Origin of the sequence: Methylobacterium sp. ap11 (assembly GCF_900110515.1) — a bacterium.
Lineage (GTDB): Bacteria > Pseudomonadota > Alphaproteobacteria > Rhizobiales > Beijerinckiaceae > Methylobacterium > Methylobacterium ajmalii.
This window is the reverse complement of record NZ_FOEB01000025.1, coordinates 1-55,143: the sequence shown is the minus strand read 5'-3', so window position 1 is coordinate 55,143 and position 55,143 is coordinate 1. Positions and strand designations below refer to the sequence as shown.

The window sequence follows — 55,143 nt, the reverse complement described above, 5'->3', positions numbered from 1 at the left end:
CAGGGCTGGACCGAGGCCCATCGCCACGCCCCCGGCACGGTGGTGCATACCTACCGCCGCCAGGTCTTGGTGGCGGCCCGCGACGGCTACGTGCAGATCACCCGCTGGAGCGCGATTCCGCTGGCTGATGCCGGCAAGACCGGGCGCTGAGCCGATGCCGAAGATGCGCCGCAAGGGCGACCTACCGCAGAAGGTCTGTGTCCAATGCGGCCGGCCCTTCGCCTGGCGCAAGAAGTGGGAGCGGGTCTGGGACGAGGTTCGCTACTGCTCCGACGCCTGCCGGCGCGCCGCCCACCGGGGCGAGCCGGCGCAGGCGCCGCAAGGGCACCGGTAGCGGTCCTCACGCCTCCAGGTGGCGGGCCGGGATCAGCCGCCAGACGAGGCCGCCTCTAGGCCCGAGTAGCATCGAGGCGAGATAGAGCGCGCCCGCCGCCAGCACGATCGCCGGACCGGTCGGCAGGCTGGCGTAGTAGGAGACCAAGAGCCCCGCGACGCTCGCCGTCAGCGCCAGGACCACCGAGGCTGGCAGGAGGCCGCTGAGGTCGACGGCCCAGAACCGGGCGGTGATCGCCGGCAGCAGCATCAGCCCGACGGCGAGCAGCGTGCCGAGCGCCGCGAAGCCGCCGACGAGGTTGAGCACCACTAGCGCCAAAAAGGCGTAGTGCACCGGCCCGCTCGCCCGGCCGACCGAGCGCAGGAAGAGCGGATCGACGCATTCCATCACCAGCGGCCGGTAGGCGACCGCGAGGCCGATGAGCGTCACCGTCGAGATGCCGCCGAGCAGCACCAGCGCATCGTCGTCGAGCGCCAGCACCGTGCCGAACAGGATGTGCAGGAGGTCGATCGACGAGCCGCGGGCCGAGATTAGCAGCACGCCGCCCGCAAGCGAGATCAGGTAGAAGGCCGCGAGGCTGGCATCCTCGCGCAGCACCGTCGAGCGGGCGACGAAGCCCGAGAGCATCGCCACCGCGAGGCCGGCGACGAGGCCGCCGAGGGTCATCGCGGGCAAGGACAGCCCGGCCCACAGGAAGCCGACCGCCGCGCCCGGCAGGATGGCGTGGCTCATCGCCTCGCTCATCAGGCTCATGCGCCGCAGGGTGAGGAAGACCCCGACCGGGGCGGCCCCCACCGAGAGGGCGACGCATCCTGCGAGCGCCCGGCGCATGAAGGCGAACTCGACGAAGGGCGCGGTCAGGAGGTCGATCACGCGGCGTGCCCGTGGCTGTGGCGCCCGTGCGGGCCGTTGTCGTGGGACCCGTAGTCTTGGGATCCACGGTCTTGGGATCCGTGGTCTTGCGGCCCGTGGGCATGGGGCTGCGCCGCGGCCGGCGCGCGGCAGACCGGCGCCTCCTCGTCCCAGGCCTCGCAGAGCCGGCGGGCCCGCCGCAGGTTCTCAGGCGTGAGCACGGTGGCGGTGGCGCCCCAGGCCACCGCCTCGCGGGCGAGCAGCAGGGTCTCGGGGAAGTGGCGGCCGACCTGGTCGAGATCGTGCAGCACCGCCACCACGGTGCGGCCCTCGCCGTGCCAGCCATGGACCAGGGCCAGCAATTCGTCGGTGGTGCGGGCGTCGATCGCCGCGAAGGGCTCGTCGAGCAGGATCACCCGGGCGTCCTGGAGCAGGACCCGGGCAAACAGCGCCCGGCGCAGCTGGCCGCCCGACAGGGTGCCGATCGGCCGGCGCTCGAAGCCGGTGAGACCGACCGCCGCCAGGGCCGCCTCGACGGCGCCGCGATGCCGCCCGAGCGAGCGCCATGGCCCGACCCGGCGCCACAGCCCCATCGCCACGAGGTCGAAGACCCCGATCGGGAAGGCGCGGTCGATCTCGGCCGCCTGCGGCAGATAGGCGATGTCGTGGCGGGACAGGCCCGAACGGACGACCTCGCCCTCAAGCGGGCGGATCTCGCCCATGATGCCCTTGAGCAGGGTCGACTTGCCGGCGCCGTTCGGCCCGACCACCGCGGTGAGCGAGCCGGGGCGGAGCGTGCCGTCGAGGTGGTGGACCGCCGGATGCCGGGCATAGCCGAGGGTGAGGCCGCGGAAGGCGAGAGCGCCGCCGGGCGCGGCTTCACGAAGCGCGCCGCCGGGCGCGGAGCGGGGGAGGGACGCCATCACGCCGTCGCCCAGCCGATCAGGGCCCAGACCGCCAGAGCGGGCAGGGCCGCCAGGGCGAGGCGCGGCCCGAGCCCCTGGCGCAACAGGGAGAACGGCGTCGGCAGGCGGCGCGGAACGGCGGCGTCGGTCCGGGCGGCGGAGCCATGATCGTGCGGCATCGGCTGTTCGTCGATCCAGGATCCGGGACGCGCCCTCGGCGGGCGCCGTCGCGGACCCCATATGGGGGACGGCCGGGTGCCGCCCAAGCGCCGAGCGTTACACTGTAACAGGCAGGGCCTGTCAACCGCCGCCGGGTTGCGGTAGGCCAGCCGCACGCGGCGGCGCGGGGGCGGGAAACGCGGCGGGGAAGCGCATGGAGGCGGGGAAGCGCATGGACGAGCACGAAACCTGCGGGCATCACGACCACGCGCACGATGCTCACGGCCCGGCCCGCACGGCCGACCTCGTGGCCCGGGCCGAGCGGCTGGCGCAGGACCTCGGCCTGCAATTCACCGCCCTGCGCCGGCGCACCCTGGAGGTCGTCGCCGAGGAGGGCCGGCCGCTCGGCGCCTACGACATCGCCGAGCGCCTGAGCGTCCCGGGCAAGCGCGTCGCCGCGGTCTCGGTCTACCGCGCCCTCGACTTCCTCACCGAGCACGGCCTCGTCCACCGCATCGCCAGCCGCAACGCCTTCGTGCCCTGCGAGCACGGCCACGGCGCCGGCGAGAGCGCGGTCTTCCTGATCTGCCGCAGTTGCGGCAGCGTCGACGAGACGATCTCGGCCGAGATCGAGCGCAGCCTCGACCGCACGCTCGCTCAGGCCGGGTTCAAGCCGGCGAGCCGGATCGTCGAGATCGAGGGCGAGTGCGGCGCGTGCCAGGGGCGGGCGGGGGCCGGGTAATCCGGCACCTCATCCCCAGTTCTCGCGCTGTTTGCTCCATGTTAAGGGTGCCCAATCGACTTCGTTCATCGATTGGCAGGAACCGTTAATGCTGTCGAACGACGTCCTGTCGTCACTCGATCGTCCCGCCCCATGTTCCCGATCATGCCGGACGCGCACATCGTGACCGGCCCGCGATGACGGCCCCGGACGCTCACCCGAGCGATCCGCCCTCGGGCCGGTGGAGTGAAGCGTCGATGATCCACCAGCTCGTCTATTACAGCCGCAACACCGTGCCGGGCGGCGACCGCGCCATGCTGACCAACATGCGCGAGATCCTGTCCGCCTCCCAACGCAACAATGCCCGCGACGGGATCACGGGCTTCCTGATCTTCGACACCCAGTGGTTCGTGCAGATCCTGGAGGGCGAGCGCGGCAAGGTGACGGAGACCTACAACCGCATCGCCCGCGACCCGCGCCACGCGAGCGCGACGATCCTCAACGTCCGCGACGTCGCCGCCCGGCTCTTCCCGAACTGGACCATGGGCGGCGCGATGCGCTCGCTCGACGTCCAGGAGATCTATCTCGGCCACGGCTTCGGCGGCCCGATCGACCCGACCCGCCTCAAGTCCGACCAGGTCGTCGCCCTCGCCCTCGACCTCCAGGCCTTCGAGGAGAGCCGCCGCCAGGGCCGGCGCCTGGCGAGCTGAGCGCCCTCGGGACCCGCCTCCAGGCGGGTCCCTGTCTCCCTCAATACGCGTTCCGGAACGCGCTCCGCGCCACCACGGTCATCACCAGGATCCGGAGGTCGAACCACAGCGACCAGTTGTCGATGTAGAACAGGTCGTGCTCGACGCGCCGCTGCATGTCGGCATCGGTCAGGGTCTCGCCCCGCAACCCGTTGACCTGGGCCCAGCCGGTGATGCCGGGCCGCACGTTGTGGCGGCGCGCGTAGAGGGCGATGCGACGCTCGAAGCTGCGGTCGTGGGCGACCGCGTGGGGGCGGGGGCCGACCAGCGACATGTCGCCCCGGATCACGTTGAGGAGCTGGGGCAGTTCGTCGAGGTTGGTGCGGCGCAGGATGCGGCCGACCCGGGTGATGCGGTCGTCGTCCCGGGTCGCCTGCCGGAAGGCGCTGCCGGCATCGGTCCGCATGCTGCGGAACTTGAACACCCGGAACGCCTCCTGGTTGAAGCCGTAGCGCTTCTGGCGGAACAGGCTCGGGCCGCGGCTGTCGAGGCGGATCAGGATCGCGATCAGCAGGAGCAGCGGCGAGAGCGCCACCAGGGCGAGCGAGCCCACCACGACGTCGAAGATGCGCTTGGCGGCGATCTCGACCGGGGAGAGCGGCGCGCGGCCGACATTGATGCCGGTGAGCAGCCCGACCCGGCCGACGCGGACGTCGCTGAAGCGGTCCATCACCCGGCCCGGCCGCAGGTGCAGGGCGACCGGGACCCGCAGAAAGGCGTCGACGCAGGCCTCGAGGTCCTCGACCTCGGCCCAGGGCACCAGCACGAACACGTCGTCGGGCCGCAGGAAGCGCACCACCGAGACGCTGAGGTCGAGATCCTCCGCGAGCTGGGTCCGGCGCGCCTCCTGGTCGCCGCCCTCGGGCGCGTTGCGCAGGGTGCTGACGCCGATCACCCGCAGGCCGAGCGCCGCGGTGTCGTGGGTGGCGTAGAAGCTCGCGACGTCCTCCTCGTAGCCGATGAGGTGGATGCGGCGGGCGGAATCGGAGCGCGGCGTGATCAGCCGCCGCACCAGCCCGACGGTGACGAGGCGGGTGGCGACGAGGGCCGGCAGGCCGGTGAGGAAGGTGGCGAGCGCCGCGATCCGCGAATGGTCGCCGGTGGTCTTGCTGAGGAAGCCGAGGACCAGCACCACCGCCCAGGCGGCGAGCCACAGGCTCACGACCCGGCGGAAATGCGGGGCGCGGGCGAGGTAGTTCTCGATGCTGTACTCGCCCCGGGCGATGTTCGGCAGGACTACGAACAGGCCGAGGAACAGCCCGACGGCGAGCGACGGGCCCAGCTCCGGCTGCCGCTCGTACGAGACGAGGTGGTAGGTGATCTCGCAGGCGAGCCCGGTGACGGCCACGGCGGTGAGCTCGGCCAGGGCGGCGGCGGCGGCGATCGCGAGGCGCAGGGCGGCCCGGCCGCGCCGGGGCAGGAGCGCGTTCCACACTGCCCGCGCCTCGGACGAGGCGAGGTGGGCGCCGCCGTCCTCCGGAAACCGTTCGTGTCGCATGGCGAGAAGACCCGTGACCGCATCTGTGCCGGCTCGAGACGGACCGGGTGGGAGCGTGCCGTTATCGCACATCCCGGGATCCGTCGCCGGTGGTTGCACGACCATCGAGCAAGCCCGGGACCGTGGGCATCCCAGCCCTGCGGCCCGCGACGGGACGGGGACGCCGGGCAGGTGTATGGGAGGCTCGGCCGTAACCCCTGGTTCGACAGGCGGCGCGGCGGGAGGCGGCCGGCTCGATGGCCGCCCGGGGAGGCGTCAGGCGATGGATGCGACGGCAGGCGGCGCGCGGGTGAACGCCACGGGGGAGAATGCGGCGATCGAGGCCGTCGCGGCGCCGGTGACCGGGCCGCCGCAGGCCGCGCCGGCGACGGCCATCGTCGCCCCGGCCGCGGCCGGGCCGGCGGCCCTGGTGCTCGGGGGATTGAGCCTGTCGCACCTCCTCAACGACATGATCCAGTCGCTGCTGCCGGCGATCTACCCGCTCCTGAAGCAGAGCTACGCGCTCGACTTCGCCCAGATCGGCGTGCTCACCCTGGCGTTCCAGCTCACCGCCTCGCTGCTGCAGCCGGTGGTCGGGCTCTTCACCGACAAGCGGCCGATGCCGTTCTCCCTCGCCGTCGGCATGCTGCTCTCGCTCTGCGGCCTGCTGCTCCTGTCCCATGCCGGGACCTACGGGCTCCTGATCCTGGCCGCCTGCTGCGTCGGCCTCGGCTCGGCGATCTTCCACCCGGAGGCCTCGCGGGTCGCGCGCCTCGCCTCGGGCGGGCGCTACGGGCTGGCCCAGTCGGTGTTCCAGGTCGGCGGCAATGCCGGCTCGGCCCTCGGGCCGCTGCTCGCGGCCTTCATCGTGGTGCCCCTCGGGCAGGCCAGCGTCGCGCTGTTCGCGGTCGCGGCGCTCGCCGGCTTCGTGGTGCTGTCCCTCGTCGGGCGCTGGTACCGCGAGCGGCTGCGCACCGGGGCAGCGCGCCCGCGCAAGGCCGGCGCCGGCGGGCGGGATTTGCCGCGGGGCAAGGTCGTCGCCACCATCGCGGTCCTGCTGGTGCTGATCTTCTCCAAGTACTTCTACATGGCGAGCCTGAGCTCCTACTTCACCTTCTACCTGATCCACCGCTTCGGCGTGTCGGTGCAGGAATCGCAGCTCTACCTGTTCGTGTTCCTCGGCGCGGTCGCGGCCGGCACGGTGGCGGGCGGGCCGATCGGCGACCGGTTCGGCCGCAAGGTGGTGATCTGGGGCTCGATCCTCGGCGTCCTGCCCTTCACCCTGGCGCTGCCGCACGCCAACCTGTTCTGGACCGTGGCGCTCACGGTGCCGATCGGCCTGATCCTGGCCTCCGCGATGCCGGCGATCCTGGTCTACGCCCAGGAACTGCTGCCCGGGCGCGTCGGCCTCGTCGGCGGGCTGTTCTTCGGCTTCGCCTTCGGCATGGGCGGGCTCGGCGCCGCGGTGCTGGGGGAGGTCGCCGACCGCACCAGCATCGAGTTCGTCTATGGCATCTGCGCCTTCCTGCCGGCGGTCGGATTGCTCGCGGCGTTCCTGCCGCGGCTCGAGGCGCCCCGCGCCGCCTGACGACGCGGGCGGGGCTCGGGGCCCCGCCCGTCGGATATCCGCTCCGGACGATCCCGGCTCAGTCGTTGCGGGCGACGGTCTGGATCGTCTCGAAGCCCTCGAATTGCGGGTGGCCGAGGTAGAGCGGCTTCGTGCCCGGGGCGCGGCTATGGGCCTTGCGGAACTGCTCGGAGCGGGTCCAGGCCTCGAAATCGGCCTTCGAGGACCAGATCGTGTGCGAGGCGTAGAGGATGTGGTCCTCGGCCTCCGGTCCGCGCAGCAGGTGGAACTCGACGAAGCCCGGCATCTCGCCGAGGTGGCTGTCGCGCCCCAGCCAGACCTGCTCGAAGTCCTGCGCGGCGTCCTTGTAGACCTTGAACCGGTTCATGGCGATGAACATGGCGGGCATCCCTCCGGGCTTCCTCGGGCTCGGCCGTTGAGATGGGGGCCCCGCCGCTATCGGCAAGGTGACCCGCACGGGCCTGCCCCGGAACCGCCGGCCCGCGACCTCCGGTTAGGTGGGATCTCAGTAATTTTTTTAACCTCTGTTCCCTTGGGGAATTCACTCGGAGCGTGTAGACGTGCGTTGGGTTGCATGTCAGACCCAGGCTCGCTTCCTCGACCGTGGCCGTAGCGGCCTGGACGAACGGAATGACTGATCATCGGCCCGCCGGATGCGCCACACGCGGCGGATCGTCCGGCGCGAGCCCGGAAGGCATTGAAGGGTGGACCGGAGGCGAGGCGTCTTCGCCGCCGGCCCGAGTGGGAGCCGCGAGGTGCCGGTGCGTCATCGCCCCGGCGGCCCTTGCGGGCAAGGACGACGCGGGACGGGGCAGCCCTGGGATCGGGACGCAGCCTCCGCCAGGCCAGAACGAAGACGTTGAGGACCGATGCCCAAGCAAACCACCGAGGTCGATCGGCTCGTCGGAGTCCGCATCACGGCCCTGCGCAAAGCCAAGGGACTGAGCCAGACGGCCCTCGGCAACGCCGTCGGCGTCACCTTCCAGCAGGTCCAGAAATACGAGAAGGGCCAGAACCGCGTCGGCGCCGGCCGCCTGCGCGAGATCGCCCGGCTGCTCGAGGTTCCGGTCTCGGCCTTCTTCGAGGACCAGGCCGGCGGCGACGGCAGCGACGACAACGTCTTCGGCTTCCTGAGCGCCCAGGGGGCGATCGAGCTTCTGCGCGCCTACGTGCAGATCGAGGACGAGCAGCTGCGCCGCGAGGTGCTGGCGATCGTGCGCTCGGCTGCCCGCCTCGGCCGCTCCGCCGCCGCCGCCGCGAGCGTCGAGGCGACGGCCACCGCCGCCGAGTAGCCGGCCTCCGACACTCTCGTCCGGTCGCGCTCAGCGCAGCCCGACGAGGTGGAAGAAGCTGCCGCTGACCCGGCCGCGCCGGTGCCCCGCCAGTCCCAAGGGGCGCCCCTCCGCATCCGTGACCTCGGCTAAGGCCTCCTCGGGCCCCGGCGGCGGCGTGAGTTCGCTCGCGTAGTGGAACTCGTGCCCGACGAGGCCCTGGCCGGTCGCGCCGAGGGAGCCCGCTCCGAGGAGCGTGGCGATCCGGTAGCCGAGGTGCAGCCGGCGCCGCGCGTAGGACGTCGCGACCGGCAGGAGCCCGGCCATGCGATGGGTCGTCCCCTCGGCATCCTCCAGGCTCTCGCCCAGCACCATGTAGCCGCCGCACTCGCCGTGGACCGGCCGCGTCCCGGCAAAGGTGTGCAGGCCGTCGAGGAAGCGGGACGCCGCGGCGATGCGCCCGGCATGCAATTCGGGGTAGCCCCCGGGCAGCCAGCAGGCGTCGCAGCCGGTCGGCGGCGCCTCGTCGGCGAGCGGCGAGAACGGCACGATCTCGGCCCCGGCCGCCCGCCACCCGGCCTCCAGATGCGGGTAGACGAACGAGAACGCCGCATCGCGCGCGACCGCGATGCGCTGCCCGGGCGGCGGCGGCAGGATCCCGGTCGCGGGTGCGGGCACCCGCCCGCCGGCGGCGGCCACGACCGCGTCGAGGTCGATCGAGGCCTCGGCCAGCTCGGCGAGGCGGTCGAGGCGGGCTTCCAGGTCCTCGGTCTCGCCGGCCTGGATCAGGCCGAGATGGCGCTCCGGCAGCACCAGGGACGCCTCCCGCGGCACGGCGCCGAGGACCGGCACGCCGATCCGGGCGAGGCCGACCTCGACGAGGCGGCGGTGGCGCAGGCTCGCGACCTTGTTGAGGATCACCCCGGCCAGATGCAGGCGCGGGTCGTAGGCCCGCACCCCCAGCGCCGTCGCGGCGGCCGATTGCGCCGCTCCCGAGACGTCGAGCACCAGCACCACCGGCCAGCCGTAGCGGGCGGCGACGTCCGCGTTGGCGCCGCTGCGGCCCTCTTCCGCCACGACGCCGTCGAACAGCCCCATCGAGCCCTCGGCCAGGACCAGCTCGGCCGCCTCGCCGGCCCGGCCCGCCACCGCGTCGAGGAGGGCGCCGTCCATGGCGAAGCTGTCGAGGTTGTAGCTCGGTCGCCCCGTCGCGGCGGCGTGGAAGGCGGGGTCGATGTAGTCCGGCCCGCATTTCGCCCCGGCCACCGCCAGCCCGCGCCGGCGCAGGGCCCGCAGCAGGGCGAGGGTCACGGTGGTCTTGCCGGACCCGGAGCGGGCGGCGGCGACGAGAAGGCCACGGGCGGGGCGTACGGTCACGAAGGCGTCCATCTGTCGAGCGCGCGGCGCGCATTCACCGCGCCGCCGCGGGGTGATACCACGCCGCATGGATGCGACACGACCTCGGGAGACCCTGCGCCGCGGCTGGACCACGGGCGCCTGCGCGGCGGCGGCCGCCAAGGCGGCCTATGCCGGCCTCGTCACCGGCCTCGTCCCGGATCCGGTCGAGATCCCGCTGCCGAGCGGCGCCCGTCCGACCTTCGCGCTGGCACGGAGCGGGCTGGTCGATGGCGGGGCCTTCGCCGGGGTGGTGAAGGATGCCGGCGACGATCCCGACGTGACCCACGGGGTCCTGGTCCTGGCGACGGTCCGCAAGGGGCCGCCGGGCTCCGGCATCGCGTTCCGGGCCGGGCCCGGCGTCGGCACCGTGACCCGGGCCGGGCTGCCGCTGCCGGTCGGCGAGCCGGCGATCAACCCGGCCCCCCGCCGGATGATCGCCGCCGCGATCGCCGAGGCCGCCGCCGGCCTCGGCGGACCGTCCGACGTGGTGGTCGAGGTGTCGATCCCCGGCGGCGAGGCTCTGGCCCAGAAGACCCTCAACCCGCGGCTCGGCATCCTCGGCGGCCTGTCGGTGCTCGGCACGACCGGGGTGGTGGTGCCGTATTCCTGCGCCGCCTGGATCGATTCGATCCATCGCGGCGTCGACGTCGCCCGGGCCGGCGCCCTCGACCACGTCGCCGGCGCCACCGGCTCGACCTCGGAGGAGGCGGTGGCGCGCCTGCACGGCTTAGCCCCCCAGGCGCTGATCGACATGGGCGATTTCGCCGGCGGGATGCTGAAATACCTGCGCCGCCACCCGGTGCCGCGGGTCACGGTGGCGGGCGGCATCGCCAAGATGGCGAAGCTCGGCCACGGCCTCCTCGACCTGCATTCGCGCTCCGGCCCGGTCGACCTCGCCTGGTTGTCGGAGCGGGTCGTCGAGGCCGGGGGCGCCCCCGACCTCGCCCGCCGGGCGGCAGGCGCCAACACCGCCCTCGAGGTGCTGCGGCTCGCGCAAGGCAGCGACCTGCCGCTCGCCGACCTCGTCGCCCGCTACGCCTGGGCCACCGCCGCGCGGGCGCTCTCGGGCTCGGGTAGTTCTCTGGAAGTGGTGGTGTTCGACCGGGAGGGCGGGCTGGTCGGGCGGGCGCCGTTCCATCCGGTGGGGTGAGGGGTGTTGCAGGCCAACCGTTGGGACAGTCGCCCCGCGTTCCCATCAAATCAATCGATTCGATGAGCGTCAGAGGCGCCTGGAGGAGCGTTGCAGACCGAAGGCGGCGGCTGGGTCGTCCCAATGATAGCGAATCACCGGCCGGTCGCCGCCGCCGGGAACGGCGTGCCGGCTTCGCTCGACGATCACACTTCCGCGCCGCTCGTAGAAGCGGCGGGCCGGCTCGTTCTGCTCGAAGCACCACAGGTAGATCCCCGAATCGGGGTAGTCTTGCAGGGACCGGTCGGCCGCGGCTCCGAGCAGATCCGTCCCCAAGCCTCGCCCCTTCGCCGTGGGGAGGACATGGAGATTGTCGATCAGCGTTCCCCAGCGCTCGTCCTCCGCTCCGACCGCGCAGACGAAGCCGACCGGCCCGTCAGCCTCCTCGGCGATGAGGGCGGTCACATGCGGCTGGTGCGGCCCGAGGCGGCCGGTCCATGCTTCCAGCCGCTCCTCCTCGATCGGACCGGAGAGGAAGTCCGGATCGAGGATCCCGCGATACGCAGCCCTCCAGCTCGCCGTGTGGATCCGGGCGAGCACGGCCGCATCGGCGTCGGTGGCGATTCTCAGCCGCATGAACGATCTCCACGGACGGCGTGCAACGCCCGCAACGGCCGGGAGCCGTCGCGGATCGGGTCAGGTCGACCGGGATCCGGTCGGTACCGTCACGGCGCCCCCCGGCCGGAACCGCCGGTCGTAATCCACCGCATACAGCGCGCTCTCGCGGAACTCCGTCGCCCCGAGCGCCGGGCCGACCAGGATCAGCGCCGTCCGCTCAAGCCCCGCCGCCGCGACCTGATCGGCGATGGTGGACAGGGTGCCGCGCAGCACCCGCTCGTCCGGCCAGGTGGCGCGGAAGACCACCGCGGCCGGGCAGTCCGGGCCGTAATGCGGGATCAGCTCGGCCGCCACCGTCGCGACGACGTGGATGGAGAGGTGGATGGCGAGCGTCGCCCGGGTCGCCGCGAAAGCGGCGAGGCGTTCCGTGTCGGGCATCGCCGAGGCGCGGCCGCTGGTGCGGGTGAGCACCACCGATTGCGCCAGTTCCGGCACCGTCAGCTCGCGGCCGAGCACCGAGGCGGCCGCCGCGAAGGAGGGCACGCCCGGGGTGAGGTCGTAGGGGATGCCGAGCCGGTCGAGGCGGCGGGTCTGCTCGGCCACCGCGCTCCAGATCGAGAGGTCGCCGGAATGCAGCCGCGCCACCTCGCGGCCGGCCGCGTGCGCCGCCGCCATCTCGTCGACGATCGCGTCGAGCGAGAGGGGGGCGGTGTCGACGATCCGGGCGCCGGGCGGGCACCAGGACAGGATCTCGGGCGCCACCAGCGAGCCGGCATGGAGGCAGACCGGGCAGCGGGCGATGAGATCGCGGCCGCGCACGGTAATGAGGTCGGCGGCCCCGGGGCCGGCTCCGATGAAGTGGATCATGACGACAGGGCGTCTCCGCTGGCGGCGAGCGCGCAGGTGGCACCCGCCGAGGCGATGCGGGGCAGGACGAGGCGGCCGTCCGGTCCGGCCGCCGCGAGGGCCGCGGCCTCGGCGAGCGAGCCGACGCCGCGCAGGGCCTCGATGCGGACGGAACGGGTGACGACGCGCCGGCCGGCCTCGCGCAGGGCCTCGACCCCGATCGCCACGAGGGGCACGCCGAGGGTCTCGGCCGCCGCGCGGATCGCCGGATCGTCGGCCCGGTCCTCGGCGGTGGCCAGCGCCGCGAGCTGCGCCCCGGGGCGATCGGCCTGGCGCAGGCCCTCGGCCAGCAGGGACAGGATCTCGTCCGCCGTGGTGGCGTGGCGAAAGCCGATCCCCGCGACGAGGGCGCGCGGCGTCGCCGGGGCGGGCGTGCGGCCGGGGCCGTGCTGGATCGCGGGCGGCGGGGCCGAGCCCGGCACCCGGGCGTGCAGGATGGGGGCCATCACGGCTTTGCCAGCGCCCATTGCGTCACCGGCATCGCGGTGCGCCACCCGGTGAGGTGGCCGACCGGCTCGGCCCGGGCGACCGAGAGGCGCCGCAGGGTGCCGCCATGCTCGGCGTGGAGCCGCAGCAGCAGGGCCTCGCTCTCCAGCGTCACCGCATTGGCGACGAGGCGCCCGCCGCGGGGCAGGGCGGCGAGCACCGCCGCGACCAGGGCCGGATCGGAGACGCCGCCGCCGATGAAGGCGGTGTCCGGCGCCGGCAGCCCGGCGAGGCTGTCCGGGGCGCGGCCGACCACGACCCGGAGGTCGGGCGCGCCCAGCGCAAGCGCGTTGCGGCGGATGCGACCGGCGCGCTCCTCGCGCGCCTCGACCGCGATGGCGCGGTTCGCCGGATGGCGCAGGCACCACTCGATGCCGATCGAGCCCGAGCCGGCGCCGACATCCCACAGCAACTGGCCGGCGCGGGGGCGCAGGGCCGACAGGGTCACGGCGCGGATCTCCGCCTTGGTGAGCTGGCCGTCGCTCTCGAACCAGGCGTCGTCGAGGCCGGGGCTGAGCGGGATCACCCGGGCGTCCGGCTCGGCCACGACCTCGACCGCGATCGTGTTGAGCGGGTCGATCTCGTCTTGCGAGAACGTCGCCGCGAGGTCGGTGCGGCAGCGCTCCCGCGGCCCGCCCATCGCTTCGAGCACGGTGAGGCGCGACCGGGCAAAGCCGCGCTCGCTCATCAGCGCCGCGAGGTGTTTCGGCGTGGAGCCGTCCCAGGACAGGACGAGGAGCCGGGCGCCGGGCTGGAGATGGGGGATCACCCGTTCCAGCGCCCGCCCGTGCAGGGTCAGGCAGGTCACCTCGGCGAGCGGCCAGCCGAGGCGGGCGGCGGCGAGGCTGAAGGCCGAGGACTGGGGATAGGCGACGATCTCGCCGGCCGGCACCAATCGGGCGAGCTCGGCGCCGACGCCGTAATGGAACGGGTCGCCGGTGGCGAGCACGCAGGTCGGCTGCCCGCGCCGGGCGAGGATCGCCGGGTAGGCGTCCGAGAGGGGGCTCGGCCAGGCCAGGGTCTCGGCGGCGAGCGGGCCGGCCAGCGCCAGGTGCCGTCGCCCGCCGACGACGAGCCCAGCGCGATCGAGGGCGGCGCTCGCGGCCGGCGACAGCCCGGCCCGCCCGTCCTCGCCGATGCCCACGATGGCGAGCCAGGGAGCGACGCTCGACACGGGAAGAGCCTCAGGCGACAAGGCGGCCATGCGCATCCTCATCCTGGGCGGCACCACCGAGGCCGCCGCGCTGGTGCGGCGGCTCGCCGGCCGGCCGGACCACGACGTCACCCTGTCGCTCGCCGGGCGCACCACGGCGCCCATCGCCCTGCCGGTGCGCACCCGCATCGGCGGCTTCGGCGGAGCGGAGGGGCTGGCGGCTCATCTCCGCGAGCACCGCATCGCGGCTTTGATCGATGCCACGCATCCCTTCGCCAAGGTCATCTCGCGGAACGCCGCGGCGGCGAGCCGCGAGGCCGGCGTGCCGCTCCTCGCCGTGCGGCGCCCGGCCTGGGCGCGCATGTCCGGCGACGACTGGCGCGAGGTCGATTCGGTGGCCGATGCCGTGCCGGCGCTCGGCGAGGTGCCGAAACGGGTTTTCTTGACGGTCGGGCGCCTCGAACTCGCCGTCTTCGCGGCCGCGCCCCAGCACCGCTACCTCGTGCGTACCATCGAGCCGGTCGGCGACGCGCTGCCCGGAATCGACGTGACGGCGATCGAGGCCCGCGGTCCCTTCGGCGCCGAGGACGAGGCCGCCCTGATGTGCATCCACGGCGTCGAGGTTCTGGCGACCAAGAATTCCGGCGGGGCGGCGACCTACGGCAAGATCGCGGCGGCCCGCAGCCTCGGCCTGCCGGTGGTGATCGTGCGCCAGCCCGTGCTGCCGGAGGTGGCGCAGGTCTCGCGGATCGACGACGTGCTGGCCTGGCTCGACGCTCATCGGGCGACCGAGCGCGGGGTGTAGACGAAGGGCGCCGCGCCCTCCCGCGGGATCAGCCGGGTCGCGCTCGCGCCGATCATCACCAGCGTCGCCATGTCGGCGGAAGCCTCGCGGGCCTCTGCCAGCGTCAGGATCCGGATCGCCTCGTCGGGTCGGCCAACGGCGCGGGCGAGGATCACCGGGGTCTCGGGGGGGCGGTGCTCGGCGGCTAGGCCCAGGGCCGCGCCGAGCTGCCAGGGCCGGGCCCGGGAGATCGGGTTGTAGAGCGCGATCACCAGGTCGGCGGCCAGCACCGCGTTGAGCCGGGCGGTGATGACCTCCCAGGGCTTGAGGTTGTCCGACAGCGAGAGGGCGCAGAAATCGCCGCCCAGCGGCGCACCGATCCGCGCCGCCGCCGCCAGCATCGCGGTGATTCCGGGCTCGACCGAGATGGACAGCGCGCGCCAGGCCGGATCGCCCGCCTCCAGCGCCTCGAACAAAGCCGCCGCCATGGCGAAGACGCCCGGATCGCCCCCCGACACCACCGCGACCCGGCGGCCGGCGGCGGCGAGCTCGAGGGCGTGGCGGGCCCGGTCGACCTCGACCCGGTTGTCGCTGGCGTGGCGCGTCAGCCCCGGCCGCTCCGGCACCCGGGCGACGTAGGGAAAATAGCCGATGAGGTCCTGCGCCGCGTCGAGCGCCGCCTGCGCGGCGGGCGTGAGGTAGCGCGGATCGCCCGGCCCGAGGCCGATCACCGTGACGGAGCCGTTCACGGCCGGCGGCCCTCGCCCGGCACCAGCACCATCGAGAAGTAGGGCGCGGCGTCGTCCGGCTTCTGGCCGAGCGGCGTCACGCTCTCCCCCGCCATGGTGCCGCGCTCGACATAGACCGCGCGGTCGATCAGCCCGGCCTCGGTCAGCGCCGCGCGCACCTTGGGCAGGTGGCGGCCGAGCTTCATCACCACGGCGGCGTCGGTGGTCTTCAGCCGCGCCACCAGCGTCGCGTGCGGCAGGGTGGCGGGGAGCACGGTCAGCACGTCGTCGCCCCAGGTGATCGGGGTGTTGGCCCGGGTCCAGCAGCCCGACATGCCGGTGACGCCCGGCACCACCTCGACCGGGAACCGGTCCTTCAGGCGGCGCCACAGATGCATGAACGAGCCGTAGAAGAAGGGATCGCCCTCCGACAGGATCGCCACGTCGCGGCCCGCCGTCAGCACCGCGGCGAGGTTTTCGGCCGCCTCGTCGTAGAATCCCGCGAGCGCCGCCACGTAGGCCGGGTCCTCGGGATGCAGCTCGGTGGTGTAGGGGTAGGGCAGCGGCCATTCGCGGGCCGCGTCGTGCACCACCGCGTCGGCGATGGTGCGGGCGTTGCCGCGCTTGCCCGCCTTGCAGAAATGCACGAGGTGGTGGGCGCGCTCCAGCACCCGCACCGCCCGCACGGTGAGGTAGTCCGGGTCGCCCGGCCCCATGCCGACGCCGTAGAGCGTGCCGGTGACGGCCGCGGGCGGGGCGGACGGGATCTCGGCCGGGTCGGGTTTGAGGAAATCGGACGGGCCGTCCATCACTCGACCTCGTTGGCGAGCGCGTTGACGGCCGCCGCCGCCATGGCGCTGCCGCCGCGCCGGCCGCGCACGACCAGGAACGGCACGCGCCCGTCTGCGGCAAGCGCATCCTTCGATTCGGCGGCGCCGACGAAGCCGACCGGGATGCCGATCACCGCAGCGGGCGGCGCCACGCCCTCGTCCAGCATCTCGAGCAGGCGAAACAGGGCGGTCGGCGCGTTGCCGACGGCGACGATCGACCCGGCGAGCCGGTCGCGCCACAATTCCATCGCGGCGGCGCTCCGGGTGGTGTCGAGGGTCTTGGCGAGGTCCGGCACCCGCGGGTCGGACAGAGTGCAGATCACCTCGTTGCCGGCCGGCAGGCGGGCCCGGGTGACGCCGTCGGCGACCATGCGGACGTCGCACAGGATCGGGGCGCCGCGGCGCAGAGCGCCCTCGGCGGCGTCGGCGAAATCCGGCGACAGGTCGATGTCGGCCGGCAGGTCGGTCATGCCGCAGGCGTGGATCATCCGCACCGCCACGCGCTCGGCGGCGCCGTGGAAGCGCGACAGGTCGGATTCGGCGCGGATCATCGCGAAGGAGCGCGCGTAGATGGCGGCGCCGTCGCGGATGTAGTCGAGGCGCGGGGTCATGCGGGCTCCCGGAAGGCGTCTCTGAGGCCGGGCTCGGCCTGTGGGCTGGACAATTCGCGAAGGCTCTCTAGCCGCTCCAGCACGGCACCGAAAGTCAGGACGCGGTCGGGGTCGCTCCCGGCGTGGCCGTCCAGCACCACCCCGTAGCGGCCGTCGGGCCGTCCGACCAGGGTCAGCGCCGCGGGGCCGGGATGGGCGCAGCCCTTCGGGCAGCCGGAGACGTGGGCGGTGGCGCCCTCCCGGGCGAGGGCCGCGAAGGCGGCGGCGAGGCGCGGCGCGTCGCCCTGCGCCGGGGTGCCGCCCGACGCGCAGGCCGGCGCGCCGGGGCAGGCCGCGACGGCGCGACGCGGATCGGCGGGATCGACGATCAGGCCGGCGGACGCGGCCTCGTCGCGCAAACGCGCGGCACTGGATTCGTCCCGCGCCGTCAGGGCGATGCCCCGGCCCGGCGTGAGGGCGAGGTGACCGTCCCCATGGCGCTCGCTCCACCCCGCGAGGCGATCGAGCAAGCCGGCGTCGCCGCGGCCGAAGGGCAGTTCGGCGAGGAGCGTGCGGCCATGCAGCCCGGCGGCAGGCATGGTGCCGGCCGGCGGCGCGGCGCCCCGGGGGAGGCCGTCGAGCAGGGCACCGCGCTCCGCGTCGGGAAGCGCACGCATCCGGCGGGCGCCCGAGGCGGCGAGGCCGTGCAGGAGGGTACGCAGGACGGCGAGCGCGGCGGGGCCCGGCATCGGCGCGAGCCAGAGCGGGGCGGCCGGGGTTGCGATGGCGAGCTGGAGCGCAAGCGGTATGCGCTCTGCTGCATCGACAGAGCCGCCTGAACTCGTGTTGTTTCCCGAATGAGGCGCGGGATCCCCTCTCCCGAGTGGGAGAGGGGTAGGGGCGATCGAAGATCGCACGAGGGTGTGACGCTTCCGATTGGAACTCAGACCAGCGTGCTGGTAGCTCGACAGTCGAGATGCATTCGGAAGCGTATCACCCTCACCCCTACCCCTCTCCCACACGGGAGAGGGGATCCCGCGAGCTTCGTTAGCGTCGGGCGATCCCGAAACCACCCGCACCCAGACATCCGCCTCGACCGGCCCGAGCCCGCCCGTCGCATCCTCTACCGCCACCAAGGTCTTCGCCGGCAGCCCCGCGACCTCGCGGCCGATCGCCTCCACGGCCGCGACCACGGTGAGGGCATCCGCCCCCGCGAGCGGCGCGTCGAGGGTCAGGCGCTGCGGGCCGCCGTCGTGGCGCGCGTCACCGAGGTCTGCCGCCGCAAGAATTCCGACTACGCGCTCGTGGCTCTCCGCCGTCACGCCGCGGATCTGCAGGTTGCCCCGCGCCGTCACGTCGAGAAGGCCGTTCCCGCCCTCGCGCGCGGCCCGGGCCGCCGCGCGGACCTGCCCGGCCGAGAGCTGGCCGGAGACCGGGTGGAGGCGCACGAGGAGCCCGTCGCCCGTCGGCATCGGCCGGGCGAGGCCGGGGCACCAGCCGCGGCGGGGCGCCGGGTTCGGGGTCATTCCGCGGCCTCGCGAGGTTCGAGGGCGGCGAGCGAGTTGCGCCGGCTGCGCCACAGGCCGCGGTCGCGCAGCGCGGCGAAGCGGGATCGGAGCGCGTCGGCGACGCCGGGATTCGCCGCCTCGATCGCCGCCAGCACCTCGGGGTCGCCGAGATAGGCGTCGTAGAGCCGGTCGATCTCGGCATCCGCTACCGCATCGGTGGCCGCCGCCATGACGAAGACGGCGTCGAGGCCCTGGGCCAGTTCTTGGGCGCCGCGCCAGCCGTGGCGGAGCTGCGCGGCGATCCAGCGCGGATGGGTCAGCCGGCCGCGCACCAGGCGGGCGACGTCCTCGCGGGCGGTGCGGGCCTTCGGCGTCTCGGGCCGGCTGGTGTCGAGGCTGTAGAGGGCGGGTGCCGCCCCGAGCGAGGCCGCCGCGGCCGAGAAGCCGCCCATCGCGTCGGCGCCGGCATCGCCGTCGAGGAGGTCGCGCTCGGCGACGTCGAAGGCGTGCAGATAGGCGTCCGCCGCCGCGACCCGGGCGGCGAAATCGGCGTCCTCCGCTCCCGTCGCCTCCGCGGTGGCGTCGAGGTAGGCCCGGGCGAGGTCGCCGCGCCCGGACCACTCGCCGTCGAGGGCGAGCGACGCGGTGCCGGCGCCGTAGCGGCCGGGCGCGGCGCCGAAGACCCGGGCGGGCGCCTCGCCCCGGCGGCGGGCGGCCGCCAGCGGGTTGTCGGCGTCCTCCTCCTCGCGCGACGCGACCGCCCGGGCGGCCCGGTCGAGGAGCGCCAGGGTGTCGGGAAAGGTGTCGCGGAAGGCGCCGGACACCCGCACCGTCACGTCGATCCGCGGCCGGTCGAGAAGGGCGAGCGGCAGCACCTCGAAGCCGGTCACCCGGGTCGAGGCGTGGTCCCAGGTCGGGCGCACGCCCATCAGCGCGAGCGCCTGCGCCACGTCCTCGCCGCCGGTGCGTAGGGTCGGGGAGGCCCACAGGTCCATGACGAGGCGGGCCGGGTACTCGCCCTCGTCCTGCAGGTAGCGCCGCACCACCTCGGCCGCGGCCTTGTCGCCGAGCATCGTGGCGGCCCGGGTCGGCAGGGCGCGGGGATCGAGGGTCGCGAGGTTGCGCCCCGTCGGCAACACGTCGGCCCGGCCACGGGCCGGCGAGCCGGCGGGGCCCGGGGCGACGAAGCGCCCGTCGAGGGCTGCGAGCAGTCCCGCCCGCTCGGCCGGGCCGCAATCCGGATGGGCCTCCGGCGCCTCGCCAAAGACGTGCAGCCCATCGCGCATCGTCACCTCGGCGAGGTCGCACAGATGCGCGTCGAGGGCGGCCAGCGCGTCGGGCATCGGGGTGTCGCGGTCGATGCCGGCCGCCGCCAGCAGCCCCGCATCCCCGGCCCGCTCGAGGATGCCGCGGGCGATCAGGGCGGCGCGGCGCGGATCGAGCACGGTCGCGGCGGAGTATTCCTCCACCAGTTCGCGCAGGGTCGCGGCCTCCGGGTCGAGCCCGGCGGCGGCCGTCTCGGGCGGCAGGTGGCCGATCGTGACGGCGCCGATCCGGCGCTTGGCCGGCGCCGCCTCGCCCGGATCGTCGACGATGAACGGATAGACCACCGGCAGCGCCCCGATCGCGACGGCCGGCCAGCAGGCGGGCGAGAGCGCCACCGCCTTGCCGGGCAGCCACTCGGTGGTGCCGTGGGTGCCGAGATGGATCAGGGCATCCGCCTCGCCGCGCAGGGCGAGGTGGAACGCCAGGTAGGCGTGGCAGGGCACCGCGTCGGGGTCGTGGTAGCCGGCCTTGCGGTCGCCCTTGTGGCCGCGGTCGGGCTGGAGCGCCACCAGCACCCGGCCGGCCCGCACCGCCCGGAACCGGAAGGCGCCGTCCCGGACGCTCGCGTCGTCCGCAGGCATCCCCCATTCCGCGACGAGTGCCGCGCGCGCCTCCGCCGGCAGCCGGGCGCGCCAGGCCTCGTAGGCGGCGAGCGGCACCGCGAGGTCCGGCGCATCCTCGGTCAGCCGGCGCATCAGGGCGTCGGGCTCGGGGATGTCGGCGACGGCGTAGCCCTCGCGGCGGAGCAGGTCGAGGATCGCCGTCGTGCTCGCGGGCGTGTCGAGCCCGACCGCGAACCCGGCCCGGCCGCCCCGGGCCGGGTAGTCGGACAGGACGAGGGCGAGGTGGCGCTCTCCCCGCGGGATGCCGGCGAGGCGGGCCCAGGCGGCGGCCCGGTCGGCGGTGGCGGCAATGCCGGCGAAATCCGGCACCGCCCGGCGCTCGCGGAACCCCTCGACCTCCGGCGCCTCCTCCTTGTGAGAGATCGGGAAACCGGAGAGGCGCCCGTCGAATTCCGGCAGGGCGACCTGCATGGCGAGGTCGGCGGCGTTGAGCCCCCGGGCGGAGGCCGCCCAGGCGTCCCGGCCGGAGCCGACCGTGAAGGCCTGGATCACCGGGCAAGCGGCGGCATCGAGGACGAAGCCGGCATCGTCCCGGGCCGAGAAGGCGGTGGCGGCGACGATCACGGCGGGCCGGTGCCGGGCCACCGCCTCGCGCACGACCGCCACCGCCTCCGGGTCCTTCAGGCTCGCGACGGCGACGATGGTGGGGCTGAGCCCCCGCTCCCACAGGGCGGCGGCCAGCGCCGTGGCCGGCGCCGTGTCGCCGCCGAGGATCGCCGAGCGATAGACCAGCACCAGGGCGCGGGGCAGGGGCGAGGCGGGGCCGAGCGCGTCGAGGGGGCCGCAGCCCGGGCACCAGGCGAATCCCCGCGGCAGGGCCCGGGGCGGCGTGGCGACGACCGGCCGGCCGAGCTCGGCGGCGATCCGGGTCAGGAGCCCGCGCAGGTTCTCGATCCCGCCGGCCCGGACGTAGCCGTCGAGGGCGTCGCGCAGCTCCGGCGCGACGGTCGAGAGGGCGGCCAGCCGCGGATCGGGCCGGTCGCAGCCCGGCAGCACGACGAAGGGAATGGCGTGGGCCCGGCAGGTCTCGGCCAGCCGCTCGAGGCCGTAGCGCCAGTAATCCATCCCGCCGAGGCAGCGCACCAGCACGAAGCGCGCCCGGGCGATCACCGCGTCGGCGTAGAGGTCGACGGAGAGCGGGTGGCGCAGCTGCGCCATCTTGGCGAGCCGCAGGCTCGGCCAGTCGCCGGACAACGACGCGTAGGCGCCGGCGAGCCCGGCGAGGTCGGAATCGGTGAAGGACAGGGCGACGATGTCGCCGGGCGCCTGGCCCAGATCGACCGCCGCCTCGCCCTCGTCGAGGGAGACCGTATCGACGCGGAGGAGATGCATCGGCCTCTAGATCCTCAGGGGCGTAGTGACCCACTCTTCGCGATCAACTCGGTTTCTTTCCAGGCGAAGAACTTTCTCACGCTCCAGGGCCGCGGCGCCGGCTCCGACATGGGATGGCCCTCCGGGGCTTGGGGTTTCGACAGTCGAGGTTAGGCTTCATCCCGACGCCATGGCGTCAGACATCCCGATCCGAAAGTAAAGCGCGGGCCTCGCCTCTCCCCGCGGGCGGCAGGGCTGTCCGGGGAAAATCTCTTTAAGAATCAAGCGCGGGATCCCCTCTCCCACACGGGAGAGGGGAGACGCGCCATTCTTTTTCCCGGACAGCCCTGCGCGGACGGGGAGAGGGGAAGATCCGGGCCTAGTCCCATCATGGACGGCCAGTCGCGGACCGCGAGACCCGGTACCGCAACTGGCGCGAAGATCCGTCAGCCCTTCAGCGCCGCCGTCACCGCCGCCTTGTCGAAGCCGGTGAGCCCGATCACCACCAGCGTGCCGTCGCGGTGCTCGGTCGGGCGCCAGGGGCGGTCGTAATGGTGGGCGACGCGGCGGCCGACGCCCTGGACGACGAGGCGCATCGGCTTGTCGGAGACGGCGCAGAAGCCCTTGATGCGCAGCACGCCCGCGACCTCGGCGGCCTTGGCGACCCGGGCGGCCAGATCCTCGGGCGAGCCGGCGGCCGCCACGGGGATCGCCACGCTCTCGAAGTCGTCGTGGTCGTGGTCCTCTTCCGTCTCGTGGTGCGAGGGGCGGGCGGCGAGGTCGTCCTCGGCCGCGGCGTTGAGGCCCAGCAGCACGCGGGGATCGAGAGCGCCGTGGGCGGTCTCGACGAGCTTGACGGCGCGCGGCAGGTGCGCCTCGACCTCGGCGCGGACCCGCGCCCGCTCGTCCTCGTTGAGGAGGTCGGACTTGTTCATCACCACGAGGTCGGCGCAGAGGAGCTGGTCCTCGAACACCTCCTCGAGCGGGTTCTCGTGGTCGACGCTGGCATCGGCCGCGCGCTGCGCCGCCAGGGCCTCCGGATCGTCCGCGAAGGCGCCGGAGGCCACCGCCGGGCCGTCCACCACCGCCACCACGCCGTCCACCGTGACCCGCGAGCGGATCGCCGGCCAGTTGAAGGCCTGGACGAGGGGCTTGGGCAGGGCGAGGCCGGAGGTCTCGATCAGGATGTGCTCGGGCGGCTCGGGCCGGTCGAGGAGCTTGTTGAGCGCCGGCACGAAGTCGTCCGCCACGGTGCAGCAGATGCAGCCGTTCGGCAGTTCCACCACCGCGTCGGCGTCGCAGCCCGGGATGCCGCATTCGGCGAGCAGGGACCCGTCGAAGCCGACATCGCCGAACTCGTTGACGATGATGGCGAGCCGCCGGCCGTCGTTGTGCTCGATCGCGTGGCGCACCAGCGTCGTCTTGCCGGCGCCGAGGAAGCCCGTGACGATGGTGCAGGGGATCTTGTTGAGGATGGTCATGCGTTCACCGGCGCGGGAGGGATGCGGGCGACGACACCCTTGCGGAACTCCTGCGGACGCTCGCGCCAGGGCACGATGCCGTCCGGCGTCCCGGCATAGAGGCCGATGCCGTCGAGGATGACCTCGGCGGAGGCCGCCGGGTCGAGGTCGCCGTAGACGTAGGTCCAGCGGCCGGGGCTCGCGACCGCGACCGTGCAGGACCGCTTGCAGACCGAGAGGCACTCCACCGGCTCGATCGTGACCGGCGCGCCCGGCCGGGCGGCCAGCGCGGCGGCCAGCGCCTCGTGCAGGCGGGCCCCGGCGCGGGGGCCGTCGGCCGGATCGGCCGCGCCGCGGCAGGTGGTGCAGACGTAGAGGGTGACGGGATCGCTCACGCCGCCACCCCGCTGCGGACGGGATCTCTCGTCCGTCCCACAACCGCGCCCCAGGCCCAGCCGAAGGCGAGGCCGAGCACCGCCCAGAAGGTGAAGCCGATGGCGAGCGACCGGGCAGCGAACTGCGCCGCGAAGACCGGCGGCATGGCCGAGATCTCTTCCGGCCCGTGCGGCGCCCCCCAGACATGCGGCGCAACGAGGAGGGCGAGGCCGATGCCGATCGCCGCCGGGCCGCGGCGGATCGCGATCAGGTAGAGGCCGATCGCCGTGGCGAGCGCGGTCGCCACCCACCAGAGCTGGCGCGATTCGAGGCCCGCCGCGGCGATGCCGGGCAGTTCCGGCGGCAGCCCGATCGCAGGCGCGAGGCCGGCGGCCAGGAAGCCGCCGATGCCGAACTTGAGCGCTTCACCGGGCGTCACGGTGCGGCCGGTCGCGACCAGCACGGCGCCGAGCAGCAGGGCGTAGCCGACGCCGCTCACCAGGGTGGCGAGCGCCGTGAAGGCGAGGCGCGGCAGGCCGGGGGCGGGCTGCCATTGCGGCTCGCCGCCATGGTCGTGGCCGGCATGGGCCAGCACGATCAGCGGGTTGGTGAAGGCCTTGCCGGCGTAGGCCGGCCCGGCGGTCTCGGCCGTCTCGTACTTCTCCGCCGCCAGGATCAGCGGCGAGGTGAGGGCGAATTGCAGCACGGACGCCACGCAGGCGGCCAGGAAGCCGGCGACCAAGGCCGCGGCGAGCAGTCGTTTCGTCATCGAGGGATCACCTGCACGACCAACGGGAAACGGGCCCGGGCCCCGTGAGGGCGCAGGCCGCGCAGCCGCGTTCGGTCAAGCCCTGGTCAGTGGCAGGGGAAGTTGGCGGAGTGGCGCCAGTCGTGCGCGGCGTTGTGCAGGGCGACCACGGGCGCGAAGCCCGAGACGAACAGCAGGCCGACGCCGAGGGTGGCGGCCAGGAGCACGGCGCTCAGGCGCTCGCCGACCAGGGCGGGGGAGAGGGTACGGGTGATCGCGACCATGACGAAGCTCCTGCCGCCCCACCGGCGGCGTCGAGAGGAAAGGATGACGGCAGGTCTCCTGGCTCGCGGGCTCTCAAAACCGACCCACCGCCTTCCCGGATCGCTCCAGTGGCCGATGGCGGGCCGTAATCGTCCGCTCACAGTTGCGGGGGCAGCCGCGGCAGGCCGAGACGATCCCGGTTTCCGCGTTCCCTTTTCACCTCGTGATCGAGGCACCGTCTCCTCGACCCTAGCCGCTCGCCTGCGGGCTTGCAATCGCCGCGCCGTGCCCCGACACCCCCCATTCGATGGATTTCCACCCGACCCCCGCGCCCGAGGAGAGTTCCGTGCCGGACGAGACCCGCGCCGCGCCGCGCCTGACCCTGGTGCTGGGCGGTGCCCGCTCGGGCAAGAGCGCCTATGCCGAGGGGCTGGTCTCGGCGCAGGCCGGCCCGTGGCTCTACGTCGCGACGGCGCAAGGGTGGGACGACGAGATGCGCGAGCGCATCGCCCTCCACCGCGCCCGCCGGCCGCCGCCCTGGGAGACCGTGGACGCGCCACGCGACCTCGCCGGGGCGATCCGCCGGGCGCCGCTGGGCCGGCCGGTGCTGGTCGACTGCCTGACGCTGTGGCTCACCAACGCGATGCTGGACGAGAAGGCCGACCTCGCCGCCGAGGTCGCGGACCTGCTCGCGGCCTGCGCCGAGGCGCCCGGACCCCTGGTGCTGGTCTCGAACGAGGTCGGCTTCGGCATCGTGCCCGAGAATGCGCTCGCCCGCCGGTTCCGCGACGAGGCCGGCCGCCTGCACCAGCGCTTGGCCGCGCTCGCCGACCGGGTGGTGCTGGTGGTGGCGGGCCTGCCGATGACGATCAAGGGAGAGACACGATGAGCGACGACGAGGCGGCGCGCCACCGCGCCAAGATGGAGAAGCGCAAGGCGGTCCAGGACGCCGAGGTGGCGGAGAAGACGATCGAGAAGGGGTTGCTCATCGTCCATACCGGCCCCGGCAAGGGCAAGTCGACCGCGGCCTTCGGGCTGATGCTGCGGGCGCTCGGCCGCGGCTGGCGGGTCGGGGTGGTGCAGTACATCAAGGGCGCCTGGGAGACCGGCGAGCGCTTCGCCCTCGACCGCTTCGCCGACCAGGTCGAGTGGCACACGATGGGGGAGGGCTTCACCTGGGAGACGCAGGACCGCGACCGCGACGTCGCGGCCGCCCGCGCCGCCTGGGCGAGGACCGAGGCGCTGATGGCCGATCCGGCGATCCGGCTCCTCGTCCTCGACGAGCTCAACATCGCGCTGCGCTACGACTACCTGCCGCTCGCCGAGGTGGTGGAGGCCCTGAGCCGGCGCCGGCCCGACCTGCACGTCGTGGTCACCGGCCGCAACGCCAAGCCGGAGCTGGTCGCCGCCGCCGACCTCGTGACCGAGATGACCCTCGTGAAGCACCATTTCACGGCCGGGGTGAAGGCGCAGGAGGGGATCGAGTTCTAACTGAAGGGCGCCGATTGACGGTGCCGGCCAGCTGCGGCTACAGGCTCGGCCATGACCAGCGCCCTCCCGACCGGACTCTATCCCGCGCCGCATCCCTAAGCGGCGGAGTGCTCGTCATCTCTCAACCGCTACGACGTGTCGGCGGTTGAGGCTTCTTTCGAAAGTTCCAGGCCCGCCGACCTCGCCCACCGCCGAGGTCTCTCCCGTGCCGTTTCCCCTCGACACCCCCGTTTCGGTCGGCCTGATCGGCTTCGGCGCGTTCGGCCGCCTCGTCGCCGCGCATCTGGCGCCGCACGCCGAGTTGCGCGTCCACGACCCGTTCGTGCCCGACGGCGCGATCGCGGAAGCCGGCGCCGCGCCCGCTACGCTCGCCGAGGCCGCCGCCTGCCCGGTGGTGATCCTGGCCACTCCCGTCTCGACCCTCGCCGCGGTGGTGGAGGGCGTCACCCCGCACCTGCGGCCGGGCGCCCTCGTCCTCGATGTCGGCTCGGTGAAGGTGCGCCCGGCCGAGATCATGCGGGCCGGGCTGCCGAAAGACGTCGACATCGTCGCCACCCACCCGCTCTTCGGGCCGCAGAGCGCGCGCGACGGCCTGCGCGGGCTCAAGATCGCGGTCTGCCCGGTGCGGGGCGACCGGGCGCGCCGGGTCGGCGCGTTCCTGCGCCGCGCCCTCGGCCTCACGGTGATCCTGACCACGCCGGAGGCGCATGACCGCGAGGCGGCGGCGGTGCAGGGCCTGACCCACCTCATCGCCAAGGTGCTGGTGGCGATGGAGCCGCTGCCGACCCGGATGACGACCCGCAGCTTCGACCTCGTGATGCAGGCGGTCGGGATGGTCCGGCACGACGCCCCGGAGGTCTACCACGCGATCGAGCGCGAGAACCCGTTCTCGGCCGAGGTGCGGCGGCGGTTCTTCGACCTCGCGGCGGGGATGAATGCGGAACTCGGCGAGGGAGCCTTGCGCCGCGAGGCGTGAGCCGCCGACGCGAGAAAGCGGGACGCTCGCGCGCCCCGCTCTCGTCTCGCTCGCTCGACGTTCAGTTGCTCGCGAGGTGCGGCATCGGGTCGACCGGGGTCGCGCCCTTGCGGATCTCGAAGTGCAGCTGCGGCGAGGTCACGTTGCCGGACGCGCCGGACTTCGCGATGGTCTGGCCGCGCTTCACCTTCTCGCCCGGCCGCACGTCGATCTCGCCGTTATGGGCGTAGGCCGAGACGTAGCCGTTGGAGTGGCGCACCAGGACGAGCTTGCCGTAGCCCTTCACGTCGCTGCCGGCATAGGCCACGGTGCCCTCCTCGGCGGCCTTGACCGGGGTGCCCTCCGGCACCGCGATGTTGATGCCCTCGTTGCCGCTCGAGCCGTAGCCGTTGATCACCCGGCCGCGGGCCGGCCAGCGGAAGGTCGATTGCGGCTCGGGCGCCGCCGGGGCGACCGCGGGGGCGGGCGCCGGCGCGGGCTCGGGCGCCTTCTCGGGCAGGGCCGCGACCTTCACGGGCTTGGCCGGCTCAGGCTTCGGCTCCGGCTTCACCTCGGCGACCTTCTTGGGCTCGGGCTTCTTCACCTCGGCCTTGGCCTCGACCGGCTTCGGCTCGGGCTTCCCGGCCTCGACCTTGGCCTCGACCGGCTTGGCCTCGACCTTCTTGGGCTCGGGCTTGTGCAGCTCGGCGACCTTCTTGACCTCGGGCTTCGCCTTCTCGGCGACCTTCTCAGGCTTGTGCTCGACCTTCGGCTCCGGCTTCCGGGCCTCGACCTTGGCGGCCTTCGGCTTCACGGCGACCTTGTCGTCCTCGTCGTCGTCCTGCTGGCGCGCGGCGACCTTGGCGACGGCCTTCGCCTGCCCCTTGGCGGCGACCCGCTCCTCGTCCTCGCGCGGCTCGGGCTTGCGCAGGTTGAGCTTGGCGGCGCGCTCGGCGGCGGCCGCGGGCACCGGCTTCGCCTCGGCCTGGCCGGGGCGGACGGGGGCCTTGCGGGCGGGCTCCGGCTCGCGGCGCGGGGGCTCGGCCCGGATAGGCTCGGGACGGGGCGCGACCTCGGCTACCCGGCGCACCGGCTCGGGGGCGCGGGTCTCGACCGGGCGGGCCTCGGCGACCTGCACCCGCGGGGCGGGCGGCACCGTGCGGGCGCTCATCGCCGGCACGCCGCCGGCATGGTAGACCGGGATCACGATCTGGCGGCCGGCGGTGACCTGCGCGGCGCTCGACAGGCCGTTGGCCTGGAGGATCGCGGCGGACGGGACGCCGAAGCGGGTCGACATCTGGTTCAGGCTGTCGTTGGCGCCGACCGTGATGGTGGTGCCGCCGGTGGCCGACCACCCGGCCGGGCCGCCGGTCACCGGCGCAGCGGCGGCGACGCGGGGCGTCAGCACCGGGGCGGCGGCGAGCGGCCGGCTCGTGACCGGCGGGGCCTGCGGCGCTGCGAGCGGCCGCGACTGGATCGGCGCCGAGCGCACCGGCGCCGTCAGCGCCTCACCCTCGGGCAGGCTGCCGGTGGCCCCGGGTTCCCCGCTGGCGCTCGATGAGAACGGGTTCGAGAACGGATCGAGCCGCACCGCATCGGTGCTGCAGGCCGCCGTGGCGCCCCCGATCAGCCCGATGAGGGCGAAGCGCGACAGTGTCCGCATCCCCTTGCCTGTCCCGCGATCCCGCATCGACGCACCCGTACATCCACGCAACCCTATGACCGGGATTCAAACAGGATTCAGGTTAAGCTTCCGTTGCGTGGCGGTGTTTCGGGCTCACCAAGCGGGGCCGTGGCGGGAACGGACGCGGCAGCGCGTCAGAGCGCCGCCGCGAGGCCGGGCGTCAGCGGGCCGATGCGCAACGGCGTCTCGCGCACCTGCCGCCACGGGCCGTCGGCTTCCTGGGCGATGGCGACGAGCCGCGGCCCCGCCGGCGTGGTGAGGGCCCCGACGAGGCGCCCGCCGGGGTTCAGCCGCGCCAGCAGGCCAGCGGGCAGATCGCGCAGGGTGCCGTTGACGAGGATCCGGTCGAACCCGCCGGCCTCGTCCGGCGGCGCGTATCCGTCGGCCAGCGCCACCATCGCGGCGTCGAAGCCGAGCGCGTCGAGGCGCGAGCGGGCGTTGCGGGCGAGGGTCGCGTAGCGCTCCAGGCTGACCACCTCGGCGGCGCCGAGGCGCAGCAGCAGGGCGGTGGCGTAGCCCGAGCCGGTGCCGATCTCGAGCACCCGGGCCCCCTGCGGGGTGAGCGCCGCCAGCATCGTGGCGATGACGCTCGGCGCCGTCATGGTCTGGCCGCAGGGAAGCGGCAGCGCGAGGTCGCGGCGGGCGAGGTCGCGGAAGGCCAGGGGGGCGAAGGCCTCCCGCGGCACCCGTTCCATCGCGCCGAGCACCGCGGCGTCGCGCACGCCGCGGGCCCTGAGACCCAGCACGAAGGCCGCGGTCTCGACCGCGTCGGCCGAGGCCTCGCCCGGTTCCCTGACCGATTCCGTCCCGGGTTCGCCGTCCGGCGGCCCGGCGCTCACGCGAGGGCCTGGGCGTAGCGCGTCAGCGTCGGCTCGTCGGTGAGGTCGAGGCGCAGCGGCGTCACCGAGATGAAGCCGTCGGCGATCGCCTTCAGGTCGGTGCCGTGGCCCGGCTCGAACCGCGCCTTGGCGAAGGCGAGCCAGAAATACGGGTTGCCGCGCCCGTCCATCCGCGCGTCGATCGAGAGCAGCGCCTGGTTGCGCACGCCTTGCGCCGCCACCGCGAGGCCCTTGACGTCGTCGGGCTCGCAATCGGGAAAGTTGACGTTGACCAGGATGCCCGGCTCGATCCCGACGTCGAGGATGCGCCGGACCGTCGGCGCGCCGTGCTGGGCGGCGGTGTGCCACTTCACGTTGGCCCGCCCGCCGATGCCGTAGGCCTGGCTCAGCGCGATCGCCTTCACGCCGAGGATCGTCGCCTCCATGGCGCCCGCGATGGTGCCCGAGTAGGTCACGTCCTCGGCGACGTTCTGGCCGCGGTTGACGCCGGACAGCACTAGGTCGGGCCCGTGATCCTTCAGGATGTGGCGGATGCCCATGATGATGCAGTCGGAGGGCGTGCCCTTCACCGCGAAGCGCTTCTCGCCGGCCTGGCGCAGGCGCAGCGGATCGTTGAGCGAGAGCGAGTGCGACACGCCGCTCTGGTCGGTCTCGGGCGCGACCACCCAGACGTCGTCCGAGAGCTGCCCGGCGATCTCCTCCAGGCAGCGCAGGCCCGGCGCGTGGATGCCGTCGTCGTTGGTGACGAGAATGCGCATCACCGATGTCCTTCGATGCGGTTGAGGCCGCCCATGTAGGGCGCGAGGGCCGACGGGATGGTGATGCTGCCGTCGGGGTTCTGGTAGTTCTCCATCACGGCGATGAGCGCGCGGCCGACCGCGACGCCCGAGCCATTGAGGGTGTGGACGTAAGCCACGCCCTTGCTCTCCTTGGGGCGGTAGCGCGCCTCCATCCGGCGGGCCTGGAAATCGCCGCAGACCGAGCAGGACGAGATCTCGCGGTAGGTCTTCTGGCCCGGCAGCCAGGCCTCGATGTCGTAGGTCTTGGCGGCGGCGAAGCCCATGTCGCCGGTGCAGAGCGTGACGACCCGGAACGGGATGTCGAGGCGCTTCAGCACGGCTTCGGCGCAGGCCAGCATCCGCTCGTGCTCCTCGGTCGAGCGCTCGGGCGCGGTGACCGAGACGAGCTCGACCTTGCTGAACTGGTGCTGGCGCAGCATGCCGCGGGTGTCGCGCCCCGCCGCCCCGGCCTCGGCCCGGAAGCAGGGGGTCAGCGCGGTGAAGCGGAGCGGCAGCTCGTCTTCCGAGAGAATCGATTCGCGCACGAGGTTGGTGAGCGGCACCTCGGCCGTCGGGATCAGCCAGCGGTTCGGCGCGCCGCTCTCCTGGGCGATCTCGGGAGAACCCTGGATCGCCGCGAACTGGTCGTCGCGGAACTTCGGCAGCTGCGCGGTGCCGAACATCGCCTCGTCGCGCACCAGGAGCGGCGGCACCACCTCGGTGTAGCCGTGCTCGCCCGTGTGCAGGTCGAGCATGAACTGGCCGAGCGCCCGCTCGAGCCGGGCGATCTGGCCCTTCAGCACCACGAAGCGCGAGCCGGAGAGCTTCGCCGCGGTCTCGAAGTCCATCAGGCCCATGGCCTCGCCGAGCTCGAAATGCTGGCGGCCTTCTTGCGCGAGGCCGCGGCCCTCGAACCGGCTCTTCTCGACGTTGTCGTGCTCGTCGCGGCCTTCCGGCACGTCGGCGCCCGGGAGGTTGGGAATCGCCGCCAGGCGCTCGGCGAGCGCCTTGCCCGCCGCGTCGGCGGCGGCGTCGAGGGCGGGCGCCTCTTCCTTGAGGCGGGCGACCTCGGCCATCAGCTCTTGGGCGCGGGCCTCGTCCTTCGCCTTCTTGGCCGCGCCGATCTCCTTCGACAGGGCGTTGCGCTTCTCCTGGGCCCCCTGCGCCGCCGAGATCGCCGCCTTGCGCGCGTCGTCGAGGCCGATCAGGGCGGCGGAGAGCGGCTCCAGCCCGCGGCTCGCCAGTCCCTTGTCGAAGGCGGCTGGGTTGTCGCGGATGGCCCGGATGTCGTGCATGGCGCGGTCCGAATCGTTTGTCTCAGAGGGCCGGAGAGTCCGGCGATGACGCCCGGACGCTTTGCAGCATCGGCTCCGCGGCGACAAGGGAGAGAACGGGGATGTTCGGCCGGCCTCGCGGCTGGTCGCGGCTCGCTCCTGAAATCCAAGCCGTTGTAAAGGCGTGCACTTTCCCCTCCCCCTTGTGGGGAGGGGGTAGGGGTGGGGGTGGTGCCGGAAGAGGCGTCGCGGTTCCTCCTGCACCACCCCCACCCCCAGCCCCTCCCCACGAGGGGGAGGGGAAGAGCCTTACCTTCATATCGACGAGGTGGTCTCCACCGGCTCCGCTTGCCGCCGCCCGCCCCGGCGTGAGAAGAGCGCCCCGTGCAGGCTGGGGCTCCTTCGTCCCGGCCGGCCCGAACTTTGCAGAACTGGTCAACGCATGAACATCTTCGCCGCCTTCGAGGCCCGCATCGGCGAGGCGCTCGAGACGCTCACCCGCGCCGGCACCCTGCCGGAGGGGCTGGACCGCGCCCGTGTGGTGGTCGAGCCGCCGCGCGATCCGAGCCACGGCGACCTCGCCACCAACGCCGCGCTGGTGCTGGCGAAGGAAGCCCGCACCAACCCGAAGGCGCTCGCCGAGGCGCTGGCCGCCGACTTGCGCACCGACCCCCGCGTGACGGAAGCCAGCGTCGCCGGGCCGGGCTTCATCAACCTGCGGCTCGACCCCGCGCTCTACGGCGAGGTGGTGCGGGCGGCGCTCCGCGACGGCGACGCCTATGGCCGCGGCGCCAAGGTGCCGGGCGGGGTCAACGTCGAGTACGTCTCGGCCAACCCGACCGGGCCGATGCATGTCGGCCACGGCCGCGGTGCGGTGTTCGGCGACGCGCTGGCGAACCTCCTCGTCGCCGCCGGCCGCGACGTGACCCGCGAGTACTACATCAACGATGCCGGCGCCCAGGTCGACGTGCTCGCCCGCTCGGCCTTCCTGCGCTACCGCGAGGCGCTCGGCGAGACGGTGACGATCCCGGACGGCCTCTATCCGGGCGACTACCTCGTGCCGGTCGGCGAGGCGCTGAAGGCGCAGTACGGCGAGACGCTGCGCGACAAGCCCGAATCCGAGTGGCTGCCGCTGGTGCGCGACTTCGCCATCGACCGGATGATGGACCGGATCCGCGAGGACTTGGCGGCCATCGGCATCCACCACGACGTGTTCTTCTCGGAGCGCACCCTCCAGGCCGGCGGCGAGGGCGGTGCGGTGGCCGCGCTGATCGCCGACCTGCGCGAGAAGGGCCTCGTCTACGAGGGCCGGTTGCCCCCGCCCAAGGGCCAGCTGCCGGAGGATTGGGAGGACCGCGAGCAGACGCTGTTCCGTGCCACCGCCTTCGGCGACGACATCGACCGGCCGCTGCTGAAGTCGGACGGCAGCTTCACCTATTTCGCCTCGGACATCGCCTATCACCGCTCCAAGGTCGAGCGCGGCGCCGTCGAGCTGATCGACGTGCTCGGCGCCGACCATGGCGGCTACGTCAAGCGGATGCAGGCGGCCGTGAAGGCGGTCTCGGACGGGCGTGCGGCGCTCGACGTCAAGCTGTGCCAGCTGGTGCGCCTCCTGCGCGGCGGCGAGCCGGTGAAGATGTCGAAGCGGGCGGGCGAGTTCGTCACCCTGCGCGAGGTGATCGACGAGGTCGGCCGCGACCCCGTGCGGTTCATGATGCTGTACCGGAAGAACGACGCCACCCTCGATTTCGACCTCGCCAAGGTGGTCGAGCAGTCGAAGGACAACCCGGTCTTCTACGTCCAGTACGCGCATGCCCGTGCCGCCTCGGTGTTCCGCCAGGCCCGCGAGGCCTTTCCCGACCTCGACCTGTCGTCGGCCGCGCTGGCGCGGGCCGACCTGTCGGGCCTGACCGATTCGGGCGAGCTCGACATGATGCGCCTGATCGCCCAGGTGCCCCGGGTGATCGAGGCGGCGGCCGCCGCCCACGAGCCGCATCGGCTGGCTTTCCACCTCTACGAGCTGGCCAGCGCGTTCCATAGTTTCTGGAACAAGGGCAAAGACTTGCCGCAATTACGGTTTGTTAATCAAACCGACAGAAAGTCCACGGAGGCGAGGCTGGCCCTCGTCGCCGCCCTCAAGGGCGTGGTCGCGTCCAATCTCGGGATCCTCGGCGTCGGTGCACCCGACGAGATGCGCTGAGGCTCGGCGCCGGGATCGGCGCGCGACCGGACGCCGCGGGATGCGCGAAGGCGCGTGCCGCGGCGGGACGCGAGCGATGGGATCTGCCGGCCGCCCTCCCCATATCGGGGTGGGCGGCCGATGTCGCCGAGCCGGCCTGACAACAGCCGCGAGGTGACGCGAGGGCGAACAGGATGGTGCTGCCATGACGTCGAATGCTTCCCGGGTTCCCGTCGATTACGACGGCTTCGAGCACGATCGGCAGCCGGCTCCCGCCCAGACGGGTGCGCGGCCCGACCCGCTCGCCGAGCTCGCCCGCATCGTCGGCCAGGACGATCCGTTCCGCGCGCTGCTGGAGGCCAAGGAAGCCAAGGAGGCGACCCGCACCGCGGAGGCCCGCGGCCGCGTCGAGCCGGTGATGCCGAACTACGGCGAGGCGGGCTTCTCCGCGCCCGACGGCGCCCTCGCGCCCGGCCGCTCCGAGCCCACGATGGGGGCGCCGTCGCATCCTCCGGCCGGCGCCTTCAACCAGTATCTCGCGGCGTCCGAGCACGAGGCCGTCGCCGATCCGGCCCCGATGGCCGGCGAGGCGGAGCCCGGTCTCGCCGCCGAGCCGCGGCCCCGCGGCCGCCGGCGCATCGCCCTGGTGGGCACCGCGCTCGGCATCGTCGCCGCGTCGATCGGCGGCGCCCTGACCTGGAAGGCGTTCCACCACGGCCGTTCCGGCGCGCCGATCCTGGTCATGGCCGACCAGGCGCCGCTCAAGGTCGCGCCGCAGAATGCCGGCGGCGTCGAGATCCCCGACCAGAACAAGCAGATCTACGAGCGCGGCCCGATCGCCAAGGACGGGCAGATCCGCATCGTCAACCGCGAGGAGCAGCCCCTCGACGTCAAGCAGGCGGCCCGCGCCCTCGTGGCCGAGGCCGGCCCCGCCGCCTCGCCCGCCACTCCCGGCAACGCGCTCACCGAATCCCTCGGCGAGCCGCGCCGGGTGCGCACCGTCTCGGTGCGGCCCGAGCCGTCGCCGGCCGAGGCGCAGCGCGCCGCGCAGGAAGCCCAGCAGAAGGCCGCGCAGGCGCAAGGCGCCGCCGCATCGCCGATCCCGACCATGACCCTGCCGACCGAGGCGACCGGCTCGACCCCGGCCGCGGCACCGGTCACGCCGCGCAGCAGCGCCCGGGTCGTGCCGATCGCCCCCCAGACCCCGGCGGCCGCGGCGGAGACCCCGGCGCCCGAGACCCCGGCGCAGAGGCAGCCCCAGCGCGTCGCCTCCGCCGAGCCGCCGGTCACCACCCAGGCGGTGCCGACGCCGCAGGCGCCGGTCGGCGGCTTCTCGGTGCAGCTCTCGGTGCGCGCCACCGAGAAGGAGGCCGAGGTCGCGTTCAAGCAGGCCCGCGAGCGCTACGCCGCCGTCCTCGGCAACCAGTCGCCGCTGATCCGTCAGGCCGAGGTCAACGGCAAGTCGATCTACCGCGTCCGCGTCGGGCCGATGTCGAAGGAGAGCGCCGACGGCCTGTGCGGCAAGCTCAAGTCGGCCGGCGCGGCCTGCTTCGTGGCCAAGAACTAGTTTCCTCGGCCACCGGGTTTTTGTTCGCCCGAGCCGGACGCCGTCGAAGCGAGGCCGCCTCGCATCCGGCGGGCTTCCGGAAACCCGGCCGCTGTGGCGCCGTGCCGACAGCCCCGCACCGGCCGGGCGCGCTAGACACCGTTCCCTCGAATCCGCCGGTCCCGCCCGTCGGCGCCCATGCGCCGGGGCGGAATTGGCGTCCCCGTTCCAGCCCCCGAACCGACGAGAGTCGCCGTCGATGACGAGCCTTGCCCTGATCCTCGGCTGCGCCGGCCCGGTCCTGAGCGCCGACGAGGCCGCCTTCTTCCGCGCGGCGCAGCCCTGGGGCTTCATCCTGTTCAAGCGCAACATCGAGAGCCCGGAGCAGGTCCGCGCCCTCACGGCGGCGCTGCGTGAGACCGTCGGCCGGGCCGACGCCCCGGTCCTGATCGACCAGGAAGGCGGGCGGGTGCAGCGCATGACCCGGCCGCACTGGAACGCCTACCCGGCCGGCCGGACCTACCTGCGCGCCGGCGGACCCGAGAACGGCCCGGCCCTCGCCCATCTCGGCGCCCGCCTGATGGCGCACGACCTCGCGGCGGTCGGCATCAATGTCGATTGCGCTCCCGTGCTCGACGTGCCGGTGCCGGGCGCCCACGACGTCATCGGCGACCGGGCCTACGGCACCGAGCCGGGCGTGGTGGCGGCCTTCGGCCGCGCGGTGGCCGAGGGCCTGATGGCCGGCGGCGTGCTGCCGGTGATGAAGCACGTGCCCGGCCACGGCCGTGCCGGCGCCGACAGCCACCACGCCCTGCCGGTGGTCGAGGCGAGCCTGGCCGAGCTCGACGCGCACGACTTCCAGCCGTTCCGGGCGCTCGCCGACCTGCCGATGGCGATGTCGGCCCACGTCGTGTTCCGCGCCCTCGACCCGGAGAACCCCGCGACCACCTCCGCGACGGTGATCCGCGAGATCGTGCGCGGCCGCATCGGGTTCGACGGCCTGCTGATGACCGACGACCTGTCGATGAACGCGCTCGCCGGGGGCTTTCGCGACCGCGCCGCCGCCGCCTTCCGGGCCGGCTGCGACGTCGGCCTGCACTGCAACGGCGTCCGGGCCGAGATGGAGGAGGTCGTGGCCGCAGCACCCGTCCTCGCCGGCGAGGCCCTGCGCCGGGCCGAGGCCGCCCTGGCGCGGCTCAGCCCCGACACGGCGTCCTTCGACCCCGCCGAGGCCCGCGCCCGCCTCGATGCCGGGCTCGCCGCCGCGGCCTGACGGGACGCGGCGATGCGGTGGGACGAGGCCGCGCGGGAGATCGACGAGGACGTGCCCGAGGGGGCGGCCTTCGTGGTCGACGTCGACGGCTTCGAGGGTCCCCTCGACCTGCTGCTGGAGCTCGCCCGCCGCCAGAAGGTCGACCTCGCCCGGATCTCGATCCTGGCGCTCGTCGAGCAGTACCTCGCCTTCATCGACGAGGCGCGGCGCCTGCGGCTCGAACTGGCGGCGGATTATCTGGTGATGGCGGCCTGGCTCGCCTACCTCAAGTCGCGCCTGCTGCTGCCGGCCCCGCCCCGCGGCCCCGAGCCCGCGGGGAGCGACCTCGCCGAGGCGCTGGCCGTGCGGCTGCGCCGCCTCGAAGCCATCCGGGCCGCCGCCCTGATGCTGTCGCAGCGCGAGCAGCTCGGCCGCGATGTCTTCGGCCGCGCCGCTGCCTTGCCGGAGCCCGCGGCCGGGGAGGGGGGAGCCTTCGCCGTCACCCTGCACGACCTGATCGCCGCCTATGCCCGCCAGTGCCAGGAGCGGGCCTGCGCGCAGGTCACCCTGCCGCCCCGCAACGTCTGGTCGCTGATCGACGCTCGCACCGCCCTGGAGCGCCTGGTCGGCCCCTGGGACGACTGGACCGACCTCGATTCCTGCCTGTCCCAGTACCTCGCCGACCCGAAGAGCCGCGCCACCGTGCGCGCCTCCTCGCTCTCCGCGGTACTGGAGCTCGCCCGCGAGGGCCGGCTGCTGCTGCGCCAGGACGCCCCCTACGCGCCGATCCAGATCCGCCCGGCCGGCCCGTGAGCGCGAAACTGTCCCGCACGCCCGAGCCGCCCGCCCCCCCGTATGTCGTGCGCCTCGCCGAGGCGCTGATCTTCAGCGCGCCGGCGCCGCTCGGGCCGGCCGCGCTCGCCGCCCGGCTGCCGCCCGGCACCGACGTGCCGGCGGTCGTCGCCGAGATCGCCCGGATCTACGGGTCCCGGGGCCTGACCCTCGTCCGGGTGGCCGGGGGCTACGCCTTCCGCACCGCGCCCGACCTTGCCGGGGCCCTGCGGGGCGATGCGACCGAGCCGCGCAAGCTGTCGCGGGCCGCGCTCGAGACCCTGGCGATCGTCGCCTACCACCAGCCGGTGACCCGGGCCGAGATCGAGGAGATCCGCGGCGTCACCACCTCGAAGGGCTCCCTCGACCTCCTGCTCGAGACGGGCTGGGTGCGCCTGCGCGGTCGCCGCCGCACGCCGGGCCGGCCGGTCACCTACGGCACCACCCCGGCCTTCCTCGACCATTTCGGCCTTGATGCGGTCTCCGACCTGCCGGGGCTCGACGAGCTGAAGGGCCTCGGCCTGATCGAGGGGCGGTTGCCGGCGGGATTCCGGGTGCCCCAGCCCGGCGACGGCGCCGATCCCGACGACGATCCGCCGCCCGGCGAGGACGGGCCGAGCGGGTAGATTCCCCGGCGCGGCATTCCGGTGCTCTCTGAGGAAGCGCCGGAGGAAACGCTTGTTTTCGCCTCCTGGCGTCCTTAGGTTCCGGCCGGACCGTGCGCGCTCGGCTCAGCCGGTGCGGCGACGATGAGCGTGCGGGATCAGAGGTTTGGGGCGTCCGCGAACGCCCCGTGACGAGTGCGGCAGCGAAACTGACGCTGCGCGGGAGAGAACCATGGGCGGCGCGAGTATCTGGCACTGGATCGTCGTCGGCGTGATCATCATGCTGCTGTTCGGACGCGGCAAGGTGTCCGACCTGATGGGCGACGTCGCCAAGGGCATCAAGGCGTTCAAGAAGGGCATGGCGGACGACGAGCAGGCCCCGACCACGACCGCGCAGGTGCCCCACGCCCAGGTGCCGCCGGTCCAGGTGCCGCCCCCGGTCGTGCACCCCGCTCCGGTGCAGCCGGTCCACGCGCCGACCGCCGCGCCGCACACCGTGCCGACCGCCCAGATGCCTCCGCTCACCCCCCAGCCGAACACCGACCACAAGGTCGGCTGAGCCGCCGCCGTCGCGGAGGGGCGTGCGCGGCCCGGCCCGCCGCCCGTCCGCGTCGAGGATCGAAGGCCGGCGCAGGACCGCCCGCGGGCCCCGCCTCTCAACCGGAACCTGCGCGGCGCCGACTGGCGCCGGCGCCGCGGCGTGCTAGACAGCCCGCGCGGGGCGCCCGCCCGAGAGTCGCGCCGCGCGAGTAGCAGGGCCGTCACGCCATGTTCGATATGAGTTGGGGCGAGGTGATGCTGATCGGCGGCGTCGCGCTCGTCGTCATCGGCCCCAAGGACCTGCCCAGGGCCCTGCGCACCGTCGGCCAGGTCACCGGCCGCCTCAAGCGCATGGCCGGCGAGTTCCAGAGCCAGTTCAGCGAGGCGATGCGCGAGGCCGAGCTCGACGACGTCCGCCGCGAGGTCGAGGGCATCAACCGCAGCGTCGCCTCGGCGACGGCGACGGGCTTCAACCCGGTCCAGACCATCCGCAACGAGATCAAGGGCGCGGTCGACGGCACGGCGACCTACAAGCCGGCGACCCAGGCGCTGCCGGGCACCGATCCGCTGGCCGACCCCTATGCCGCGACGGTGCCCGAGCCGTCTGCCGTCGACCCGGCCGCGCCGCCGGCCTACCAGGTGCCCGAGCCCGCCGCCGAGAAGCCGACCCACGAGGCCCTGGCCGCCGCGACCGCGCATCTCAAGGCCGATGCCGCCCGGGCGGTGCCGGAGCCGTCGTCCTCCGCCGCCCCGACGGCGGAGCCGTCACCCTCGACTCCTCACGACACCGCCAGCACGGGCCGCAGCGCATGATGACCGAGGCCGATGAAGCCGAGATCGAGGCCTCGCGCGCACCCCTGATCGAACATCTGATCGAGCTGCGTTCGCGGCTGATCAAGTCGATGCTCGCCTTCGGGGTGATGTTCTTTATCTGCTTCTTCTTCGCTCAGCACATCTACAACGTGCTGGTCTACCCCTATGTGAGCGTGGTCGGGGCCGACAAGGCGCGGCTGATCGCGACCCACTTCCTCGAGCAGGTCTTCACCAACATCAAGCTGAGCGTGTTCGGCGCCGGCTTCCTGTCCTTCCCGGTGGTCGCGACCCAGCTCTACGCCTTCGTGGCGCCGGGCCTCTACCGCAACGAGCGCCGGGCCTTCCTGCCCTACCTCGTCGCCACGCCGATCTTCTTCCTGCTCGGTGCCCTCGTCGTCTATTTCCTCGCGATGCCGCTGCTGATCAAGTTCTCGGTCAGCCTGCAGCAGATCGGCCAGCCCGGCGAGGCCACGATCGAGCTCCTACCGAAGGTGGACGAGTATCTCTCGCTCATCATGACGCTGATCTTCGCCTTCGGCATCGCGTTCCAGCTGCCGGTGATCCTGACCCTGCTGGGCCAGGTGGGCCTGATCGACGCGAAGTTCCTGAAGGAGCGGCGGCGCTACGCGATCGTGCTGGTCTTCGTCGCCGCCGCGGTGCTGACCCCGCCCGACGTGATCAGCCAGCTCTCGCTCGCGATCCCGATGCTGCTCCTCTACGAGGCGTCGATCATCTCGGTCCGCGCGATGGAGAAGCGCCGCGAGCGCGAGCGGGCGGCCGAGGAGGCGGGGGGCTGAAGCCCTCCCGCCCGGTGTTCGAGCAGCCCCCGGGGCCGCGCGAGCGGCACCCAGGGCTATGCCCTCAGTCGAGCCGCTGTCCCAGCCGCCCGGCGAGGTCCTGGATGTACTGGAACGCGGTGCGGCCCGAGCGCGCGCCGCGGGTGGTCGACCATTCGAGCGCCTCGGCCCGCAATTGCTCGGGGGCGACCGTCAGGCCGTGGCGGGCGACGTAGGCGTCAATCATCGCCAGGTACTCGTCCTGGCTGCACTTGTGGAAGCCGAGCCAGAGGCCGAACCGGTCGGACAGCGAGACCTTCTCCTCCACCGCCTCGCCCGGGTTGATCGCGGTGGAGCGCTCGTTCTCCATCATGTCGCGGGCCAGCAGGTGGCGCCGGTTCGACGTGGCGTAGAAGATCACGTTGTCGGGCCGGCCCTCGATGCCGCCGTCGAGCGCCGCCTTCAGGGACTTGTAGGACGTGTCGTCGCCGTCGAACGACAGGTCGTCGCAGAACACCACGAAGCGGTGCGGGTCGGGCCGCAGCCATCCCATCAGGGCGGGCAGGCCCTCGATGTCCTCCCGGTGGATCTCGACGAGCTTGAGCGGCCGCTCCGGCCCGCTCGCGTTGATCTCGGCATGGACCGCCTTGACCAGCGACGACTTGCCCATGCCGCGGGCGCCCCACAGCAGCGCGTTGTTCGCCGGCAGCCCGCGGGCGAAGCGCGCGGTGTTGTCGAACAGGGTGTCGCGCATCCGGTCGATGCCGCGCAGGAGGCCCATCTCGACCCGGTTGACCCGCGGCACCGGCTGCAGCCGCCCCTCGGGCTGCCACACGAAGGCGTCGGCCGCCGCGAAATCGGGGGCGGGAATCGCCGGCGGCGCGGCGCGCTCCAGGGCCGCGGCGATGCGCAGCAGCACGGGCATCAGATCGGAGACGGGGGAGGGGGTCTGATCGGTCATCGCGGAGATGCGGGCTCCTTGCGCGGGGGCGGACGAGCGGGTGGCGCCTCATAATCCCAAGGCACCGCGAACGAAAACCCGGCCGGATCGGCCGGGGACGCCCACCACCCCGCCGTTGCTTTCGGGTCGTCCGTGGCTATAGTCCGCGCGCTTTTGCAAGGCCGGCGGGGACCCGCCCGGCCCGTTTTCGTCTTGTTTCGGGAGACCTCGAGAGTGATCACGCCCGCCTTCGCGCAGGGAGCCGGGGCGACCGGCGGCACGGACATCCTCGTGCAGGTCGTCCCCTTCATCCTGATCTTCGTGATCATGTATTTCCTGATCCTGCGCCCGCAGCAGCGCCGCGCCAAGGACCACCAGGACATGGTCAAGAACGTGCGCCGCGGCGACACGGTGGTGACCACCGGCGGCATCGTCGGCCGGGTCGCCAAGGTGACCGAGGCCCCGGAGATCGAGGTCGAGATCGCCCCGAACGTCCAGGTCAAGGTGGTTCGCACCATGATCGCCGAGGTCCGGGCCAAGGGCGAGCCGGTCAAGGCCGCCTGAGCCCGCGCTGACGCTGGGAGAGGCCCGGACAAAAAGGCGCCGGGCCGCCCTATCTGACCTCCATTCGAGACCGGTTGGGACGCCGCGGATGCTCCGTATTTCCACCACGAAGGCCGTCGCGACGCTCGCCGTGATCCTCGTCGGCCTGATGCTCGCCGTGCCGAGCTTCTTCACGGCCGACCAGCGCAGCGGCTTCATCAAGTCCCTGCCGTCCTGGTTCCCGACCTGGATCGTGCCGACCCGCGCCATCGTGCTCGGCCTCGACCTTCAGGGCGGCTCGCAGATCGTGCTGGAGGTCGACCGCAACGACCTCGGCCGCACCATGGCGCAGGGCCTGCGCGACGACGTGCGCCAGGCGCTGCGCGAGTCCGGCGTCCAGGCCGACGGCGGCATCCAGCTCCAGCCGCGCGGCGTGCAGCTGCGCGTCGGCGATGCCGCCAACCGCGCCAAGGTGATGCCGAAGCTGCAGGCCCTGTCGCAGCCCGTCACCGACGCCACCCTCGGCCAGACCGGCGCCCGCACCCTCGACGTGCGCGAGGAGCCGAACGGCCTGATCCAGCTCACCTACACCGATGCGGGCTTCAACGCCCGGGTGCGCCGGGCGGTGAGCCAGGCCATCGAGGTGATCCGCAAGCGCGTCGATCTCGGCGGCACCACCGAGCCGTCGATCCAGCAGCAGGGCGCCGATCGCATCCTGGTCCAGGTTCCGGGCCTGCAGGACCCGGCGCGCCTGGAGGAGCAGCTCGGCAAGACCGCCAAGCTCGAGTTCCGCCTCCTCGCCGACAGTTCGGCCGGCGACGTCGACATGCTGGTGTCCAAGGATGCCAACGGCCAGAAGGTGCCGGTGGAGCGCCGGGTCATGGCCGACGGCGCCGACCTGACCGACGCCCAGCCGGGCTTCGACCAGAAGTCGAACGAGCCGATCGTCAACTTCAAGTTCAACCTGCGCGGCGCCCAGCGCTTCGGCCAGGCGACGAGCGAGAATGTCGGCCGCGCCATGGCGATCGTCCTCGACAACGAGGTCGTGTCGGCCCCCCGCATCCTGCAGCCGATCACCGGCGGCCAGGGCCAGATCTCCGGCCGCTTCACGGTGCAGCAGGCCAACGACCTCTCGGTGCTGCTGCGCGCCGGCGCCCTACCGGCCAAGCTCACCGTGATCGAGCGCCGGACCGTCGGTCCGGGCCTCGGCCGCGACTCGATCGAGGCCGGCAAGCACGCCACCATCGTGGCGACGATCCTCGTCGTCGTGCTGATGTTCGCGGCCTACGGCGTGTTCGGCCTCTTCGCCAACATCGCGCTCCTCGTCCATGTCGGCCTGATCCTCGGCTTGATGTCGGTGCTGGAAGCCACCATGACCCTGCCGGGTATCGCCGGCATCGTGCTCACCATCGGCACCGCGGTCGATTCCAACGTGCTGATCTACGAGCGCGTCCGCGAGGAGGTGCGGGCCGGCCGGTCGATCCCGTCGGCGCTGCAGGCCGGCTTCGACCGCGCCTTCGCCACCATCGTGGATTCGAACTCCACCATGGCGATCGCCGCGGTGATCCTTTTCTTCATGGGCTCGGGGCCGGTGCGCGGCTTCGCGGTGGTGTTCATCCTCGGCATCATGACCACGGTGATCACCGCCGTGACCCTGACCCGGATGATGATCGCTCTGTGGTACCAGCGCCTGCGGCCCAAGACGCTTCCCATCTGAACATGCCACGGGCGGTCTTCGCGACCGCCCGGACTTGCGCGGCGCTCTGGACGAGGAGCGCGCCGACACACCCATTTCGAGACCGACGATGCGCCTCCTCCGCCTCTGGCCCGACGAATCCCACTTCGACTTCATGCGCCTGCGGCGCCTCAGCTTCCCGCTCTCGGCCTTCATCTCGGTCGCCACGGTGGTGCTGTTCCTGCAGATCGGGCTCAATTTCGGCATCGACTTCAAGGGCGGCACCCTGGTCGAGCTGCGGCCCAAGGCCGGCGTCACCTCCGACGTCGGCGCGGTGCGCCACACCGCCAACGATTTCGGCTTCGGCGAGACCGAGGTGCAGGAGCTCGGCCAGGGCTCGATCTCGGTCCGCTTCCCGCTCCAGGCCGGCGGCGAGACCGGCCAGACCCTGGTGATGCAGAAGGCCCACGCCGCCTTCGACAAGGACTACGCCTTCGACCGCGTCGAGACCGTCGGCCCCCGCGTCTCGGGCGAGCTGGTGCAATCCGGCACGATCGGCGTCGTGCTCTCGGTCGTGGCGGTGCTGCTCTACCTGTGGTTCCGGTTCGAGCGCGAACTGGCGCTCGGCGCCATCGTCGGCACCCTGCACGACATCGTCATCACGGTCGGGTTGTTCGTCATCACCCGGATCGAGTTCAACATGACCTCGATCGCCGCGATTCTGACGATCGTCGGGTACTCGCTCAACGAGACGGTGGTGGTGTTCGACCGCACCCGCGAGCTGATGCGGCGCTACAAGACCATGCCGACCGAGGAGCTGCTCAACCTCTCGATCAACTCCACCATGTCGCGCACCGTGATGACCGCGATGTCGACCGCCCTGTCGCTGCTCGCGCTGGTGCTGTTCGGCGGCGAGGCGATCAAGGGCTTCTCGGTGGTGATGCTGGCCGGCGTGGTGATCTGCACCTACTCGGCGATCTTCGTCTCGACCCCGTTCCTGATCTATATCGGGCTCCAGGCCGGCGGCCGCTCGCAGGCGCGCGACACGTCCAGCCTGAAGCAGGCGGCCGAGTAGTGGCGGGCGAGGGCGCCTCCGGGTCCGGGCGGCTGCATGACGGCTTCGTCCCGGGCCGCTACCCGATCGACGCCTATGGCGGCGGCGGCTTCCGCTTCGCCGACATGTCGCATCGCGGCTCGATCCTGGCGCTGCCCTCCGGCGTCCGGGCCTGGGACGTGACCGACCCGGCCGAAATCACACCGGAGAGCCTGGCCCCCCTCCTCGCCGAGGCCGGCGAGGCCAACCTCCTGCTGCTGGGCACCGGGGCCGAGATCGTGTTCGTGCCCGATTCCCTGCGCCGGCACCTGAAGCAGGCCGGGATCGGCCTCGACGTGATGCAGACCGGCGCGGCGGCGCGGACCTACAACATCCTGATGGCCGAGAACCGCAAGGTTGCGGCCGCCCTGATCGCGGTACCCTGAGACCATCATGAGCGAGGCCGAGCCCCGGGATCCGGCCTGGGCCTACGCCCATTGCGAGGCGCTGGTCCGCGAGGGCGATCCCGACCGCTGGTACGCCAGCCTCTATGCGCCGGCCGAGAAGCGCCCGCACCTCCATGCGCTCGCCGCCTTCAGCCTGGAGGTGGCGCGGGTGCGCGAAGCGGTGTCGAGCCCGATGCCGGGGGAATTGCGGCTGCAATGGTGGCGCGACGCGCTCCAGGGCGAGGCGCGGGGCGATGTCCGCGCCCACCCGGTCGCCGCCGCCCTCGACGATACGCTCGTCAAGGCGCGCCTGCCGCGCCAGCCCCTGGTCGATCTCGTCGATGCCCGGGTCTTCGATCTCTACGACGATCCGATGCCCTCCACGAACGACCTCGAGGGCTATTGCGGCGAGACCGCCTCCTGCCTGATCCGCCTCGGCAGCCTGATCCTGGCGGACGGCTCGGAGCCCGGGGGCGCCGCCGCCGCGGGCCATGCCGGCGTCGCCTACGCGGTGACCGGGCTGTTGCGGGCGCTGCCCTGGCACGCGCGCAGCGGCCAGGTCTACCTGCCGGCCGACGTGCTGGCCGCCCACGGCGTCACCCGCGAGGACATCGTGGCAGGCCGCGGCGGCCCGGGCCTCGCCGGCGCCTGCGCCGACCTGCGGGCGCTCGCCCGCCGCCATCTCGCCGCCTACGCGGCCGAGCGCCAGACGATCGCCCCCGTCGCCGCCCCCGCCTTCCTGCCGGTCGCGATGGTCGAGACCTACCTCGGGGCGATGGAGCGGCCCGGCTACGACCCGCTCGCGACCGTGATCGAGGTGCCGAACTGGCGCCGGATCTGGCGGCTGTGGTGGGCGGCGCGATCCGTGCGATAGCGCCCGCGGCAGTTTCTGTCCCTCATCATGGATTGTTCTACCCCCGACCTCATCCTGAGGTGCGAGTGAAACGAGCCTCGAAGGAGGGCTCCAGAACTCTCTGTGTTGTCTGGAGCCCTCCTTCGAGGCCTCCGCTTCGCTCCGGGCACCTCAGGATGAGGTTGCGAGTGGAACGGGAGATGCGGAGGAAATCTTGCGAGTTCCTCTGAGGCTCGTTGCCTACTCCGCCGCCTCGGCCGGCAGCGGCTCCGGCGCCTCGCCGAGCCATTCGCCGAGCGCCGCCCGGGCGCGGTCGGTCATCGCCCGCTTCTTAGCCTGGGCCTTCTCGGGGCCGCGCAGGCGCTTGCCGTCCGGGGCCTTCGGGGCCCGGTCGAGCGGCGGGAAGAGACCGAAATTGACGTTCATCGGCTGGAACGAGCGCGGCTTGCCGGCCTCCTCGGCGGCGGTCGCGTCGTCGGAGATGTGCCCGCCGGTGATGTGGCCGATCAGCGCCCCGAGCGCCGTCGTGACCGGCAGTGGCTCGAGCGAGCGCCCCGCCCGCTCGGCGGCGGCGAAGCGGCCGGCCATCAGGCCAATCGCCGCGCTCTCGACGTATCCCTCGCAGCCGGTGATCTGGCCGGCGAAGCGCAGGCGCGGCTCGGCCTTCAGCCGCAGGGTCGCGTCGAGGAGGCGCGGGCTGTCGAGGTAGGTGTTGCGGTGCAGGCCGCCGAGGCGGGCGAACTCGGCATTCTCCAGGCCGGGAATCGTGCGGAAGACCCGGACCTGCTCGGCATGGCGCAGCTTCGTCTGGAAGCCGACCATGTTGTAGAGCGTGCCGAGCGCGTTGTCCTGGCGCAGCTGGACGATCGCGTAGGCCTTGACCGTCGGGTTGTGCGGGTTGGTCAGGCCGACGGGCTTCATCGGGCCGTGGCGCAGGGTCTCGGCCCCGCGCTCGGCCATCACCTCGATCGGCAGGCAGCCGTCGAAATAGGGGGTAGAGGCCTCCCACTCCTTGAACGAGGTCTTCTCGCCGTCGACGAGGGCCTGGATGAAGGCGGCGTATTGCTCGCGGTCGAGCGGGCAGTTGATGTAATCGGCGCCGGTGCCGCCCGGTCCCGCCTTGTCGTAGCGGGACTGGAACCACGCCTTGCCCATGTCGATCGAGTCGCGGTGCACGATCGGCGCGATGGCGTCGAAGAAGGCGAGGGACTCCGCGCCGGTGAGCCCGCGGATGCCCTCGGCGAGGCCGGGCGCGGTGAGCGGGCCGGTCGCCACGATCACGCTGTCCCAGGAGGCCGGCGGCAGCCCGTCGATCTCCTCGCGGGCGATCGTGACGTTCGGGTGCGCCTCCAGCGCCGCCGTGACCGCGCGGCTGAAGCCCTCGCGGTCGACGGCGAGCGCGCCGCCGGCCGGCACCTGGTGGGCGTCGCCGCAGCGCATGATCAGCGAGCCGAGGCGGCGCATCTCCTGATGCAGCAGCCCGACGGCGTTGAGCGACGCGTCGTCGGAGCGGAAGGAGTTGGAGCAGACCAGCTCGGCGAGGCCGTCGGTCTGGTGCGCCTCGGTGCCGCGCAGGGGCCGCATCTCGTGCAGCACCACGGGCAGGCCGGCTTCGGCGATCTGCCAGGCGGCTTCCGAGCCGGCGAGGCCGCCGCCGACGACGTGAATGGGAAGGGATCCGGACATGACGCGGCATATCGGATCGGGCGCCACGGACGCAACACCGCCGATGCGCGGCGAATGGCGGGGCCCGGACAAGCGAACGCCCGCCGGAAGGGGCGGGCGCGCGAGACGATGGTGAGCCGGATGGCTTCGATCGACTTGGGGTACTCGGGTACGCGGTAGCTTAACGGTACGCGTGACGGTGAGCTCAGGCGACCGAGCGGGCGATGCCCTGGATCTCGAAGCGGCTGATGCCGAGATCGTCGAGCTCGCGGTCGGACAGACGCGACAGCTCGTGAACGGTCTCGCGGTAGCGGAGGTAGGAGCGGATCTTGCTGAGGATGAGGGAGACGAACATCGGTTTTGACCTCTGAGCAGGCATCCGGTGCGAACCGTTTCGGCACCGACCGCCTGCTTCTGTTGCAATGCACCATATGGGAGTTGGCTGGCGGGGTGTGAGACGGGACCGCGTAAGCCAGCCATGCACGATTCACATGCAGCGGTCAGGGAATCGTCAACAATCCCCGGTGCTCGCCGATTTGGCAGCACTCTGGCGCATGAAGCGCAATCCGCATGGGGATTTAGGCACTATGCTGCAGGGGCCCCGAGGGGGCGGGCTGACGCTGGGATCGGGGCGCCGCGGGATCGTACGGGCGTGCGTTCCAGGCAGTCGCTGGCGACATGGTGTGCAGTGCAATGTCGGCGCGTCGCAGTGCCGATGTTTTGGGCATTCCGGGGCCCGTGCCGCGCGGCCCCGGCTCCTCAGCGGGTCGCTCGCTCGGCGGTCGCGACGCGCGTCGACAGGTCGGCCGGTACGGGAACGTCGGCGAACCTGCGAGACGGTCGAGGAGGCGATAGCCGAGATCGGAGCCGCGCACCGCCAGCAGGATCGCGAGGCCGGCGACGAGGTGACCCGCCACGACGTCCATCACGTAGTGCCCGCCGCAGCCGACGGTGGCGATGGACATGATCCCGTCGAGGGCGAGGGCGGGCAGGCGCAGGGACCGGAAGCCCCAGAACGACCATGCCGACAGGACCGCCGAGGCGGCATGGAAGCTCGGAAAGGAGATGATCCCGAGTTCGGGCCGGCCCGAGAGATCGCGCAGCGCCCCCGACCGCAGCGCGTCGTAGGCCGCGACGTCCGTCGCGCCGTGGGGCCATGACGGCGTGCCGCGCCAGGCCGGATCGAGGAAGGCGACGATGCCGCGCGTCGGCGCCGCAATGCTGAGGATCGACGTGAGGAAGATCGCGATGGCGAAGGCGGCGAGATAGCGGTCGAGCGCGCGATACCGACCGGAGGCGGCGTAGATTTTCGATCGCCCTGGAGGGCAGGCCGCGCCGGCCTCGGTGCCGATGGAGCGCGCGGGAAGGCGGACCGCGCAGGCGCGATCCCGCGGCCGCCGACGTCGGTCGGGGAGGGAGCCGCCTTCGGACCATCCTGCCGCTCCGGGCGCCGCTTGGGGACCGGCCGCGCGCGGCGCCCAAAGACCGGCCCGGAGGCTCGAGCCGGCGCCGCCGCGCTTCAGTGCAGCCGCGGTGCGACCAGGAAGGTCGCGCGGTCGGCCGAGACGACCGGGATGCTGAGCGTGCGGCCGTCGCGGTGCACGGTCAGCGGCACGGTGATGCCGGCCGGGCCCAGCGCCCAGACGGCGCGCAGGAAGCCCGCGAGGTCGCCGACCTCCTCCTGTCCCACCGCCATCAGGATGTCGCCGGCGCGCAGGTCGGCGACCTCGGCGGGTGCCCGGGGCGACAGGCCCATCACCACGACCTGGTCGTCGATCTCGGTGGCGTAGAGGCCGAGCCAGGGCCGGGGCGGGCCAGAGACCCGCCCGAGGGTCGTCAGGTCGGCCAGGATCGGCTTCAGGAGGTCGATCGGCACCGACATGTTGATCGGGCGCCCGTCGCGGCCGCTCTGCTGCAGCTGCAGCGAGCCGATGCCGGTGAGCTCGCCGGCCGGGCCGATCAGCGCCGCCCCGCCCCAATGCGGGTGGGCGGGCGAGGTGAAGATCGCGTCGTCGAGGAGGTACTCCCAGTAGCCGGCGAATTCCTGCACCGCGACCACCTCCGCGGCCACGGAGCGGGAACGGCCGCCGGCTCCGGCCATCACCAGCTTGTCGCCGACGCGCAGGGCGGCAGCGCTGCCGATCGGCAGGTGCGGCAGGTCGAGCGACCCCAGGGCCTGCACCAGGCCCAGGCCCGTGGCGGCGTCGTAGCCAACGACGTGGCCGGGGAGGGTGCGCCCGTCATGGGCGGTGAGCCAGACGGTGTCGGCCTCGGTGATCAGGTAGCCGATGGTGAGCACCAGGCCGTCCTCGCCGATGACGACGCCGTTGCCGGCCCGCTCTGTGCCGAGGATCTCGGCCGTGTAGGCGCCGTCCGGCACCCGCGAGGACAGGGCGACGATCGCCGTCAGGGTCTGGTCGAGGTCGTACGAGTAGGCCGCCGGGCGGGGCTGCGCCGAGGAGGGGATCTTCCAGTCGCCGGGCGCCGCCATCATGGTCTCCTGCCGGGGCTCGGCGCCCCGCGCGTCACATCTCGAAGGGCGTCGGGGCTCCGACGGCCCCGTCCGCACGCTTCACGTTATAGGTCGCGGGGTCCCGGCCCGACAGGCGCCCGCAACGCAGAACGCCCGGCTCGCGACGAGCCGGGCGCCGGACGGGCCTCGCCGCGGCGAGGCCCGGGGATCGCGTGCGCGATCGGTTCGTCGATCAGTACTTGCGGATGAGCGGCACCGGCGCCGGCTCGGGCGCGGCCGCCACGGTGTAGAGCGGGGCGACGACGCGGAACCAGCCCTCGGTCGAGTAGGCCTCGCGGTTCGTCGCCAGGCCGGTGACCGGCGAGATCTGGCGCGCCGAGGTGGCGACGTCGCGGGCGACCCAGGCCTGGACCGTGAACTTGCCGAAATCGTAGCCGACGAGGCCGCCGAGGGCGAAGCGGCCGCCGCCGCCGCCCACCACCGTGCCGCAGGTGGCGAAGTTGCCGTTGCACGGCGCGCCGAAGGCGAGCTGGCTGCGGTTCGGCAGGTTGGCGGTGCCGTAGCCGATGGCGCCGATCTCGAACTTGCCGAACTTCTTGGTCGCGGTCAGGTCGAGGTTGAGGGCGTCGGTGGGGAACTGGCTGCCGTAGAAGCCCGGGATGCCGTTGCGGCCGCCGAAGCGGGCCGGCGTGTCGTAGAAGTTGTAGGTCAGGTTGGCGGTGACGTTCCAGCCGTCGCCGGTGTAGCTGATGGCGAAGCCCTGGCGGTAGGTGTTCGAGGCCAGGATCGGCAGGCCGCCGCCGCGGCCGGCATTCAGCTCGTTGAGATAGACACCGGACAGGTAGCTGACGCCGATGTTGTTGCCGAGATCCCAGGCGAAGATGCCGCCGACGAAGGTGCCGACGTTGATGCTGGTATCGCGGCCACCCGGAGCGCGGGAGAAGGTGAACACGGTCGGCGGGGCGACCACGGCTTCGACGCGGGCGCCGAGGATCTTCCACGGGGTCGACCAGACCAGGACCGGGACGTTGACCGCGGTGTCGGTGGAGGTGAGGTTCGGGCCGTCCGGGCTGCGATAGGTGAACGTGTTGATCGCGTAGACGCCCTCGGGCAGCGGCGCGCCGATCGCCAGGCCGACCTGCTCGCCGGGCACCGTCGTCGTCTGCGCGTAGGATGCCGTCGCCGACATGCCGAGGGACAGGGCAGCCGCCCCCGCGGCGAGCCAATGCTTGACCATGAGATTTCCTTCCCAGCTACTCTCGGGAAGGGACCGCCGCTCATGCATCGACGTCGCGCGCTATGCAATGCGCACGTGAATCGACACCTCGCTCCGTGCGGCCCCCGCCGTGTTGCGCAGTCTGAACGGGATAATCTTCCAACAGCCACGGTCCGAACGCCAGCCCTTTGCCCAGGCGGGTCGCAGAGGTTGCCCAGCCGTTGCGCAAATGACGCATTTCCGACACAGACGGTGAAGGCTGCACCGCATGATTACTGCGGCATATTTTCGGCGAAAACACCTGCTTGCTGCGCCGCACACGCCGCTTCGCGGCCTCTGCGGCGCAGTTTCATGGGTGTTTTGCCGGAGAGCGACCCGCCGGACGACTACTCGGCGGCCTGTTTGCCGGACGCCTTCCGGGTGGCCCGCTTGCCGGGAGCGGCCTTGTCGGCGGCGGCTTTGCGCGGCGACGCCGCCGGGCGGCGGGCCAGGACCTCGCGCAGGAAGCGGCCCGTATGGCTCGCCGCCGATTCGGCGATGGCCTCGGGGGTCCCTTCCGCCACGATGGTGCCGCCGCCGTCGCCGCCCTCGGGTCCCATGTCGATCACCCAGTCGGCGGTCTTGATGACCTCGAGGTTGTGCTCGATGACGACGACGCTGTTGCCCTGGTCGACCAGCTCGTGGAGCACCTCCATCAGCTTGGCGACGTCGTGGAAGTGCAGGCCGGTGGTCGGCTCGTCGAGGATGTAAAGGGTGCGGCCGGTGGCGCGCTTCGACAGCTCCTTCGACAGCTTCACCCGCTGCGCCTCGCCGCCCGAGAGCGTGGTCGCCTGCTGGCCGACCCGGACGTAGCCGAGGCCGACCCGGGCCAGGGTCTCGAGCTTCTCGCGGATCGCCGGCACCGCCTTGAACAGCTCGGCCGCCTCCTCGACCGTCATGTCGAGCACGTCGGCGATCGAGCGCTCGCGGTACTTCACCTCCAGGGTCTCGCGGTCGTAGCGCTTGCCCTTGCAGACGTCGCAGGTGACGTAGACGTCGGGCAGGAAGTGCATCTCGATCTTGATGACGCCGTCGCCCGAGCAGGCCTCGCAGCGCCCGCCCTTGACGTTGAACGAGAACCGGCCGGGCTGGTAGCCCCGCGCCTTGGCCTCCGGCAGGCCGGCGAACCAGTCGCGGATCGGCGTGAAGGCGCCGATATAGGTGGCGGGGTTCGAGCGCGGGGTCCGGCCGATCGGCGACTGGTCGATGTCGATGACCTTGTCGAGATGCTCCAGTCCCTCGATCCGGTCGTGCGGCGCCGGGTGCTCCATGGCGCCGTTCAGCTTGCGCGCCACCGCCTTGTAGAGCGTGTCGACGACGAGCGTCGACTTGCCGCCGCCCGACACACCGGTGATGCACGTGAAGGTGCCGAGCGGGATTTCCGCCGTCACGTCCTTCAGGTTGTTGCCCCGCGCCCCGACGAGGCGCAGCATCTGGGGCTCGGGCTGGCCGGCCTTGGCGGCCGGATTCCGCTTGGCCTTGCGCCGCATCTTCGGCACCCGCACCGACAGGGCACCGGTGAGGTACCTCGCCGTCAGCGAGTTCGGGTCGGCGAGCAGCTCGGCCGGCGTGCCCTGCGCCACGATCTGCCCGCCATGGATGCCCGCGCCGGGGCCTACATCGACGACGTAGTCGGCCTGCAGGATCGCGTCCTCGTCGTGCTCGACCACGATCACCGAGTTGCCGAGGTCGCGCAGGCGCTTCAACGTCCCGAGCAGCCGCTCGTTGTCGCGCTGGTGCAGGCCGATCGAGGGCTCGTCGAGGACGTAGAGGACGCCGGTCAGCCCCGAGCCGATCTGCGAGGCGAGCCGGATGCGCTGGCTCTCGCCGCCCGACAGCGAGCCCGAACCGCGGGCGAGCGTCAGGTATTCGAGCCCGACATCGACCAGGAAGGTCAGCCGGTCGCGGATCTCCTTCAGGATGCGGGCCGCGATCTCGTTGTGCTTCGCGCTCAGGTGCTCGGGCAATTCGCCGAACCAGCGATGGGCGTCCCGCACCGACAGCACCGTGGCGTCGCCGATGTCGGAGCCGGCGATCTTCACCGCCAGGGCCTCGGGCTTCAGGCGCTTGCCGCCGCAGGCCGAGCACGGCGTCTCGGCCATGAACCGGCCGATGTCCTCCCGCGCCGCGTCGCTGTCGGTCTCCTTGTAGCGCCGTTCCAGGTTCGGGATCACGCCCTCGAACGGCTTCGAGACCTCGTAGGCGCGAAGCCCGTCGTTGTAGGCGAAGCGCACCTCGTCGCCGTCCGAGCCGTAGAGCACGACCTGTCGGGCGGCCGCGGTGAGCTTCGACCACGGCGTGTCGGTGCGGAAGCGGTAATGGCGTGCCAGGGCTTCCAGGGTCTGGCCGTAATAGGGCGAGGTCGATTTCGCCCAGGGCGCGACGGCGCCGCGCGACAGGCTCAGGGCCTCGTCGGCGATGACCAGCGTCGGGTCGATCCGCATCTCGTGGCCGATGCCGCCGCAGGTCGGACAGGCGCCGAAGGGATTGTTGAACGAGAACAGTCGCGGCTCGATCTCCGGGATCGTGAAGCCGGAGACAGGGCAGGCGAAGCGCGACGAGAAGGTGATCGGCTCGGGGACCGAGCCGTCCTCGGGCGTATCCGCGAACGACACGACCGCGATGCCGTCGGCGAGCTCGAGCGCGGTCTCGAACGAATCGGCGAGCCGCGAGGCCATGTCGGCCCGCACCACGATCCGGTCGACCACCACGTCGATGTCGTGCTTGAGCTTCTTGTCGAGCTTCGGCACGTCGTCGATGGCGTAGTACTCGCCGTCGATGCGCAGCCGCTGGAAGCCCTTCTTCTGGAACTCGGCGATCTCCTTGCGGTACTCGCCCTTGCGGCCGCGCACCACCGGGGCCAGCAGGTAGAGCCGGGTCTTCTCGGGCAGGGCCAGCACCCGGTCGACCATCTGGCTGACGGTCTGGCTCTCGATCGGCAGGCCGGTGGCCGGGGAGTACGGGATGCCGACCCGCGCCCACAGGAGGCGCATGTAGTCGTAGATCTCCGTGACGGTGCCGACCGTCGAGCGCGGGTTCTTGGAGGTGGTCTTCTGCTCGATCGAGATCGCCGGCGACAGCCCGTCGATCTGGTCGACGTCGGGCTTCGACATCATCTCGAGGAACTGGCGCGCATAGGCCGAGAGCGATTCGACGTAGCGGCGCTGCCCCTCGGCATAGATGGTGTCGAAGGCGAGCGACGACTTGCCCGAGCCCGACAGGCCGGTGAACACCACCAGCCTGTCGCGGGGGATCGTCAGGTCGACGTTCTTGAGGTTGTGCTCGCGGGCGCCCCTCACCGAGATCACGCGGGTCTCCGCGGAACGGTCGAAGAGCTTGTCGAGAGAGGCCATGCGGGAAGGCTCCGGGCCGCCAGCGACGGGGCGCGGCCAGGCTTGATGGGACCGGGGACCGGCCGGGAGCCCGCGGGGACGAGAACCCTGTCGACCGTGATGGTGACCAGATGGGGCGCCGGGGCTTCTGGGCCAAGGCTTACACGGCTTATGCCGCTCACTCGTGCAGGGGTAGAACAAAAAGTGTACAAACGCAACTGATTTCCTTCATAAATCTTAATCTGCAAAAAACCAGTCGTGAATTTTGCCGATTCATATAACTAAATAATAAAATCTTGCTTTTTTTATATTTATATTTATATTTGCAAATTATCAAACTATAAAAGCGATATAAAACAAAATTAAATACTTAGTTGTATTTATGGCTTTGTCTTCGTAGAAATCTGTTGACACTTAATATAATAGCTTGTGATATCTTATAAAATTGCCTCTAAATTTGATCTCTGCGCAATCAAAAATCATTGATAAATTGAGCGAATCTTCCATCATTTTATATGCAACTCATGCATTAGGGCTGGTTCTAGCTTGCCGAGAAAATATTCTGGGCGTCAATAAAACTGAAAATCAAACGAGAATAACAAATTTCAAATCTACGTTCGAGGCAACAACTACGCTACGCACAAATCTAGGCGTAAGATTTTCGTAATTACTCAGGGGTGCGCTCGGTCGCGGCGTGACGCCGGCGAGGAGCCGATGGCGTGCACTCGCAGCGCCTCTTGCCGAGAGCTGATTTCGCTGATTCTCTCGTGAGATGAGCCGCAGCGATCTTGAGCGTTTGAGCAAGCAGGAGCTGATCGAGCCGGTGCTGCGGCTGCAGCGGCCGGACAAGACCTCGCGCACCTCCTCCAAGCCGGCCTCGACCGATCGCAAGGAGCGGCGCGAGCAGGCCGAGCCGGGCGGCGCCAAACCCGGTCACGAGGGGCACAGCCGCACGCTCAGCCCCGATCCCGACGAGGTCGTGGCCCACCGCCGGGGTCAGTGCCCCTGCTGCGGCGGCACCCTGGCGGCGGATCTGCCGGCCGAGATCGTCCGCGTGTGTGAGCAGGTCGA

At 72.4% G+C, this 55,143-nt stretch carries 53 protein-coding genes, 1 pseudogene and 1 riboswitch (1 of these 55 only partly in view); of the genes and pseudogenes, 25 read left to right on the top strand and 29 right to left on the bottom strand.

Translation table 11 applies throughout. The features are described 5' to 3' along the window. Together BMX97_RS26375 and BMX97_RS26370 are read left to right on the top strand one after the other, a co-directional pair. Positions 1–150, top strand: partial view of a methionyl-tRNA formyltransferase gene (locus BMX97_RS26375; RefSeq protein WP_091754157.1) — the 3' end only. The gene continues 717 nt to the left of window position 1, outside the view; 150 of the gene's 867 nt are visible here — the last part of the coding sequence; its start codon lies beyond the left edge, outside the window; its stop codon occupies positions 148–150. 4 nt (positions 151–154) lie between these two features. Next, a complete protein-coding gene (locus BMX97_RS26370) occupies positions 155–334 on the top strand; it encodes a DUF2256 domain-containing protein (RefSeq protein WP_091754156.1) in 180 nt (59 codons plus the stop codon). A 6-nt stretch (positions 335–340) separates the two neighbouring features. On the opposite strand, the gene BMX97_RS26365 is transcribed toward BMX97_RS26370, so the two are convergent. Genes BMX97_RS26365 through BMX97_RS33180 form a run of 3 tightly spaced genes read right to left on the bottom strand, consistent with a single transcriptional unit; the run spans position 341 to position 2,270 of the window. Next, a complete protein-coding gene (locus BMX97_RS26365) occupies positions 341–1,165 on the bottom strand; it encodes a metal ABC transporter permease (protein ID WP_177202363.1) in 825 nt (274 codons plus the stop codon). Between the two features lie 38 nt (positions 1,166–1,203). Next, positions 1,204–2,109, bottom strand: coding sequence for a zinc ABC transporter ATP-binding protein AztA (aztA, locus tag BMX97_RS26360; protein ID WP_091754154.1), 906 nt, complete (start codon positions 2,107–2,109; stop codon positions 1,204–1,206). Further along, positions 2,109–2,270: a hypothetical protein gene (locus BMX97_RS33180; RefSeq protein WP_177202360.1), complete on the bottom strand. Its 162-nt coding sequence runs from the start codon at positions 2,268–2,270 to the stop codon at positions 2,109–2,111. Before BMX97_RS33180 ends, aztA begins: the two co-directional genes overlap by 1 nt. A 212-nt stretch (positions 2,271–2,482) precedes the next feature. On the opposite strand from BMX97_RS33180, the gene BMX97_RS26355 reads away from it, so the two are divergent. Both BMX97_RS26355 and BMX97_RS26350 read left to right on the top strand, forming a co-directional pair. Next, positions 2,483–2,992: a Fur family transcriptional regulator gene (locus BMX97_RS26355; protein ID WP_091754209.1), complete on the top strand. Its 510-nt coding sequence runs from the start codon at positions 2,483–2,485 to the stop codon at positions 2,990–2,992. 236 nt (positions 2,993–3,228) lie between these two features. Then, a complete protein-coding gene (locus tag BMX97_RS26350; protein WP_091754153.1) occupies positions 3,229–3,681 on the top strand; it encodes a BLUF domain-containing protein in 453 nt (150 codons plus the stop codon). 40 nt (positions 3,682–3,721) lie between these two features. Here the strand turns inward: BMX97_RS26350 and BMX97_RS26345 are convergent, their stop codons facing one another. Next, a complete protein-coding gene (locus BMX97_RS26345; protein WP_091754152.1) occupies positions 3,722–5,218 on the bottom strand; it encodes an undecaprenyl-phosphate glucose phosphotransferase in 1,497 nt (498 codons plus the stop codon). A gap of 262 nt (positions 5,219–5,480) precedes the next feature. Between BMX97_RS26345 and BMX97_RS26340 the strand changes: the two genes are divergently transcribed. Further along, on the top strand, positions 5,481–6,785 hold the full coding sequence (locus tag BMX97_RS26340) for an MFS transporter (RefSeq protein ID WP_091754151.1): 1,305 nt from the start codon (positions 5,481–5,483) through the stop codon (positions 6,783–6,785). A 58-nt stretch (positions 6,786–6,843) separates the two neighbouring features. Here the strand turns inward: BMX97_RS26340 and BMX97_RS26335 are convergent, their stop codons facing one another. Continuing rightward, on the bottom strand, positions 6,844–7,164 hold the full coding sequence (locus BMX97_RS26335; protein WP_048425756.1) for a heme-degrading protein HmuQ: 321 nt from the start codon (positions 7,162–7,164) through the stop codon (positions 6,844–6,846). A gap of 490 nt (positions 7,165–7,654) precedes the next feature. On the opposite strand from BMX97_RS26335, the gene BMX97_RS26330 reads away from it, so the two are divergent. Further along, positions 7,655–8,077: a helix-turn-helix domain-containing protein gene (locus BMX97_RS26330; protein ID WP_060846563.1), complete on the top strand. Its 423-nt coding sequence runs from the start codon at positions 7,655–7,657 to the stop codon at positions 8,075–8,077. Positions 8,078–8,107: 30 nt separating this feature from the next. Here the strand turns inward: BMX97_RS26330 and BMX97_RS26325 are convergent, their stop codons facing one another. Continuing rightward, a complete protein-coding gene (locus BMX97_RS26325) occupies positions 8,108–9,445 on the bottom strand; it encodes a cobyrinic acid a,c-diamide synthase CobB (protein ID WP_091754150.1) in 1,338 nt (445 codons plus the stop codon). A 55-nt stretch (positions 9,446–9,500) separates the two neighbouring features. Between BMX97_RS26325 and BMX97_RS26320 the strand changes: the two genes are divergently transcribed. After that, positions 9,501–10,604, top strand: coding sequence for a cobalt-precorrin-5B (C(1))-methyltransferase (locus BMX97_RS26320; protein WP_091754149.1), 1,104 nt, complete (start codon positions 9,501–9,503; stop codon positions 10,602–10,604). 69 nt (positions 10,605–10,673) lie between these two features. Here BMX97_RS26320 and BMX97_RS26315 read toward each other — a convergent pair whose 3' ends face one another. From BMX97_RS26315 to cbiE, 4 genes are read right to left on the bottom strand one after another with little or no spacing between them, the layout of a single operon-like run. Then, a complete protein-coding gene (locus BMX97_RS26315) occupies positions 10,674–11,219 on the bottom strand; it encodes a GNAT family N-acetyltransferase (RefSeq protein WP_091754148.1) in 546 nt (181 codons plus the stop codon). A gap of 60 nt (positions 11,220–11,279) precedes the next feature. Beyond that, on the bottom strand, positions 11,280–12,068 hold the full coding sequence (gene cobM / locus BMX97_RS26310; RefSeq protein ID WP_091754147.1) for a precorrin-4 C(11)-methyltransferase: 789 nt from the start codon (positions 12,066–12,068) through the stop codon (positions 11,280–11,282). After that, positions 12,065–12,553: a cobalamin biosynthesis protein gene (locus BMX97_RS26305; RefSeq protein ID WP_091754146.1), complete on the bottom strand. Its 489-nt coding sequence runs from the start codon at positions 12,551–12,553 to the stop codon at positions 12,065–12,067. Before BMX97_RS26305 ends, cobM begins: the two co-directional genes overlap by 4 nt. Then, positions 12,553–13,797: a precorrin-6y C5,15-methyltransferase (decarboxylating) subunit CbiE gene (gene cbiE, locus BMX97_RS26300; protein WP_091754145.1), complete on the bottom strand. Its 1,245-nt coding sequence runs from the start codon at positions 13,795–13,797 to the stop codon at positions 12,553–12,555. Before cbiE ends, BMX97_RS26305 begins: the two co-directional genes overlap by 1 nt. On the opposite strand from cbiE, the gene BMX97_RS26295 reads away from it, so the two are divergent. Further along, positions 13,796–14,551, top strand: coding sequence for a cobalt-precorrin-6A reductase (locus BMX97_RS26295; protein WP_091754144.1), 756 nt, complete (start codon positions 13,796–13,798; stop codon positions 14,549–14,551). The two genes, cbiE and BMX97_RS26295, sit on opposite strands and share 2 nt — an antisense overlap. Here BMX97_RS26295 and cobJ read toward each other — a convergent pair. The 9 genes from cobJ to BMX97_RS26250 form a co-directional block, all read right to left on the bottom strand. After that, on the bottom strand, positions 14,524–15,279 hold the full coding sequence (cobJ, locus tag BMX97_RS26290) for a precorrin-3B C(17)-methyltransferase (protein ID WP_091754143.1): 756 nt from the start codon (positions 15,277–15,279) through the stop codon (positions 14,524–14,526). The genes BMX97_RS26295 and cobJ overlap by 28 nt on opposite strands. Then, positions 15,276–16,067: a precorrin-2 C(20)-methyltransferase gene (locus BMX97_RS26285; RefSeq protein WP_091754142.1), complete on the bottom strand. Its 792-nt coding sequence runs from the start codon at positions 16,065–16,067 to the stop codon at positions 15,276–15,278. Before BMX97_RS26285 ends, cobJ begins: the two co-directional genes overlap by 4 nt. Beyond that, positions 16,067–16,699, bottom strand: coding sequence for a precorrin-8X methylmutase (locus tag BMX97_RS26280; RefSeq protein WP_060846555.1), 633 nt, complete (start codon positions 16,697–16,699; stop codon positions 16,067–16,069). Before BMX97_RS26280 ends, BMX97_RS26285 begins: the two co-directional genes overlap by 1 nt. After that, a complete protein-coding gene (locus tag BMX97_RS26275; protein ID WP_091754141.1) occupies positions 16,696–18,204 on the bottom strand; it encodes a hypothetical protein in 1,509 nt (502 codons plus the stop codon). Before BMX97_RS26275 ends, BMX97_RS26280 begins: the two co-directional genes overlap by 4 nt. Further along, positions 18,201–21,467, bottom strand: coding sequence for a cobaltochelatase subunit CobN (gene cobN, locus BMX97_RS26270; protein WP_091754140.1), 3,267 nt, complete (start codon positions 21,465–21,467; stop codon positions 18,201–18,203). The genes BMX97_RS26275 and cobN overlap by 4 nt, the downstream gene beginning before the upstream one ends. 425 nt (positions 21,468–21,892) lie before the next feature. After that, a complete protein-coding gene (cobW, locus tag BMX97_RS26265; RefSeq protein ID WP_091754139.1) occupies positions 21,893–22,927 on the bottom strand; it encodes a cobalamin biosynthesis protein CobW in 1,035 nt (344 codons plus the stop codon). Next, positions 22,924–23,301: a DUF1636 family protein gene (locus BMX97_RS26260; protein ID WP_091754138.1), complete on the bottom strand. Its 378-nt coding sequence runs from the start codon at positions 23,299–23,301 to the stop codon at positions 22,924–22,926. Before BMX97_RS26260 ends, cobW begins: the two co-directional genes overlap by 4 nt. Next, positions 23,298–24,050, bottom strand: a complete 753-nt coding sequence (locus BMX97_RS26255) for a CbtA family protein (protein ID WP_091754137.1) — start codon at positions 24,048–24,050, stop codon at positions 23,298–23,300. The genes BMX97_RS26260 and BMX97_RS26255 overlap by 4 nt, the downstream gene beginning before the upstream one ends. An 86-nt stretch (positions 24,051–24,136) precedes the next feature. Further along, positions 24,137–24,313 (bottom strand): CbtB domain-containing protein, encoded by a 177-nt coding sequence (locus BMX97_RS26250; protein WP_060846550.1) that lies wholly within the window; start codon positions 24,311–24,313, stop codon positions 24,137–24,139. Between the two features lie 30 nt (positions 24,314–24,343). Then, positions 24,344–24,548, bottom strand: a riboswitch (cobalamin riboswitch). A gap of 121 nt (positions 24,549–24,669) precedes the next feature. On the opposite strand from BMX97_RS26250, the gene cobU reads away from it, so the two are divergent. The 3 genes from cobU (at position 24,670) to BMX97_RS26235 (ending at position 26,760) form a co-directional block, all read left to right on the top strand. Beyond that, a complete protein-coding gene (gene cobU / locus BMX97_RS26245; protein ID WP_244538658.1) occupies positions 24,670–25,182 on the top strand; it encodes a bifunctional adenosylcobinamide kinase/adenosylcobinamide-phosphate guanylyltransferase in 513 nt (170 codons plus the stop codon). Then, positions 25,179–25,784, top strand: coding sequence for a cob(I)yrinic acid a,c-diamide adenosyltransferase (cobO, locus tag BMX97_RS26240; protein ID WP_091754135.1), 606 nt, complete (start codon positions 25,179–25,181; stop codon positions 25,782–25,784). Before cobU ends, cobO begins: the two co-directional genes overlap by 4 nt. 205 nt (positions 25,785–25,989) lie before the next feature. Beyond that, the gene (locus tag BMX97_RS26235; protein ID WP_091754134.1) at positions 25,990–26,760 is read left to right on the top strand and encodes a prephenate dehydrogenase/arogenate dehydrogenase family protein; all 771 of its coding nucleotides are present in this window, start codon (positions 25,990–25,992) and stop codon (positions 26,758–26,760) included. 61 nt (positions 26,761–26,821) lie between these two features. Here BMX97_RS26235 and BMX97_RS26230 read toward each other — a convergent pair whose 3' ends face one another. From BMX97_RS26230 to serS, 4 genes are all read right to left on the bottom strand, one after another. Beyond that, entirely contained in the window at positions 26,822–28,402 is a 1,581-nt protein-coding gene (locus BMX97_RS26230) for a peptidoglycan DD-metalloendopeptidase family protein (RefSeq protein WP_244538655.1), read from the bottom strand. Positions 28,403–28,557: 155 nt separating this feature from the next. Further along, positions 28,558–29,169, bottom strand: coding sequence for a protein-L-isoaspartate O-methyltransferase family protein (locus BMX97_RS26225; protein ID WP_244538657.1), 612 nt, complete (start codon positions 29,167–29,169; stop codon positions 28,558–28,560). Positions 29,170–29,258: 89 nt separating this feature from the next. Then, on the bottom strand, positions 29,259–30,020 hold the full coding sequence (surE, locus tag BMX97_RS26220; RefSeq protein ID WP_091754131.1) for a 5'/3'-nucleotidase SurE: 762 nt from the start codon (positions 30,018–30,020) through the stop codon (positions 29,259–29,261). Continuing rightward, complete coding sequence (gene serS, locus BMX97_RS26215) at positions 30,020–31,336, bottom strand: serine--tRNA ligase (protein WP_091754130.1); 1,317 nt, start codon at positions 31,334–31,336, stop codon at positions 30,020–30,022. Before serS ends, surE begins: the two co-directional genes overlap by 1 nt. A gap of 421 nt (positions 31,337–31,757) precedes the next feature. Between serS and argS the strand changes: the two genes are divergently transcribed. From argS to tatC, 8 genes are all read left to right on the top strand, one after another. Then, positions 31,758–33,515, top strand: a complete 1,758-nt coding sequence (gene argS / locus BMX97_RS26210) for an arginine--tRNA ligase (protein ID WP_091754129.1) — start codon at positions 31,758–31,760, stop codon at positions 33,513–33,515. Positions 33,516–33,699: 184 nt separating this feature from the next. Next, on the top strand, positions 33,700–35,061 hold the full coding sequence (locus BMX97_RS26205; protein ID WP_091754128.1) for an SPOR domain-containing protein: 1,362 nt from the start codon (positions 33,700–33,702) through the stop codon (positions 35,059–35,061). A gap of 238 nt (positions 35,062–35,299) precedes the next feature. Continuing rightward, positions 35,300–36,313 carry a beta-N-acetylhexosaminidase gene (gene nagZ, locus BMX97_RS26200; RefSeq protein WP_091754127.1) on the top strand — a complete coding sequence of 338 codons (1,014 nt, stop codon included), beginning with the start codon at positions 35,300–35,302 and terminating at the stop codon, positions 36,311–36,313. A gap of 12 nt (positions 36,314–36,325) precedes the next feature. After that, a complete protein-coding gene (locus tag BMX97_RS26195) occupies positions 36,326–37,105 on the top strand; it encodes a segregation and condensation protein A (protein ID WP_091754126.1) in 780 nt (259 codons plus the stop codon). Further along, complete coding sequence (scpB, locus tag BMX97_RS26190) at positions 37,102–37,749, top strand: SMC-Scp complex subunit ScpB (protein WP_091754125.1); 648 nt, start codon at positions 37,102–37,104, stop codon at positions 37,747–37,749. The genes BMX97_RS26195 and scpB overlap by 4 nt, the downstream gene beginning before the upstream one ends. Positions 37,750–37,960: 211 nt before the next feature. Beyond that, a complete protein-coding gene (locus BMX97_RS33935) occupies positions 37,961–38,287 on the top strand; it encodes a twin-arginine translocase TatA/TatE family subunit (RefSeq protein ID WP_082742446.1) in 327 nt (108 codons plus the stop codon). Between the two features lie 209 nt (positions 38,288–38,496). Further along, the gene (tatB, locus tag BMX97_RS26180) at positions 38,497–39,081 is read left to right on the top strand and encodes a Sec-independent protein translocase protein TatB (RefSeq protein ID WP_091754124.1); all 585 of its coding nucleotides are present in this window, start codon (positions 38,497–38,499) and stop codon (positions 39,079–39,081) included. After that, entirely contained in the window at positions 39,078–39,878 is an 801-nt protein-coding gene (gene tatC, locus BMX97_RS26175; RefSeq protein WP_091754123.1) for a twin-arginine translocase subunit TatC, read from the top strand. The genes tatB and tatC overlap by 4 nt, the downstream gene beginning before the upstream one ends. 64 nt (positions 39,879–39,942) lie before the next feature. Here tatC and BMX97_RS26170 read toward each other — a convergent pair whose 3' ends face one another. Beyond that, the gene (locus BMX97_RS26170; RefSeq protein WP_091754122.1) at positions 39,943–40,818 is read right to left on the bottom strand and encodes an ATP-binding protein; all 876 of its coding nucleotides are present in this window, start codon (positions 40,816–40,818) and stop codon (positions 39,943–39,945) included. A 213-nt stretch (positions 40,819–41,031) separates the two neighbouring features. Between BMX97_RS26170 and yajC the strand changes: the two genes are divergently transcribed. The 5 genes from yajC to BMX97_RS26145 all read left to right on the top strand — a co-directional run bounded on the left by yajC (position 41,032) and on the right by BMX97_RS26145 (position 45,368). Next, positions 41,032–41,361 carry a preprotein translocase subunit YajC gene (yajC, locus tag BMX97_RS26165; protein ID WP_048425523.1) on the top strand — a complete coding sequence of 110 codons (330 nt, stop codon included), beginning with the start codon at positions 41,032–41,034 and terminating at the stop codon, positions 41,359–41,361. Between the two features lie 88 nt (positions 41,362–41,449). Then, complete coding sequence (gene secD, locus BMX97_RS26160; RefSeq protein ID WP_091754121.1) at positions 41,450–43,057, top strand: protein translocase subunit SecD; 1,608 nt, start codon at positions 41,450–41,452, stop codon at positions 43,055–43,057. 88 nt (positions 43,058–43,145) lie between these two features. Beyond that, the gene (gene secF, locus BMX97_RS26155) at positions 43,146–44,090 is read left to right on the top strand and encodes a protein translocase subunit SecF (RefSeq protein WP_091754120.1); all 945 of its coding nucleotides are present in this window, start codon (positions 43,146–43,148) and stop codon (positions 44,088–44,090) included. Further along, a complete protein-coding gene (locus tag BMX97_RS26150; protein ID WP_244538654.1) occupies positions 44,090–44,494 on the top strand; it encodes an Mth938-like domain-containing protein in 405 nt (134 codons plus the stop codon). The genes secF and BMX97_RS26150 overlap by 1 nt, the downstream gene beginning before the upstream one ends. Positions 44,495–44,501: 7 nt before the next feature. Next, on the top strand, positions 44,502–45,368 hold the full coding sequence (locus BMX97_RS26145; RefSeq protein ID WP_091754119.1) for a phytoene/squalene synthase family protein: 867 nt from the start codon (positions 44,502–44,504) through the stop codon (positions 45,366–45,368). Between the two features lie 219 nt (positions 45,369–45,587). Here BMX97_RS26145 and trmFO read toward each other — a convergent pair whose 3' ends face one another. The 5 genes from trmFO to uvrA form a co-directional block, all read right to left on the bottom strand. Beyond that, entirely contained in the window at positions 45,588–47,033 is a 1,446-nt protein-coding gene (trmFO, locus tag BMX97_RS26140; RefSeq protein ID WP_091754118.1) for a methylenetetrahydrofolate--tRNA-(uracil(54)-C(5))-methyltransferase (FADH(2)-oxidizing) TrmFO, read from the bottom strand. Positions 47,034–47,217: 184 nt separating this feature from the next. Beyond that, positions 47,218–47,367 carry a DUF1127 domain-containing protein gene (locus BMX97_RS26135; protein WP_082173034.1) on the bottom strand — a complete coding sequence of 50 codons (150 nt, stop codon included), beginning with the start codon at positions 47,365–47,367 and terminating at the stop codon, positions 47,218–47,220. A gap of 1,164 nt (positions 47,368–48,531) precedes the next feature. Further along, positions 48,532–49,503 (bottom strand): S1C family serine protease, encoded by a 972-nt coding sequence (locus BMX97_RS26125; RefSeq protein WP_091754117.1) that lies wholly within the window; start codon positions 49,501–49,503, stop codon positions 48,532–48,534. 214 nt (positions 49,504–49,717) lie between these two features. Beyond that, complete coding sequence (locus BMX97_RS26120; RefSeq protein ID WP_091754116.1) at positions 49,718–50,722, bottom strand: transporter family protein; 1,005 nt, start codon at positions 50,720–50,722, stop codon at positions 49,718–49,720. 365 nt (positions 50,723–51,087) lie between these two features. Next, positions 51,088–54,093 carry an excinuclease ABC subunit UvrA gene (gene uvrA, locus BMX97_RS26115; protein ID WP_091754115.1) on the bottom strand — a complete coding sequence of 1,002 codons (3,006 nt, stop codon included), beginning with the start codon at positions 54,091–54,093 and terminating at the stop codon, positions 51,088–51,090. 751 nt (positions 54,094–54,844) lie between these two features. Here uvrA and BMX97_RS26110 point away from each other — a divergent pair. After that, a pseudogene (locus BMX97_RS26110) lies at positions 54,845–55,143 on the top strand (IS66 family transposase); the annotation flags it as partial.

Coding starts and splice junctions, on each gene's coding strand:
- trmFO (WP_091754118.1), bottom strand. CDS start 47,033: ATGTCCGGATCCCTTCCCATTCACGTCGTCGGCGGCGGCCTCGCCGGC.
- secF (WP_091754120.1), top strand. CDS start 43,146: ATGCGCCTCCTCCGCCTCTGGCCCGACGAATCCCACTTCGACTTCATG.
- BMX97_RS26120 (WP_091754116.1), bottom strand. CDS start 50,722: ATGGTCAAGCATTGGCTCGCCGCGGGGGCGGCTGCCCTGTCCCTCGGC.
- surE (WP_091754131.1), bottom strand. CDS start 30,020: ATGCGCATTCTCGTCACCAACGACGACGGCATCCACGCGCCGGGCCTG.
- BMX97_RS26285 (WP_091754142.1), bottom strand. CDS start 16,067: ATGGACGGCCCGTCCGATTTCCTCAAACCCGACCCGGCCGAGATCCCG.
- BMX97_RS26325 (WP_091754150.1), bottom strand. CDS start 9,445: ATGGACGCCTTCGTGACCGTACGCCCCGCCCGTGGCCTTCTCGTCGCC.
- aztA (WP_091754154.1), bottom strand. CDS start 2,109: ATGGCGTCCCTCCCCCGCTCCGCGCCCGGCGGCGCGCTTCGTGAAGCC.
- BMX97_RS26205 (WP_091754128.1), top strand. CDS start 33,700: ATGACGTCGAATGCTTCCCGGGTTCCCGTCGATTACGACGGCTTCGAG.
- BMX97_RS26345 (WP_091754152.1), bottom strand. CDS start 5,218: ATGCGACACGAACGGTTTCCGGAGGACGGCGGCGCCCACCTCGCCTCG.
- BMX97_RS26340 (WP_091754151.1), top strand. CDS start 5,481: ATGGATGCGACGGCAGGCGGCGCGCGGGTGAACGCCACGGGGGAGAAT.
- BMX97_RS26305 (WP_091754146.1), bottom strand. CDS start 12,553: ATGGCCCCCATCCTGCACGCCCGGGTGCCGGGCTCGGCCCCGCCGCCC.
- BMX97_RS26230 (WP_244538655.1), bottom strand. CDS start 28,402: ATGCGGACACTGTCGCGCTTCGCCCTCATCGGGCTGATCGGGGGCGCC.
- BMX97_RS26195 (WP_091754126.1), top strand. CDS start 36,326: ATGCGGTGGGACGAGGCCGCGCGGGAGATCGACGAGGACGTGCCCGAG.
- BMX97_RS33935 (WP_082742446.1), top strand. CDS start 37,961: ATGGGCGGCGCGAGTATCTGGCACTGGATCGTCGTCGGCGTGATCATC.
- BMX97_RS26135 (WP_082173034.1), bottom strand. CDS start 47,367: ATGTTCGTCTCCCTCATCCTCAGCAAGATCCGCTCCTACCTCCGCTAC.
- cbiE (WP_091754145.1), bottom strand. CDS start 13,797: ATGGCCGCCTTGTCGCCTGAGGCTCTTCCCGTGTCGAGCGTCGCTCCC.
- tatC (WP_091754123.1), top strand. CDS start 39,078: ATGATGACCGAGGCCGATGAAGCCGAGATCGAGGCCTCGCGCGCACCC.
- BMX97_RS26295 (WP_091754144.1), top strand. CDS start 13,796: ATGCGCATCCTCATCCTGGGCGGCACCACCGAGGCCGCCGCGCTGGTG.
- cobN (WP_091754140.1), bottom strand. CDS start 21,467: ATGCATCTCCTCCGCGTCGATACGGTCTCCCTCGACGAGGGCGAGGCG.
- tatB (WP_091754124.1), top strand. CDS start 38,497: ATGTTCGATATGAGTTGGGGCGAGGTGATGCTGATCGGCGGCGTCGCG.
- BMX97_RS26365 (WP_177202363.1), bottom strand. CDS start 1,165: ATGCGCCGGGCGCTCGCAGGATGCGTCGCCCTCTCGGTGGGGGCCGCC.
- BMX97_RS26315 (WP_091754148.1), bottom strand. CDS start 11,219: ATGCGGCTGAGAATCGCCACCGACGCCGATGCGGCCGTGCTCGCCCGG.
- BMX97_RS33180 (WP_177202360.1), bottom strand. CDS start 2,270: ATGCCGCACGATCATGGCTCCGCCGCCCGGACCGACGCCGCCGTTCCG.
- BMX97_RS26335 (WP_048425756.1), bottom strand. CDS start 7,164: ATGTTCATCGCCATGAACCGGTTCAAGGTCTACAAGGACGCCGCGCAG.
- BMX97_RS26145 (WP_091754119.1), top strand. CDS start 44,502: ATGAGCGAGGCCGAGCCCCGGGATCCGGCCTGGGCCTACGCCCATTGC.
- BMX97_RS26125 (WP_091754117.1), bottom strand. CDS start 49,503: ATGGCGGCGCCCGGCGACTGGAAGATCCCCTCCTCGGCGCAGCCCCGC.
- BMX97_RS26280 (WP_060846555.1), bottom strand. CDS start 16,699: ATGACCCCGCGCCTCGACTACATCCGCGACGGCGCCGCCATCTACGCG.
- nagZ (WP_091754127.1), top strand. CDS start 35,300: ATGACGAGCCTTGCCCTGATCCTCGGCTGCGCCGGCCCGGTCCTGAGC.
- cobO (WP_091754135.1), top strand. CDS start 25,179: ATGAGCGACGACGAGGCGGCGCGCCACCGCGCCAAGATGGAGAAGCGC.
- BMX97_RS26320 (WP_091754149.1), top strand. CDS start 9,501: ATGGATGCGACACGACCTCGGGAGACCCTGCGCCGCGGCTGGACCACG.
- cobM (WP_091754147.1), bottom strand. CDS start 12,068: ATGATCCACTTCATCGGAGCCGGCCCCGGGGCCGCCGACCTCATTACC.
- cobW (WP_091754139.1), bottom strand. CDS start 22,927: ATGACCATCCTCAACAAGATCCCCTGCACCATCGTCACGGGCTTCCTC.
- BMX97_RS26170 (WP_091754122.1), bottom strand. CDS start 40,818: ATGACCGATCAGACCCCCTCCCCCGTCTCCGATCTGATGCCCGTGCTG.
- BMX97_RS26350 (WP_091754153.1), top strand. CDS start 3,229: ATGATCCACCAGCTCGTCTATTACAGCCGCAACACCGTGCCGGGCGGC.
- BMX97_RS26370 (WP_091754156.1), top strand. CDS start 155: ATGCCGAAGATGCGCCGCAAGGGCGACCTACCGCAGAAGGTCTGTGTC.
- uvrA (WP_091754115.1), bottom strand. CDS start 54,093: ATGGCCTCTCTCGACAAGCTCTTCGACCGTTCCGCGGAGACCCGCGTG.
- BMX97_RS26275 (WP_091754141.1), bottom strand. CDS start 18,204: ATGACCCCGAACCCGGCGCCCCGCCGCGGCTGGTGCCCCGGCCTCGCC.
- BMX97_RS26255 (WP_091754137.1), bottom strand. CDS start 24,050: ATGACGAAACGACTGCTCGCCGCGGCCTTGGTCGCCGGCTTCCTGGCC.
- BMX97_RS26355 (WP_091754209.1), top strand. CDS start 2,483: ATGGACGAGCACGAAACCTGCGGGCATCACGACCACGCGCACGATGCT.
- BMX97_RS26330 (WP_060846563.1), top strand. CDS start 7,655: ATGCCCAAGCAAACCACCGAGGTCGATCGGCTCGTCGGAGTCCGCATC.
- argS (WP_091754129.1), top strand. CDS start 31,758: ATGAACATCTTCGCCGCCTTCGAGGCCCGCATCGGCGAGGCGCTCGAG.
- BMX97_RS26250 (WP_060846550.1), bottom strand. CDS start 24,313: ATGGTCGCGATCACCCGTACCCTCTCCCCCGCCCTGGTCGGCGAGCGC.
- secD (WP_091754121.1), top strand. CDS start 41,450: ATGCTCCGTATTTCCACCACGAAGGCCGTCGCGACGCTCGCCGTGATC.
- serS (WP_091754130.1), bottom strand. CDS start 31,336: ATGCACGACATCCGGGCCATCCGCGACAACCCAGCCGCCTTCGACAAG.